Origin of the sequence: Enterococcus sp. AZ179, from assembly GCF_050498885.1 — a bacterium.
Classification (GTDB): domain Bacteria; phylum Bacillota; class Bacilli; order Lactobacillales; family Enterococcaceae; genus Enterococcus_D; species Enterococcus_D entomosocium.
Window position 1 is genome coordinate 961,888 of record NZ_JBMHEO010000001.1, and the last position, 57,671, is coordinate 1,019,558.

59 protein-coding genes, 1 tRNA gene and 1 other annotated feature (2 of these 61 only partly in view) are annotated in these 57,671 nt (G+C 43.6%); of the genes, 24 read left to right on the plus strand and 36 right to left on the minus strand.

Features of this window, described 5'->3' with window-relative positions:
• Positions 1–336, plus strand: the final stretch of a protein-coding gene (locus tag IGI88_RS04535) for a helix-turn-helix domain-containing protein (RefSeq protein WP_429960253.1). It extends 549 nt beyond the left edge of the window; only the last 336 of its 885 coding nucleotides appear in the window; the start codon falls outside the window, past its left edge; its stop codon occupies positions 334–336.
• A gap of 207 nt (positions 337–543) precedes the next feature.
• Here IGI88_RS04535 and IGI88_RS04540 read toward each other — a convergent pair whose 3' ends face one another.
• From IGI88_RS04540 to IGI88_RS04565, 6 genes are all read right to left on the minus strand, one after another.
• Positions 544–1,398 carry a MetQ/NlpA family ABC transporter substrate-binding protein gene (locus IGI88_RS04540; protein ID WP_010749087.1) on the minus strand — a complete coding sequence of 285 codons (855 nt, stop codon included), beginning with the start codon at positions 1,396–1,398 and terminating at the stop codon, positions 544–546.
• Positions 1,399–1,442: 44 nt separating this feature from the next.
• Positions 1,443–2,129, minus strand: a complete 687-nt coding sequence (locus IGI88_RS04545) for a methionine ABC transporter permease (RefSeq protein ID WP_005233617.1) — start codon at positions 2,127–2,129, stop codon at positions 1,443–1,445.
• Complete coding sequence (locus IGI88_RS04550; RefSeq protein ID WP_008379383.1) at positions 2,122–3,156, minus strand: methionine ABC transporter ATP-binding protein; 1,035 nt, start codon at positions 3,154–3,156, stop codon at positions 2,122–2,124. The genes IGI88_RS04545 and IGI88_RS04550 overlap by 8 nt, the downstream gene beginning before the upstream one ends.
• A 71-nt stretch (positions 3,157–3,227) precedes the next feature.
• Positions 3,228–3,477: a binding site (T-box leader), on the minus strand.
• 77 nt (positions 3,478–3,554) lie between these two features.
• Positions 3,555–3,893 (minus strand): glycine cleavage system protein H, encoded by a 339-nt coding sequence (locus IGI88_RS04555; RefSeq protein ID WP_010749086.1) that lies wholly within the window; start codon positions 3,891–3,893, stop codon positions 3,555–3,557.
• The gene (locus tag IGI88_RS04560; RefSeq protein ID WP_005233612.1) at positions 3,875–4,252 is read right to left on the minus strand and encodes an arsenate reductase family protein; all 378 of its coding nucleotides are present in this window, start codon (positions 4,250–4,252) and stop codon (positions 3,875–3,877) included. Before IGI88_RS04560 ends, IGI88_RS04555 begins: the two co-directional genes overlap by 19 nt.
• A 9-nt stretch (positions 4,253–4,261) precedes the next feature.
• On the minus strand, positions 4,262–5,446 hold the full coding sequence (locus tag IGI88_RS04565) for an FtsW/RodA/SpoVE family cell cycle protein (protein WP_034872154.1): 1,185 nt from the start codon (positions 5,444–5,446) through the stop codon (positions 4,262–4,264).
• A 555-nt stretch (positions 5,447–6,001) separates the two neighbouring features.
• Here IGI88_RS04565 and IGI88_RS04570 point away from each other — a divergent pair.
• Genes IGI88_RS04570 through IGI88_RS04600 form a run of 7 tightly spaced genes read left to right on the plus strand, consistent with a single transcriptional unit; the run spans position 6,002 to position 12,129 of the window.
• Positions 6,002–7,945: a BglG family transcription antiterminator gene (locus IGI88_RS04570; protein ID WP_016612940.1), complete on the plus strand. Its 1,944-nt coding sequence runs from the start codon at positions 6,002–6,004 to the stop codon at positions 7,943–7,945.
• Between the two features lie 2 nt (positions 7,946–7,947).
• Positions 7,948–8,403, plus strand: a complete 456-nt coding sequence (locus tag IGI88_RS04575; RefSeq protein ID WP_008379372.1) for a PTS sugar transporter subunit IIA — start codon at positions 7,948–7,950, stop codon at positions 8,401–8,403.
• 15 nt (positions 8,404–8,418) lie between these two features.
• Positions 8,419–9,756, plus strand: a complete 1,338-nt coding sequence (locus IGI88_RS04580) for a PTS galactitol transporter subunit IIC (protein ID WP_005233598.1) — start codon at positions 8,419–8,421, stop codon at positions 9,754–9,756.
• A gap of 15 nt (positions 9,757–9,771) precedes the next feature.
• Positions 9,772–10,056, plus strand: a complete 285-nt coding sequence (locus IGI88_RS04585) for a PTS sugar transporter subunit IIB (RefSeq protein ID WP_008379369.1) — start codon at positions 9,772–9,774, stop codon at positions 10,054–10,056.
• 12 nt (positions 10,057–10,068) lie between these two features.
• Positions 10,069–10,920: a class II fructose-bisphosphate aldolase gene (locus IGI88_RS04590; RefSeq protein WP_016621926.1), complete on the plus strand. Its 852-nt coding sequence runs from the start codon at positions 10,069–10,071 to the stop codon at positions 10,918–10,920.
• Positions 10,917–11,609 (plus strand): triose-phosphate isomerase, encoded by a 693-nt coding sequence (locus tag IGI88_RS04595; RefSeq protein ID WP_086298299.1) that lies wholly within the window; start codon positions 10,917–10,919, stop codon positions 11,607–11,609. Before IGI88_RS04590 ends, IGI88_RS04595 begins: the two co-directional genes overlap by 4 nt.
• A gap of 4 nt (positions 11,610–11,613) precedes the next feature.
• A complete protein-coding gene (locus IGI88_RS04600; protein ID WP_005227898.1) occupies positions 11,614–12,129 on the plus strand; it encodes a YjbQ family protein in 516 nt (171 codons plus the stop codon).
• Between the two features lie 102 nt (positions 12,130–12,231).
• Here IGI88_RS04600 and IGI88_RS04605 read toward each other — a convergent pair.
• A tRNA-Thr gene (locus IGI88_RS04605) sits at positions 12,232–12,304 on the minus strand.
• A 126-nt stretch (positions 12,305–12,430) separates the two neighbouring features.
• On the opposite strand from IGI88_RS04605, the gene IGI88_RS04610 reads away from it, so the two are divergent.
• Positions 12,431–12,667, plus strand: coding sequence for a hypothetical protein (locus IGI88_RS04610; RefSeq protein ID WP_005227896.1), 237 nt, complete (start codon positions 12,431–12,433; stop codon positions 12,665–12,667).
• Between the two features lie 178 nt (positions 12,668–12,845).
• Here the strand turns inward: IGI88_RS04610 and upp are convergent, their stop codons facing one another.
• The 9 genes from upp to IGI88_RS04655 form a co-directional block, all read right to left on the minus strand.
• On the minus strand, positions 12,846–13,475 hold the full coding sequence (gene upp, locus IGI88_RS04615; RefSeq protein ID WP_005227894.1) for a uracil phosphoribosyltransferase: 630 nt from the start codon (positions 13,473–13,475) through the stop codon (positions 12,846–12,848).
• A gap of 249 nt (positions 13,476–13,724) precedes the next feature.
• Positions 13,725–14,969, minus strand: a complete 1,245-nt coding sequence (glyA, locus tag IGI88_RS04620) for a serine hydroxymethyltransferase (protein ID WP_005233585.1) — start codon at positions 14,967–14,969, stop codon at positions 13,725–13,727.
• An 81-nt stretch (positions 14,970–15,050) separates the two neighbouring features.
• A complete protein-coding gene (locus IGI88_RS04625; protein WP_086298302.1) occupies positions 15,051–16,079 on the minus strand; it encodes an L-threonylcarbamoyladenylate synthase in 1,029 nt (342 codons plus the stop codon).
• Positions 16,080–16,255: 176 nt separating this feature from the next.
• A complete protein-coding gene (gene prmC / locus IGI88_RS04630) occupies positions 16,256–17,113 on the minus strand; it encodes a peptide chain release factor N(5)-glutamine methyltransferase (RefSeq protein WP_016621930.1) in 858 nt (285 codons plus the stop codon).
• Positions 17,106–18,179, minus strand: coding sequence for a peptide chain release factor 1 (prfA, locus tag IGI88_RS04635; protein ID WP_005227884.1), 1,074 nt, complete (start codon positions 18,177–18,179; stop codon positions 17,106–17,108). Before prfA ends, prmC begins: the two co-directional genes overlap by 8 nt.
• Positions 18,180–18,182: 3 nt before the next feature.
• Positions 18,183–18,767: a thymidine kinase gene (locus tag IGI88_RS04640; RefSeq protein ID WP_005227882.1), complete on the minus strand. Its 585-nt coding sequence runs from the start codon at positions 18,765–18,767 to the stop codon at positions 18,183–18,185.
• A 136-nt stretch (positions 18,768–18,903) separates the two neighbouring features.
• Positions 18,904–19,485: a GNAT family N-acetyltransferase gene (locus IGI88_RS04645; RefSeq protein ID WP_042890675.1), complete on the minus strand. Its 582-nt coding sequence runs from the start codon at positions 19,483–19,485 to the stop codon at positions 18,904–18,906.
• 54 nt (positions 19,486–19,539) lie between these two features.
• Entirely contained in the window at positions 19,540–19,965 is a 426-nt protein-coding gene (locus IGI88_RS04650; protein ID WP_005233566.1) for a GNAT family N-acetyltransferase, read from the minus strand.
• A gap of 2 nt (positions 19,966–19,967) precedes the next feature.
• A complete protein-coding gene (locus tag IGI88_RS04655) occupies positions 19,968–20,489 on the minus strand; it encodes an AAA family ATPase (protein ID WP_005233565.1) in 522 nt (173 codons plus the stop codon).
• A 92-nt stretch (positions 20,490–20,581) separates the two neighbouring features.
• On the opposite strand from IGI88_RS04655, the gene msrA reads away from it, so the two are divergent.
• The gene (msrA, locus tag IGI88_RS04660; protein WP_086298354.1) at positions 20,582–21,100 is read left to right on the plus strand and encodes a peptide-methionine (S)-S-oxide reductase MsrA; all 519 of its coding nucleotides are present in this window, start codon (positions 20,582–20,584) and stop codon (positions 21,098–21,100) included.
• 162 nt (positions 21,101–21,262) lie between these two features.
• On the plus strand, positions 21,263–22,327 hold the full coding sequence (locus IGI88_RS04665) for an iron-containing alcohol dehydrogenase family protein (protein ID WP_005233563.1): 1,065 nt from the start codon (positions 21,263–21,265) through the stop codon (positions 22,325–22,327).
• A 152-nt stretch (positions 22,328–22,479) separates the two neighbouring features.
• Here IGI88_RS04665 and IGI88_RS04670 read toward each other — a convergent pair whose 3' ends face one another.
• Entirely contained in the window at positions 22,480–23,274 is a 795-nt protein-coding gene (locus tag IGI88_RS04670; protein WP_369596900.1) for an HAD family hydrolase, read from the minus strand.
• Between the two features lie 182 nt (positions 23,275–23,456).
• Entirely contained in the window at positions 23,457–24,275 is an 819-nt protein-coding gene (locus IGI88_RS04675; RefSeq protein ID WP_429960254.1) for a Cof-type HAD-IIB family hydrolase, read from the minus strand.
• A gap of 391 nt (positions 24,276–24,666) precedes the next feature.
• Here IGI88_RS04675 and IGI88_RS04680 point away from each other — a divergent pair, with 391 nt between their 5' ends.
• The 7 genes from IGI88_RS04680 to IGI88_RS04710 all read left to right on the plus strand — a co-directional run bounded on the left by IGI88_RS04680 (position 24,667) and on the right by IGI88_RS04710 (position 32,680).
• Positions 24,667–26,073, plus strand: a complete 1,407-nt coding sequence (locus tag IGI88_RS04680) for a TrkH family potassium uptake protein (RefSeq protein WP_008379338.1) — start codon at positions 24,667–24,669, stop codon at positions 26,071–26,073.
• A gap of 198 nt (positions 26,074–26,271) precedes the next feature.
• Positions 26,272–27,621: a Mur ligase family protein gene (locus IGI88_RS04685; RefSeq protein ID WP_042890677.1), complete on the plus strand. Its 1,350-nt coding sequence runs from the start codon at positions 26,272–26,274 to the stop codon at positions 27,619–27,621.
• Entirely contained in the window at positions 27,614–28,285 is a 672-nt protein-coding gene (locus IGI88_RS04690; RefSeq protein ID WP_005233555.1) for a type 1 glutamine amidotransferase, read from the plus strand. The genes IGI88_RS04685 and IGI88_RS04690 overlap by 8 nt, the downstream gene beginning before the upstream one ends.
• A gap of 187 nt (positions 28,286–28,472) precedes the next feature.
• On the plus strand, positions 28,473–30,065 hold the full coding sequence (locus IGI88_RS04695) for an alpha-glucoside-specific PTS transporter subunit IIBC (RefSeq protein WP_016621936.1): 1,593 nt from the start codon (positions 28,473–28,475) through the stop codon (positions 30,063–30,065).
• Between the two features lie 13 nt (positions 30,066–30,078).
• Entirely contained in the window at positions 30,079–31,410 is a 1,332-nt protein-coding gene (locus tag IGI88_RS04700; RefSeq protein WP_008379332.1) for a 6-phospho-alpha-glucosidase, read from the plus strand.
• A gap of 63 nt (positions 31,411–31,473) precedes the next feature.
• Positions 31,474–32,247, plus strand: a complete 774-nt coding sequence (locus IGI88_RS04705; protein ID WP_016621937.1) for a MurR/RpiR family transcriptional regulator — start codon at positions 31,474–31,476, stop codon at positions 32,245–32,247.
• Entirely contained in the window at positions 32,240–32,680 is a 441-nt protein-coding gene (locus tag IGI88_RS04710) for a hypothetical protein (RefSeq protein WP_016621938.1), read from the plus strand. Before IGI88_RS04705 ends, IGI88_RS04710 begins: the two co-directional genes overlap by 8 nt.
• Before the next feature lie 55 nt (positions 32,681–32,735).
• On the opposite strand, the gene IGI88_RS04715 is transcribed toward IGI88_RS04710, so the two are convergent.
• Positions 32,736–33,566 (minus strand): endonuclease/exonuclease/phosphatase family protein, encoded by an 831-nt coding sequence (locus IGI88_RS04715; RefSeq protein WP_005233544.1) that lies wholly within the window; start codon positions 33,564–33,566, stop codon positions 32,736–32,738.
• 93 nt (positions 33,567–33,659) lie between these two features.
• Entirely contained in the window at positions 33,660–35,834 is a 2,175-nt protein-coding gene (locus IGI88_RS04720) for a PTS transporter subunit IIBC (protein ID WP_016621940.1), read from the minus strand.
• A 251-nt stretch (positions 35,835–36,085) separates the two neighbouring features.
• Here IGI88_RS04720 and IGI88_RS04725 point away from each other — a divergent pair, with 251 nt between their 5' ends.
• Both IGI88_RS04725 and IGI88_RS04730 read left to right on the plus strand, forming a co-directional pair.
• The gene (locus tag IGI88_RS04725) at positions 36,086–38,350 is read left to right on the plus strand and encodes a glycoside hydrolase family 65 protein (RefSeq protein WP_429969523.1); all 2,265 of its coding nucleotides are present in this window, start codon (positions 36,086–36,088) and stop codon (positions 38,348–38,350) included.
• 107 nt (positions 38,351–38,457) lie between these two features.
• Positions 38,458–39,477, plus strand: coding sequence for a LacI family DNA-binding transcriptional regulator (locus IGI88_RS04730; RefSeq protein WP_005227844.1), 1,020 nt, complete (start codon positions 38,458–38,460; stop codon positions 39,475–39,477).
• A 77-nt stretch (positions 39,478–39,554) separates the two neighbouring features.
• On the opposite strand, the gene IGI88_RS04735 is transcribed toward IGI88_RS04730, so the two are convergent.
• Positions 39,555–40,520 (minus strand): ribose-phosphate diphosphokinase, encoded by a 966-nt coding sequence (locus IGI88_RS04735; protein ID WP_005233536.1) that lies wholly within the window; start codon positions 40,518–40,520, stop codon positions 39,555–39,557.
• A gap of 71 nt (positions 40,521–40,591) precedes the next feature.
• Positions 40,592–41,131 (minus strand): C39 family peptidase, encoded by a 540-nt coding sequence (locus IGI88_RS04740; protein WP_005233534.1) that lies wholly within the window; start codon positions 41,129–41,131, stop codon positions 40,592–40,594.
• Between the two features lie 140 nt (positions 41,132–41,271).
• Between IGI88_RS04740 and IGI88_RS04745 the strand changes: the two genes are divergently transcribed.
• Positions 41,272–43,164, plus strand: a complete 1,893-nt coding sequence (locus IGI88_RS04745; RefSeq protein WP_016612961.1) for a M13 family metallopeptidase — start codon at positions 41,272–41,274, stop codon at positions 43,162–43,164.
• 50 nt (positions 43,165–43,214) lie between these two features.
• On the opposite strand, the gene IGI88_RS04750 is transcribed toward IGI88_RS04745, so the two are convergent.
• Genes IGI88_RS04750 through IGI88_RS04760 form a run of 3 tightly spaced genes read right to left on the minus strand, consistent with a single transcriptional unit; the run spans position 43,215 to position 44,817 of the window.
• A complete protein-coding gene (locus tag IGI88_RS04750) occupies positions 43,215–43,514 on the minus strand; it encodes a hypothetical protein (protein ID WP_008379310.1) in 300 nt (99 codons plus the stop codon).
• On the minus strand, positions 43,515–44,078 hold the full coding sequence (locus tag IGI88_RS04755) for a cysteine hydrolase family protein (protein ID WP_008379309.1): 564 nt from the start codon (positions 44,076–44,078) through the stop codon (positions 43,515–43,517).
• Positions 44,079–44,121: 43 nt separating this feature from the next.
• Positions 44,122–44,817, minus strand: coding sequence for a 5'-methylthioadenosine/adenosylhomocysteine nucleosidase (locus tag IGI88_RS04760; protein WP_042890679.1), 696 nt, complete (start codon positions 44,815–44,817; stop codon positions 44,122–44,124).
• A 152-nt stretch (positions 44,818–44,969) separates the two neighbouring features.
• On the opposite strand from IGI88_RS04760, the gene IGI88_RS04765 reads away from it, so the two are divergent.
• Positions 44,970–45,572, plus strand: a complete 603-nt coding sequence (locus IGI88_RS04765; protein WP_008379308.1) for a class I SAM-dependent methyltransferase — start codon at positions 44,970–44,972, stop codon at positions 45,570–45,572.
• Positions 45,573–45,629: 57 nt separating this feature from the next.
• On the opposite strand, the gene macP is transcribed toward IGI88_RS04765, so the two are convergent.
• A complete protein-coding gene (macP, locus tag IGI88_RS04770; RefSeq protein WP_005233519.1) occupies positions 45,630–45,926 on the minus strand; it encodes a cell wall synthase accessory phosphoprotein MacP in 297 nt (98 codons plus the stop codon).
• A complete protein-coding gene (locus IGI88_RS04775) occupies positions 45,919–46,497 on the minus strand; it encodes an NUDIX hydrolase (protein WP_008379307.1) in 579 nt (192 codons plus the stop codon). Before IGI88_RS04775 ends, macP begins: the two co-directional genes overlap by 8 nt.
• Positions 46,498–46,715: 218 nt before the next feature.
• Between IGI88_RS04775 and IGI88_RS04780 the strand changes: the two genes are divergently transcribed.
• Positions 46,716–47,357, plus strand: a complete 642-nt coding sequence (locus IGI88_RS04780; protein ID WP_008379306.1) for a 5-bromo-4-chloroindolyl phosphate hydrolysis family protein — start codon at positions 46,716–46,718, stop codon at positions 47,355–47,357.
• A 97-nt stretch (positions 47,358–47,454) separates the two neighbouring features.
• A complete protein-coding gene (locus tag IGI88_RS04785) occupies positions 47,455–48,648 on the plus strand; it encodes a toxic anion resistance protein (protein ID WP_005233515.1) in 1,194 nt (397 codons plus the stop codon).
• A gap of 84 nt (positions 48,649–48,732) precedes the next feature.
• On the opposite strand, the gene IGI88_RS04790 is transcribed toward IGI88_RS04785, so the two are convergent.
• The 9 genes from IGI88_RS04790 to sapS all read right to left on the minus strand — a co-directional run.
• On the minus strand, positions 48,733–50,064 hold the full coding sequence (locus tag IGI88_RS04790; RefSeq protein WP_016621945.1) for a sensor histidine kinase: 1,332 nt from the start codon (positions 50,062–50,064) through the stop codon (positions 48,733–48,735).
• Positions 50,058–50,744, minus strand: a complete 687-nt coding sequence (locus IGI88_RS04795; RefSeq protein ID WP_005233513.1) for a response regulator transcription factor — start codon at positions 50,742–50,744, stop codon at positions 50,058–50,060. The genes IGI88_RS04790 and IGI88_RS04795 overlap by 7 nt, the downstream gene beginning before the upstream one ends.
• Positions 50,745–50,817: 73 nt before the next feature.
• Entirely contained in the window at positions 50,818–50,976 is a 159-nt protein-coding gene (locus IGI88_RS04800; RefSeq protein ID WP_016621946.1) for a hypothetical protein, read from the minus strand.
• Between the two features lie 40 nt (positions 50,977–51,016).
• Entirely contained in the window at positions 51,017–52,330 is a 1,314-nt protein-coding gene (locus IGI88_RS04805; protein ID WP_086298412.1) for a PASTA domain-containing protein, read from the minus strand.
• Positions 52,323–52,997, minus strand: a complete 675-nt coding sequence (locus IGI88_RS04810; protein WP_008379303.1) for an ABC transporter ATP-binding protein — start codon at positions 52,995–52,997, stop codon at positions 52,323–52,325. Before IGI88_RS04810 ends, IGI88_RS04805 begins: the two co-directional genes overlap by 8 nt.
• 12 nt (positions 52,998–53,009) lie before the next feature.
• Entirely contained in the window at positions 53,010–54,458 is a 1,449-nt protein-coding gene (locus IGI88_RS04815; RefSeq protein ID WP_016621948.1) for an ABC transporter permease, read from the minus strand.
• Between the two features lie 273 nt (positions 54,459–54,731).
• On the minus strand, positions 54,732–56,117 hold the full coding sequence (locus IGI88_RS04820; protein ID WP_005233503.1) for an APC family permease: 1,386 nt from the start codon (positions 56,115–56,117) through the stop codon (positions 54,732–54,734).
• Between the two features lie 23 nt (positions 56,118–56,140).
• Positions 56,141–57,007: a GRP family sugar transporter gene (locus tag IGI88_RS04825; protein WP_008379298.1), complete on the minus strand. Its 867-nt coding sequence runs from the start codon at positions 57,005–57,007 to the stop codon at positions 56,141–56,143.
• Positions 57,008–57,122: 115 nt separating this feature from the next.
• A protein-coding gene (gene sapS / locus IGI88_RS04830) for a two-component system sensor histidine kinase SapS (protein ID WP_016621950.1) crosses the window boundary here: on the minus strand, positions 57,123–57,671 show its 3' portion. Its footprint extends 489 nt past the window's final position; 549 of the gene's 1,038 nt are visible here — the last part of the coding sequence; the start codon falls outside the window, past its right edge; it ends in the stop codon at positions 57,123–57,125.

Here is a 57,671-nt window from a genome sequence, read left to right on the forward strand (position 1 = left end):
ATCCATCAGTTACGGAAAACTGCTTTTTATCCCAACACATCAATCACGTTTACTCAACAAGTTTTTCCCAAACACTTTGTTCCAAGTTTCTACTTAGTCGGTGAACGCAGCTATTTGTTTTTATGGAAACAGCTTCTAACACTGGAGCCTTTCTATGTACCTGCAGAAGAATCTGTCCTCTTATGCCAAATCATCACCCCAGTTTTTTTTGAGGCAGTATCCAATCGAGCAGCCGTTAGAGGTTCTTTTGCCGAAAATTTTCCAAGCCCATCTGCTGGGGGCATTATTGGAGGGCAATTTATTTGTCTATCCGCCATTAAATCCTCGCTTATCTGAACGTTCACAATGCTTGGTCCGTGTTTTCTTGACACAGCTTCCCCACTACGAAAAACTTTTAAAGAAGCATCCCGAGTTGCCCTTGCTCTATGAATGCATTTGGCAAGACGTCTCTTTCTTCCAACCCATCATTGCCTTTCCGCAACAAAAAGAGCGCCCACTTGAATAGCGGTACGCTCTTTTTAAAATCATTTTACTATCAGTGAATTATTTTGCGTCAGCATCAACGATTTTCACTGAACCTTGCCATTGTTCTTCAACAAAGTCTTTGATTTCGTCTGAATGAAGCACTTCGATCAATTTCTTGATTTTGTCGCTATCTTCGTCACCACTGCGGACAGCAATCACGTTGACATAAGGAGAATTATCCGCTTCTAATAAAACAGAATCATCCGCTGGGTTCAAATCGATCCCAAATGCGAAGTTCGCATTGATGGCAATTAGGTCTGCTTCGTCGTTTTGATAAGCAGTCGCCAAAAGAGATGGATCGACGTCATGTTTAAATTCTAAGTTTTTCGGATTTTCAGCAATATCATCAAAGGTTGCCGTTTCTGTATCAACGCCGTCTTTTAAGGTGATCAAGTCAGCATCTTGTAAAATCGTTAGGATACGACCCCAGTCAGATTCAGAAGTGGAAGTAAGAACCGTTGCACCATCTTCTAGTTCTGAAATATCAGAGATTCGTTTTGAGTAAAGACCCATTGGCTCGATATGAATCGCACCAGCATTGACAAAGTCATAGCCATTGTCTGCGATTTGTTTGTTTAAGTAAGGAATGTGTTGGAAGTAATTGGCATCGATATCGCCATTTTCCAATGCTTTGTTTGGCAACACATAATCATCGAAGGTTTTGATTTCAAGATCAATGCCTTCTTCTGCTAGTAAAGGTTTGGCTTGTTCTAAAATTTCCGCATGAGGCGTAACCGATGCACCGATCACTAATTTTGTTGATTCTCCCTCAGCCGCAGATGAATCAGAGCTTCCTGAATTTGAGCCTGTTCCACAAGCAGCTAAAGCGGCAGTTAACAATAAGGTTGTTGCAATACCAAAAATCTTTTTCATATCCATTTCCTCCCATATTTTCCACTTTTTGTTCTTCGTTTCATTTACCGTTTATCGGTGGCCTTCGCAAGGAAATCGCCGACCCCTTGGATAATGAAAACGATAATTAAAATAATCACTGTTGCAACAAGCGTAACAGTGTAATTTCCACGTTGAAATCCTTCTTGCCAAGCCAAAGCGCCTAGCCCACCGGCACCAATCGCACCTGCCATGGCGGTATAACCAATCATTGAGATCGTTGTGACCGTCAGTCCTGAAATCAATGCCGGAACACTTTCTGGAATCACGATCTTATAAATGATCTCCCAGTAACTGGCGCCCATCGCTTCGGCGGCTTCAATCACACCAGGATTGACTTCACGAAAAGCAATTTCCACCATCCGAGCATAAAACGGCGCAGCCGATAAAACTAATGCTGGGATCGCTGCTTTTGCCCCTAGGAACGAACCGACTAATAATGTTGTAAACGGAATGATCAAGACCATCAAAATCATGAATGGCGTTGAGCGAAAGGCGTTACTGATGATGGAAACCACATTATAGAAAATGTTGGCTCCCGCCGTTTGTTTACGCCCTAGTGAATAAAGCGCCAATCCTAGAAGCAAACCGATCACAACCACTAAAACCATTGAGAAAAAAGTCATAAACAAAGTGTCCAGAGTTGCTTGCTGCATGTTGGTCCAGTCGACTTTTTCAAAATTAAAATAGGTTTCTACAAATGATTTATCCACGCTCAATCACCTCCACGCCCACTTGCTGCTCTTTGAAAAAGGCGATCGCTTTTTCGACCTCACTTGCTTCACCTGTCAATAAGACCGTCAAGCCGCCAAAGGATCCTTCATTGGTTTGTTGGATCTTTCCGTAAACGACATTGACATCGATCTGAAAGCGGCGGATCGCTTGTGAAATGACTGGTTCATTGGCGTTGTCTTGTGTAAAGGTCAAGGTCACTAAATGCCCTTGCGGATTTTCTCGTAAGAAGGCTTGCCGTAGTTCTTCAACATCTTCTTCTGGTTCCAAATCTTGCTGAACAAAACGTTTGGTCACTTCTTGCTGTGGGTTACGGAAAACCGATTGTACTGATCCTTCTTCCACGATCTGCCCATGCTCCATCACCGCGACCTTGTTGCAGATTTTGCGAATGACGTTCATTTCATGGGTAATCAGCACGATCGTCAAATGCAATTTTTTATTGATGGAAAGCAAGAGATCCAACACTTCTTCTGTTGTTTGTGGATCTAACGCACTCGTTGCTTCATCACACAGCAAAATTTCTGGTTCATTCGCTAATGCACGAGCAATCCCGACTCTTTGCTTTTGTCCGCCAGACAATTGTGCCGGATAGGCAGTTTCCCGTCCTTCCAACCCAACTAACTTGATCAGCTCTTGCGCCCGTTGCCGTCGTTTTGCTTTTTCAACGCCTGCCAACTCCAATGGCAATTCGATGTTCTCCGCCACCGTTCGAGACCATAATAGATTAAAGTGCTGAAAAATCATGCCGATTTTTTTACGGAAGTTTCTCAATTCTTTGTTTTTCAATGCCAAAATATTTTGACCGTTAATGACTACATCTCCTGCTGTCGGCAATTCTAAGCCGTTCAACAAACGAACTAATGTACTTTTCCCAGCACCAGAGTAGCCAACGATTCCATAGATATCGCCTTTTTCCACTTGCAGTGAAACATCATTGACGGCGTGGACAGCCGTTTGCTTTTTGCCGAATGACTTTTTTACATGCGACAATTCGATTAATGCCATGTTATTCCCATCTTTCCTCTTTGGTTGGTTAAACACAAAAAAAGCTTTCATCCTCTGTACATTATACTGTTACAAAGGACGAAAGCACAACTTCCGCGTTACCACCTTGATTTACTGTCGATTCACATCAACAGCCTCGCTCAGTACTTGAATTGCTTCGCATACTGCTGCACTGTAACGGGTGCCTCCCGTGATAGGCTTGTTTCCACTCACCTATCATGCTCAAAGACCATCTTCCATCCTCTCTCCGTTGCCCATTTGCACCAAACAGGGCTCTCTGTGTACGTTAAGAACATGTACTCTTCTTTTCAAAGCATTCATTTATTGAGCAAATTATAGCAACGTCTTATCCGACTGTCAATTCTTTTTGAAAAAATAGTCGTTTTTACAGATCTGACTTACAAAGCTTCAAATTGACTTGGGTCAACCTCTTTGAAGCTGACCAGCCAAGCATTCATTTCGTCTTCATCATTTAAGGTATCAATGGATTGATCGATTTTTTCATTTACGGAAGAAATCACACCCGTCAATGGACTTGGAAATTCACTGACTGCTTTTTCCGCTTCCAGCTCAACAAGGGTCTCTCCTTGTTTTAAAGCAGTTCCTGCTTTTTGAATCGAAGCAAACGTGACCGCACCAAGTTCTTCTTGCGCTTCTTTTGTTAAACCGACACAATATTCTTTCCCGTTAAACAAAACCCACAAATTATCTTTTTTTCTTAAGCATTTCTTTTCCATGATTCTAGTAAGACTCCTTCATATTCATTTTCTTTAAATCCATTAATCAAAAAGCGGTCGCCGCTAACGAGTAGTGGGCGCTTGATCAACATACCATCGGTTGCCAGCACATCGGCTGCGTCTTGGGCAGTCATGGTCGGCACTTTTTCTTTTAATTGCAATTCACGGTATTTCATGCCGCTTGTGTTAAAGAAACGGGTTAACGGTGCTTCGCTTGATTGAATCCAAGCCAGCAATTGTTCCGGTTGAGGCGGTGTGGTCACCATATCGATCGCTTCAAAGGGAATCTCGTGCTCTTCTAACCAACGCTTCGCATTTCGGCATGTACTGCATTTTGGGTACCAATAAAATGTAATCATGTGAACTCCTTAAAGTGTTTTTGGTGCGGTCTCAGCTTGATAGCGCATCGATAAAATCAAACCGATCCCAATCATATTGCTTAATAGGGCAGATCCTCCTTGGCTAATAAACGGCAGTGGAATTCCCGTCAACGGTAAGAGACCGATGTTTGCGCCAATGTTTTCAAACACATGGAAGAGAATCATCATAATGATCCCAGTTGCCAAGTAAGCATAAAATTCATTGTTGGTATCGAAACATACGCGGATCATCCGATAGATCAAAATAAAATACAATAAAATGACAAACGCGCTGCCAATAAACCCAAAATTCTCACCGATCACCGAAAAAATCATATCAGATTCTCGGACTGGTACATACACATCGCTGACATTAAATCCTTTCCCGAACATCCCGCCAGAGGCGATCGCCATCAGAGCGTACGCCAATTGGAAGGATTGCCCTTGGGTATCATGAAAAGGATCTAGCCACGAATCGATACGGGCAAACTGGTACTCTTTAAAGATCCCTGTATTGTACAGCAACTCACGACCAACATCGGTAGTCACTAAGAAAATCGTTCCGCCGCCGAGAATCACGAATGCCGCAATCACTGGCACAACGATTCGCCAAGAGATCCCCGACATCAAGAAGACCCCACCGAAAATCGCCAGAAAGACCAACATCGTACCAAAGTCGTTTTGCAAGGTGATCAGGATCAGTACTGGAATCGTGACGGCCAACATTTTCGCAATCAGCAACCCATCTGTTTTCAGATCTCGTTCCCGATGCTTGACATTGTGCTGTGTGACGACTAAGGCCAACATCATAATATAGGCGATCTTCATCAACTCTGACGGCTGGAGAGTAAAGGCCCCAAAACGGAACCAGTTTTTTGACCCTGTCGAGGCAGCCATTGTCCGGTCGTAAAATTTCAAAAGCGCCAACATGACGGCTAATCCGGCTCCATAAATATAGGGAGTCAATTTCCAAAGCCATTTTGATTTGATCTGCATGATAATAATCACCGCAATAATACCTAGCACATACCATAAAGCTTGAAACCCTAACGTTCGCAACATATTCGGGTTATTTGGATCGTGGGTCAACGCCACATACAAGGACGCCACACCAATCAGACATAATAAAAATACGGGTAGAATCACACCGTAATCAATTCGATTATCGTTCGTTTTTATTCGTGAATTTTCCATGTCCACACTCTCTTCTGTAGAATCTTTATCCATTATAGTGATATTTGAGGAGAAAAGAAAGGATTGTCCACGAGCATTCACAAAAAATTTAGAAACTTTAATGATTTTCGGGAAAAGAGGGTTAAAAACAATCCGAAATTGTTTAGAATTACAATGAAAGAAGGGCTATATTCTGATGCATATCTGATCAATCAGAGTAAAACGATCGTATATGTACTAGATAGGAAGTTCAGCGACATACTTTTCAATGAAAACTCGCTGAATTCGTCTATTCTCCTTACTTAATAAAATATCTTATTCTAAGTATTCTTCTTTATTTTAATTATTCTTTACTCAATGTAACCGAACAAAGCAACTTTAAATCAGTCAAAAATTGCCACCTTATTTTCGTTTCAAAGAAATAGCAACCTGTGACTACTTCCCTTAAGTTGCTCAGAATATAAATTGATGCACGACGAGCCTATTTACCACATTAATGTGGTAATGAAATGTTATTTACGCCACCACATAATTTCACTAGAATACAATTAAGGAAGCGCTTCCGGAGGTGAACCAATGATTTTAAATAATCGAGAACAACTACTGTTGCAACTACTATTAGAACAAACGGAGTTTCGCCCTGCCTCTTTTTTTCAAAAGCAGTTAAATGTATCCCAAAAAACGGTTTATAACAATTTAACGACTTTAGAAAAGAAACTAAAAGATTCGGGACTAGCTATCAAAAAAGTACCAAGAAAAGGAATCTTTTTATCTGGTTCTGAATCAGCAAAACAGAATGGTTATCGATTGTTAGCAAAAAAAGAGACTAAACTCGAACTATTTTCACCTAATTATCGTAAAATCTTTATTTTCGCTAACTATCTGTTTTCAGTAAAACCAATGCATTATCAGGAATTCTCTGAATATTTTTATATTAGCAACCAGTCAATAAAGAAAGATGTTGATGAAATCGTTGCTTTCTGTCGATTCCATCAAGTATCAACAAAAATGACTACTAGCGGACTCAAGCTAACCTCAGTTGAATCTGCTGCTCAAAACGTATTCAAATCTTTTTTAGAGAAGTATACCGACGCCAAAGCCAGTGAAAATCTTTTGGTCAACAATCTCTTTGACTCTAAGGTTCTCGATTTAACGAAGAAATTTGTCTCAGACATGACTCAAACAATCGGCCATCCAGTCAATAATTATTCTATTGAATCCTTGAAGCTTTCATTGCGAATTTTTCTTTCAAGACTTCTTATAGATAAACACATTGAAAAACAAGAGCATCTAGTATTTGACGAACTTAGACGAATGAAATTCTATATGATCGCGGTTGATTTTTCTGAAATGATCCAACAGCAACTACCTGTTCAATTTAGTGATACAGATATTCAATATGTATGTTCCTTGTTATTAGCACACGGCATCGAACCTTTTGGTCAAATGGATGAGCCTCACGAATCTACTATCACAAATTGTACGAAACAAATTATTCAAAAAATGTCACATATGTTAAACGCAGATCTGACACAAGATAAATTATTGCTGCAAACATTATTGGCTCATATCGTTCCCATGATCCATCGATCAAAGACAGGAATTTTATTGAAAAACCCACTGATAAAAAGTATCAAAAAACAATACTCAACAATGTATACATTGACCAAATATGCAATTGGAGATTTAGAGGAGCGATTTCAAATCTTATTAACAGAAGACGAAGTTTCTTTTCTGACGATCCATTTTCAGCTAGCCTTTGAAAAGATAAAAATTACTAACCATATACTAATTGTTTGCCAATCTGGTTTTGCTACATCGGAGTTGATTTTTAACCGTATCAAACAGACGATCGCTGCTGATACCGTACTGGAGATCATTCCTTTGAGTAAACTGGTCAGTACATCTCTTGAGACTGTTGATTTGATTATATCAACTATTCCATTGGACATTACAGCACTACCAGTTATTTATATTTCGCCGCTTCCTACTACCGAAGAAATAGGAAGAATCTCAGCAAAGATATCTAATCTTAATGAGAATGAGAAAAATTTTTACTCAAAAAAATACCAGAAAACGACTTTATTACAAAAATATTTAGATCCTACTTTCCTTTTTGTCAAAAAAAAGTTTCGAACAAAAAAAGATGTACTGGATTTTTTAGCAGATGATTATCTGAAAAAAAAGCTTGTTACAACGAAATTTAAGCATTCTCTATTTGAACGAGAGGAACTAGGAAGCACGGGCTTAAAGACAGGAGTAGCCATTCCACATGCTGATCCATATACAGTGAAAGAAACAAAACTTGCTTTTCTCACCCTCGATGCGCCAATTACTTGGGGAGACACAAAAATCCAACTGATTGTTTTGCTTGCGATTGCTGAAGAAAACATGATCGAGGCAAAAGAGTTGATCGCTTCGATTTACGGATTGTTTAACTCAGCCGAAGAAATTCAATGGATCGTTAATAGTCAAACGCAAGAAGAACTGTATCAAAGATTGTTAAGAGGAGGAAATTGATCATGTTTTTTGATCACCAAATCGTGTTACTTGAAAAAGATTTTAAAACAAAAGAGGAAGCTTTTCGACTATTAGCAGACGAACTCATCAAAACTCATTGTGTAAATGATCAGTTCTATCAAAATATCGTACAGCGAGAAGAAACCTTTCCTACAGGTTTAAAAATTAACGGCATTGGGGTAGCGATCCCACATACGGACAGCAAATTTGTTTTACGATCCCAAGTCGCTTTTATGTCACTTGCCTCTCCCCTTTCATTTATTGAAATGGGTTCGCAAGAAAAGAAAATCGATGTATCTCTGTTGTTCATGCTTGCATTGAAGGAACCACATGAGCAATTGGGTATGCTACAAAATCTTATCTCTATGTTTCAAACACCAGGTGTTTTGGAAGCCCTATCCGCAGTAACGACTAAAGAAGCGTATCTTTCGATTATTGAAAAAAATGGACTGCAATAAAAAGGAGGAACAATTATGTTAAATGCATTACAGTGGTTCGTTGATCTAGGTTCAATCGTTGTTTTGCCTATTTTAATTTTTATTTTTGGAATAATTTTGGGGACCAAGCCTGGCAAAGCCTTTACTTCAGCCTTAACTGTTGGTGTCGGGTTTGTTGGATTGAATTTGGTGATTGACCTTCTAAGCAGCAGCTTGGGTCCTGCCGCCCAGCATATGGTTGAACGTCTAGGATTAAATTTGACAACGATTGATGTCGGATGGCCTGCCGCAGCGGCAATTTCTTATGGGACGATTTTAGGAAGTCTTGCGATTCCGATTGGTGTGGTCCTAAATGTTCTACTCATCATTTTAGGGCTGACTAAAGTATTGAATGTAGATATTTGGAATATTTGGCACGCAGCCTTCATCTCTTCTCTGATTTATGCCCTCACTGGAGACTTTGCAATGGGGATCGCGGCCACCGTCATCTATTTGATGATGATTCTTTTAATGGGAGATATTTTAGGTCCGATCATTAATAAGTTCTACGGATTTCCTAATATCACTTTTCCTCATGGTACCGCCGCACCCGGATTCATCTTTGCACTACCGATGAATTGGCTCTTTGATCGTATTCCGGGACTAAAAGATTGGAAAGCAGATCCAGAAACCATTCAGAAAAAATTTGGTGTCTTTGGTGACTCTACTGTTATGGGCTTTTTGATTGGTCTCATCATGGGAATACTTGCCGGATATGACACAGCAGGTGTCGGCCAATTAGCCGTCCAAACAGGCGCTGTGATGGTTTTGATGCCTAAAATGGTTGCTTTACTGATGGAAGGACTAACACCTATTTCTGAATCTGCAAATGAATTCGTCAAAAAACGGTTTCCTGGAAGAGAGCTTTACATCGGTATGGATGCAGCATTATCGGTTGGTCATCCAGCTGTCCTTTCTTCCTCATTGCTGCTAGTTCCGATCACTATTTTGTTAGCCGTAGTTCTACCTGGCAATACGACCTTGCCTTTTGGTGATTTAGCAACCATTCCCTTTCTGATTTGCTTGATGGCTGCTGTTTTTGGAGGAAACATCATTCGAACGGTAATTGCTGGAACGATTTATATGGTAAGCATTCTCTATATTACTTCGTGGGCAGCACCGCTTGTCACTACTGCTGCTCGATCCGCAAACTTTGATCTACAAGGAAACTCTATGATCACTGCTATGGCTGAAGGTGGTTTATGGACCACATTCCTTTATGTCGGCTTAACCAAAATATTAAGCTGGGGCGGTTTAGCCATAATTGGTGTCTCTGTTTTGTTTGGATTGATTTATGTAAATAAAATTCGTCCCAAGAAACAACTATCAAAATAATAGGAGGAAATGATAATGAAAAAACTATTGATTATGTGCGGCACAGGTGTTGCAACTTCAACAATTGTAACAAATAAGGTAAAAGAATGGCTGAAAGAAAAAGGGATGACTGATCAAGTGAAACTGTATCAATCCAAAGTGGCAGATGAGATGAATAAAATTGATGACTATGACATCGTGGTGAGTACAACGGTTGTTCCAGACTCAATCAAAGATCGCGTAATTATGGGGCTGCCACTCTTAACAGGAATTGGTACAGAAGAAATGTACGCGGAAATCGAAAAGAAAATCAAAGAATAAGGAGAATGCCCTATGTTGGTCACAACAAAAGAACTATTCGCACATGCAGAAAAACACAACTATGCATTACCTGCAGCAAATTTTTTCGACTTAACTAGTGCAAGAACATACGCGGAGACTGCTGAACGTTTAAACAAGCCTTTGATATTGGCCTTCGCTCAGTCCCATATGAACATGTTGACTTTAGAAGAGGCTGCCATGATTGGAAAATTTTTGGCAAAGAAAAGCACTGCACCTATCGCTCTGCACCTAGATCATGGTACCGATGAAGAGGTCATCAAAAAAGCCATTCATTTAGGTTTTACTTCCGTAATGATCGATGCTTCTGAGGAGCCATTTGAAGAAAATGTCCGCCGATCAAAGGAGATCGCCGATTACGCTCATAAAAATGGTGTCGTTGTTGAAGCCGAAATCGGGCACGTCGGGTCGGAAAACAGTCTGGAATCAGCCGGAAATAGTCAATCTATTTACACAGAACCTTCTGAGGCTGTTGCATTTGCCAAATTAACCGGGGTTGATTCGTTGGCAGTTTCTATTGGCACCTCTCACGGACATTATCAAGGGATTCCCAAAATAAATTTTGACGTTTTAAAGGAAATACACCTTGCCGTCAGTATTCCTCTTGTTCTGCATGGTGGGTCCTCTTCTGGCGATGAAAACCTTGAAAAATGTGCCTTAGAAGGTATCCGTAAAATAAACATTTTTACTGACTTTGTCACTGCTGCTATGAATGAAATTAACAAAAATCAACCAAATGACTATTTCGATTTACTTCACTCAGCAAGCAATGGAATGGCCAAAACACTCGAGCACTATTTTACAGTCTTTCATACCAAACCTTATCGTGAAGGAGAAAACAAATGAAAAAAAGAACCTTAAGAACGCCATTCTTTGTCGTCAATCCCAAAGCCTATCTTTATGGAAACCAAGCATTGGCATTGGCAAAAGTTGCTGATGAGTTGTCATCTTTGTATGACATCGACATTCTATTTACTGTTCAGCATGCAGACGTTTCTTTAATTAAACAGGCAACAACACATTTATTCGTCACTGTCCAACATTTAGACGGAATCGAAATTGGTCGTGGAATGGGCTATGTTTTACCCGAAGCAGTGGCAGAAGCCGGAGCTGAAGCTACCTTTTTAAACCATGCTGAACACCCCATGACATTGCAAGAACTGACTAAAGCGATTCAGCGCTCAAATGAATTGGGTCTCTTAACAATTGTGTGTGCGAATTCATTGACTGAAGCGAGAGCCGCGGCTTCCCTGAAACCGGATGTGATGGTTTGCGAGCCAACCGAACTAATTGGGACAGGACAAACCAGTGATCTTCAATACATGACGGAAACAAATCGTGTTGTTCGGGAAATTGATCCAGAAATCCTGATTTTGCAGGCTGCTGGTATATCTAGTGCGGCCGATGTTGAAAAAGCTTTGTCGTCAGGTGCTGATGGTACCGGAGGGACAAGCGGCATTGTGCAAGCAGATGATCCCGTTCAAACCCTTACAGAAATGATCAAACAAGCGGTGAAGCATAAAAAGGAGGATTAACACTGTGAAATTTTTAAAAGAGCAACTGACGTTAACTTCTAACGGGAATCGAGTGTCTTACCACAACATCACAGAAGAAGTGAAAACGATGGTTGAAAAAAGCGGAATTTCAAATGGAATCTGTCTCGTACAGTCTCCCCATACGACCTGTTCTGTTATCTTTGAAGAATACATGCATGATACAGACTTTAACGGAGATGAATTTCTTCAAGTTGATTTAAACCGAATTCTCGATAAAATTATTCCTCGTGAACTATCAGAAAATACCGATTATCGTTATCCTGGACCAAAGCATTTAGAATTTTTGATGAGTCTGGACGATCCAAACTACCCAACAGATCCAGCAACGATTTTAAACGGCGATGCCCATATTCGCTCGAGTTTTTTCGGTGCAAGCGAAAGTTTTATTTTAAGTAACGGCAAGCTAGAGATCGGCTCTGTAGGCTATATCTATTTTGTTGATTTCGATCAAAATCGTGTGCGAAATAGGACATGCCATGTAATGCTAATGGGCGAATAAGAACAGTTATCGGGTAAATCAGGAAAAATTGAGATTACTTATCACCTGCAAAAGAAAAACCATGAATCCTCTAAAAGAGGATTCATGGTTTTTCATTTCTTATGCCAGCTGCAGGATTCGAACCTGTGACCTACGCGTTACGAGTGCGTTGCTCTACCAACTGAGCTAAGCTGGCGTTGTATGGCACAAAGAAAATTATATGCAAAAACGGTTGTTTTGTAAAGAGGTCTGCTGAAAAAAATCTACTTACTGAAATTTTCCGAAAATTGTGATATAATAGAAGTATCAAGGAGGTTTTTACATGGCAACATTTGGTAAATTCGAAACAACAATTGTCCCGTCACAAGAAGGTTCAACGTTTGAGGTCGCTACTCCTGTCATGTTCACGTTCCATGGGAAGAAACAAACTGGTACCATCACAAAGCAGTTGAAAAACTCTGCGGTGGTCGAGCTGAACGAAACCCCAGAAAACCAGAAATTAGTTTCGCAAAGTAATGGTGTATTGATCATCAATTACAAACAATTAACCAAACTATAACCCGTTTAATGCAAGGAGAAAATCAGTTGATTTTCTCCTTTTTTCATTGTCTGATTTTATGAAAAGCTAAAAAAAGCCATGGATAACCGATCGAACCGTTTTGGCAGTCGATCTTCTTCCATGGCATCATTGACGAGGCAAAACTTGAAGCAGTTGCCTTTGTCTTATTTGTATTGATTTATTTTGTACCGAATAGACGGTCACCGGCATCGCCCAAACCAGGAACGATATAGCCGTGTTCATTTAGGCGTTCATCAAGATTTGCAGTGTAGATATCAACATCTGGATGGGCATCTTGCAATGCTTTCACGCCTTCTGGTGCAGCAACTAAGCAGACGAATTTCATGTTTGAAGCGCCGCGTTTTTTCAGTGCGTCGATCGCCATGATCGCTGAACCGCCCGTAGCTAACATTGGGTCAACGATAAATAATTGACGTTCATCGATATCTTCAGGTAATTTTACGAAGTATTCGTGTGGTTCTAGCGTTTCTTCATCACGGTACATCCCGATATGACCAACTTTTGCGGCTGGGATCAATTCAAGGATACCATCAACCATGCCTAGACCTGCGCGCAGGATCGGAATGATCGCTACCTTTTTACCAGATAGTGTTTTTTGTGTTGATTCTTCAATTGGTGTTTCAATCACTAGATCTTCAAGCGGCATGTCGCGAGACACTTCATACGCCATCAACATTGCGATTTCATTAACAACTTCACGGAAAACCTTTGTTCCACAGTTCTTGTCGCGGATCATTGTTAATTTGTGTTGGATCAGCGGGTGATCGATTACTTGAAATTTACCCATTTAAAAAAATCTCCTTTGGTTTTTCTCTTATTTTAAAGCAAATCGGCTCTTGTTACAACCATCTGCCACAGGCAATACTGCTTTTCCTCAAAAAAAGGATTGTGTTAGAAGGAAGGAGACAAGACGGCATGTAACACGCCTCTACGTTCATTCTAGCCCCTTTTTCACTTTTGGTGATCAAAGGAGCTGGAGCGTAGGAAAAACGCGTGAGACGTCTTGTCTGACCTTAACTTCTGTCACAGTCCCAATTTATTTGTTTTTGTAAAGTGGATAGTTGTCCGTCAATTCTTTGACTTGCGTCGCTACTTCTGCCAAGACGGCTTCATCATTTGGTTTTTCTAAAACTTTGACGATCAATTTCGCCACTTCGACACAATCTTCTTCTTTAAAGCCACGACTAGTGATCGCTGGTGTCCCCACGCGAATCCCACTCGTTTTGAAAGGACTTAATGATTCGAAAGGAATAGAGTTTTTATTGACGGTGATATTGACTTGATCCAGCAATGCTTCTGCTTCTTTTCCGTTCAAATCAAAGCCACGCACATCGATCAATAATAGGTGATTGTCTGTTGCACCAGAGACCAACCGGGCTTGTGGTGCTTGGTTGAAGACTTTCGCCATTGCTTGCGCATTGCGAATGACTTGTTCAGAGTACTCTTTGAACGACGCATCTTGTGCTTCTTTAAATGCAACAGCTTTCGCTGCAATCACGTGCTCTAATGGGCCGCCTTGAATACCAGGGAAAACGGCACTATTGATTTTTTTCGCTAAATCTTCATCATTTGTTAAAATCAAGCCGCCTCGAGGGCCGCGTAATGTTTTATGGGTCGTAGAAGTCGTGATGTCCGCATAAGGAACTGGGTTTGGATGAAGACCAGCCGCTACTAAACCAGCGATATGCGCCATATCCACCATCAATTTTGCGCCAACTTCATCAGCGATTTCACGGAACTTCGCAAAATCGATCGTACGTGAGTAAGCACTGGCACCGGCAACGATCAGTTTCGGTTGATGCTTGCGCGCCAAAATACGAACGACATTGTAGTCAATGACTTCTGTTGCAGGATCAACACCATAACTAACAAAATTATAGGTCTTGCCGCTGAAATTCACTGGTGAGCCATGGGTCAAATGACCGCCTGCGGAAAGATCCATCCCTAATACTGTATCGCCTGTTTCGATCAACGCTAAATAAGCTGCTGTGTTGGCTTGAGAACCAGAATGCGGTTGAACATTGGCATATGCCGCACCGAAAATACTTTTCGCCCGTTCAATTGCTAAGTTTTCTACCACATCAACAAATTCACAGCCGCCATAGTAACGACGACCTGGATAACCTTCAGCGTATTTATTTGTCAAAATACTACCTTGCGCAGCCATTACACCTTCTGAAACGATATTTTCAGACGCAATCAATTCCAAATTGTTTTGTTGACGATTCGTTTCTTTTTCGATCGCTTGCCACAATTCGGGATCAAACGTTTGATAATCCATGCTTACAACACCCCTTTACCTTAATGGTAGCATTGTATCACATTTCTTCATAAGCTACCTATAATGAATTCTGGTTTTTTGCTAATTTTCTTGAAAGAAACTTTGATTTGCAGCTTTTTTCAACCGATTCATATAAGCAGCCCCTAAGCCGCTTTCTGGAAACGTGGGTGCGAATAAGACATCTAGCTCAGCAATCGATTCATCTAACGCCCGTAACCCCGCAAACAGCCCTTTTGTCGCAGCTTCCACACTGTCATCAAAAAATAAATAGATGGCTGCAGCTTCGAAGCGGACCTGCTCGGCGATCGTCGGTCCAGCTAAAACACCTACCTTAAGCTGCTGTTCTCTCGCCCAAGCCATGGCTGCCGACCAATCTTGGTCATTGACCATCATGACATTGGTATTCGGTGCATAGTGCTTGTATTTCATGCCTGGCGCTTTGGGTGCTTCACTTTCTGTTACTAAATGCTGATCGACGAGGACTTTTGTTTGTAAGACTGCTTCAAGCTGTTCTTTAGAGATTGCACCAGGGCGTAAGATGATCGGCGGTGCCGTTGGGTCACTCAAATCTAAGACCGTTGATTCGACACCGATCTGTGTCACCCCATCGTCCAAGATGCCAGCGATTTTGCCTGCCAGATCATGCTGAACATGCGCAGCTGATGTTGGGCTTGGTTTACCAGATGTATTTGCGCTAGGACCAACCAATGGCTGTTGGGCTTGTTTGATCAACGCTAACGTCTTGGTGTTGTTGGGCATCCGAAACGCCGCTGTGGATAAGCCGCCAGTAACGATGCTAGGTAAGCTGTCTTTTTTGATCGAAAAGATCAAGGTTAGGGGCCCAGGCCAGAAAGTTTCCATCAATTTATCAGCAAAAGGATGCTTGTTATCCACAAACGGTTCCAACTGCTCTGGCTCGGCAATATGAACGATCAAAGGGTTGTCACTAGGTCGTCCTTTGACTTGATACACTTGCGCAACAGCTTTTGGCAAAAGCGCGCTAGCCCCTAGTCCATAGACAGTTTCCGTCGGGAACGCCACTAATCCCCCCTCAGCTAAGATAGCTGCTGCTTCGTTTAACTGTGATTGATCAAAAATTTTTGTTTCCACAATTTATCCACATCCTTTTTTGAGAAGTTTCCACACTTATCAACATTTTCTCGTTTCTTATCCACATTTTGTGGATAAGTCGTTTGTCAAGTGTGGATAACCTTGTTTATAACTCCATTTATTCCCAAATTGTTCATTTCATAAGGTTTTTGCACTTTTTCTGTAGCAAAAAAAAATTATTTATCCACATCTTGTGGATGACTGACGAACACCATCCGATCTTGACCCGCAAGATCTTTTACTACGGTAACTTCTTTGTTGGAAAAAGCGGCTGCAAAAAGCTGTTGAACAGCTTGTCCTTGCTGGAAGCCGATTTCCAGCGCCATTTGCCCACTTGGTGCCAAACACTTCGGTGCTTGCTGTGCTAATTGCTTATAGATCGCCAATCCTTGTTCTTGAGCAAAAAGCGCCATTTTAGGCTCTTTTTCCCGTACACTGATATCCATCAGCGGCCACTCTTCAGCGCTGATATACGGCGGGTTGGAAACGATCAGATCCCATTGCTGATCTGCCACAGGCTCCAAGGTATCTCCTTGGAAAAAGCGGATCTCTGCACCTAAGGCTGTCGCATTTTCTTTAGCAACGGCTAACGCCTCTGCTGAAAGATCCACGGCACTTACCGACCACTGGGGACGTGCCAATTTTAAGGCAATGGCGATCGCTCCTGTACCCGTGCCAATGTCAACGACTCGTAGCGGCTGATCTGCTGGTAGTTTTGCCAGACAGTTTTCCACCAGCTCTTCGGTTTCTGGACGCGGGATCAAGGTTGCAGGGGTCACTTTTAAGCGATGACCATAAAATTCTTCATACCCCAATAAATATTGCGGGGGTTCATGCTGTAGCAACTGTTCAAGATCTGCTGCGATCTGTGCCTCATCTTCCCTTAGGATGGGTTGGTCCATCTGCAGCAGCCAATCGAGTTGCTGCCAGTTTTTTCGCTGTAAAAACAGGTATTGGATCGCATACCCGTCCAGTCCTTTCGTTTCTAAAAAAGAAGAAGCCCGTGAAAGGACTTCTCGATAGGTTTTAGCCATTTTGCATCTCATCTAATTTTGATGTTTGATCGTAAACGATCAGTGCATCAACAATTTCATCGAGTTTTCCAGCTAAAATTTGATCCAATTTTTGAATAGTCAACCCGATACGGTGATCTGTTACGCGGTTTTGCGGGAAGTTATAGGTCCGGATCCGTTCAGAACGATCGCCGGTACCCACTGCTGATTTACGGTTTGCATCGTATTCGCTTTGTGCTTCTTGCTGCATTTGGTCATAGACCCGTGCCCGCAAGACTTTCATCGCTTTCTCACGGTTTTTCAGCTGTGAACGCTCATCTTGCATCGCAACAGCGATCCCTGTTGGCAAGTGAGTCAAACGAACAGCAGAAGCTGTTTTGTTAACGTGCTGACCACCGGCACCAGAGGCATGGTAAATATCGGTACGAATATCTTTGTCTGCGATATCGATTTCGACTTCTTCTGCTTCAGGCATAACCACGACCGTTGCCGTAGACGTATGGATTCGGCCTTGTGATTCGGTAGACGGTACCCTTTGCACTCGGTGGGCGCCGCTCTCATATTTCAATTTTGAAAAGACGTTGTCGCCAGTGATCATCATGATGACTTCTTTGTAGCCGCCGATCCCAGTGACGTTGGCATCCATGACTTCGACTTTCCAGCCTTGGTTTTCCGCATATTTTTGATACATATTGAAAAGATCGCCAGCAAATAAGGCTGCTTCGTCGCCGCCTGCTGCACCACGGATCTCCATGATGATGTTTTTGTCATCATTCGGGTCTTTTGGCAACAACAAAATCTTGATGCGTTCTTCTAAAACGTCTTTTTCTTTTTTCAAGTCAGAGAGTTCTTCTTTGGCCATCTCAGCCATTTCTGCATCTAGGTTTTCCCCAAGCATTTCTTCAGTGTCCTTGATTCCTTCAACGACTTCTTTGTAACGGCGGTAGACTTCCACCGTTTCCCGTGTATTGGCTTCTTCTTTTGAAAGCTGCATGAAGCGTTTGGTGTCAGAGATCACGGCTGGATCACTTAGTAATTCGCCTAATTCTTCGTAACGGTCTTCGATTGCTTGTAACTGATCGTACATTGATTATTCTCCTTCTTTTTTCATTCCCGGGTGAAAGTAATGCTTGCGGCAAACTGGATAATACGCTTCATTGCCGCCGATTTGTACTTGATCGCCCTCGTAAACGGGTTTTCCGTCGATATAGTGCAAGTTCATGGTTGCTTTTTTATGACAGAACCAGCAGATGGTTTTCATCTCTTCGATTTTATCTGCGTAAAGCAGCAAGTATTTTGAGCCTTCAAATAATTCATTGCGGAAATCATTTTTCAAGCCAAAGGCCATTACAGGAATACCTAACTCATCCACGATTTTGGTGAAAGCCAGCACGTGATGCTTCTTTAGGAACTGTGCTTCGTCGATCAAAATACAATAAGGTTTATAACCGAGGTCTTTGATCAAATGAAATAGATCCGTTTCATCAAAAATCGGGATCGCGTCTCGCTCTAAGCCGATGCGACTCGAAACATTTCCCACGCCGCTTCTCGTGTCCAATCCACTTGTCATGATCACGACTGGTTTGTCTTGTTCTTCATAGTTGTGAGCAACTTTCAGTATCTCGATCGTTTTCCCACTATTCATTGCGCCATATTTAAAAAAAAGCTGTGCCATCTCGCCCATCCTTCCTCATACTCCTTTGGTATTATACTTGAAAAAGGAGAATTTTTACAGACTTAAATTCGACACACGCCGCCTTTTACGCAAGAGTTTTACGAAAAGTTAACGGATTTTTTGCTGCCGGTACTTCTTAATCATTTCTGGCTTTTCTGGCCACTTCTGCCAATACTTGACAAGCCAGTGGATATTCTGGATTTTCATTCCCATTGATATCCGTTGCAATGATCACAAAACCGAGCTGCTGGTAGAGCTTGATTGCTGCGTGGCTCCACGTTTGCGTATGAAGATACATCGGCTCGTTGGCTGCCTCTAAGACAGAAACGACTTGCGTGACCAAGCCGCGAGCGATCCCTTGACGTTGAGCTTGCGGCATTACTGCTACCCAATGGACTAGCGGAACCGGTGTACCGTCTTGCTTGGCTTTTTTCCAAGCGGTAGCCGTGCCGACCGGTGTACCTGTTTGATCAATGGCAAAAAACATTCGCTGTCCTAGCTGTGCTTGCTCGGGCATAAATTCTTTTTCAAAATACGCCAATGCCTCTTCCTCATTGTCAAACTCTCCGACGGATGTTTCGATCCGTGCCCAGTGCCTTTCGTCTCCTGCTTGGTAGCTGCGTAGCGAATAGTTATCGGATTGAATGGGCTGGATCGGTGTGCTTTTGTGTGCTCGCTTCATCCAGATTTCTGCATATGGAATTGATTTATCTAACATTGGTTGTGCCTCTCTTTCATTGGTTTCGTCCTTGTTCAACGGTTTCTTTGGGATTCAATCACGTAATTTCTTTACTAGAAAAATTTCTGTTAGCTGATTTTGCGTATGGGCGATTCTCCCGATTTCTTCATAGCCCACTCGCTGATAAAAATCTGGTGCTTGGAAATCAAAAGTCGCCGTCTGGCAATTTTCACAGCCAAATGCTTTCAACTGCTGTTCAAGATCCGTAAGAATCTGCTTGCCATACCCTTTTCCCCGCTCGGATGCTTTGACCCACAGGGTGTCAAGATAGCCGATATGATACATCGAGGCGTAGGCAATGCCACCAGCAATCACCACACCCTCTTTTTTGATTACACTGCTAAAGTTCTGATAGGTCTCTGTTTGTGTAAATGGTTTTTGATGCTTTGTGTATGCTGTTAATGCTGTTTCTAACGCAGCCAATTCTTGGTCTGTTCCTTGTTCAATGATTCGCGCCATATTCAATCACTCCTTCTTGTTTCTTGATAATCTGCGATGATCTGATCGACCGTTTCTGCTATCGTTAGGCCTTCTTTGATCAGTCTTTCCTCTGAAGATCCTTTTGGGAAAAGCAAGTCTCGCTCAAGCCACCATTTACGCATCGCTTCCTCGGATAAATAGTCTCGCTGCATTCGGGTCTGATGTCTTTTGACCGTTTCCTCGAAAGAAAGATCAAAATAATAAACTAGCTTTTTTTGGGGAAAGAGTTTCATTAGAAAGTCGAGAAAGTCTTGGTATTTTTCACGAGAATAAATCCCCTCAACAAGTATCATCGGCACTTTCCCCTTCGCATATAGGACAGCTTCTTTCATCAAACCGCTGGCTAAATTATTAGGGGTATCTTTGACACAAAAAATTTCTCGCCGAAAAACATCTTGTGAAATCAGCACTGCCTCTTCCCCAAAAACGTGCTGAACAGCTTTGGCAATAGTGGTTTTTCCGCTGCCAGAATTCCCCCGTAGTAAAATTAACATGCTTTCCATGGGCGGTTCCTTTCTTCGTTAGTAAGTTATCTAAGCATATCTCTTGTTTTTCTCTACTAGAAGCATACCATAGAAGCAAAGGAGGAATACCTATGAAAGATACGGCAATTTTTGCTGGTGGTTGTTTTTGGTGCATGGTGAATCCTTTTGATTCACAGCCAGGCATCCTCAAAGTGGTTTCGGGCTTTACTGGCGGCCATGTCCCTAACCCAACCTACCAACAAGTAACGACAGGTACCACCGGTCACACCGAAGCAGTTGAAATCACCTTTGATCCTGAAGTCATCTCTTATGAAGAATTAGTTGCCATCTATTGGCAGCAGACAGACCCCACGGATGCGTTTGGTCAGTTTGCCGACCGTGGTGATTCCTATCGTCCAGTGATTTTTTACAATAGTGAAGAACAAAAAGCGATTGCGGAAAAATCAAAGGCGCAGTTGCAAGCTAGCGGCCGCTTTGACCGTCCGATCGTAACGAAGATCGAACCAGCAGAACCTTTTTATCCTGCAGAAGATTATCATCAAGATTTTTACAAAAAAAATGCAGCCCATTACAATGCTTATAGCGAAGGCTCCGGTCGAGCCGGCTTTATTCGCCAAAACTGGGCTTAACATTTTGGAGAACGTTCCTTACAATTCATCACTAACAGCCGATCTGCCTCGTCAGCAGATCGGCTGTTTTCTGTTTTTTCCCAAAAAGGAAATTGACAGTCAGGGCATTTTCGCGCTACACTGATTAGAAAATTCTGACGATTATAAAGGAGTGTTTGTTTGATGTTAGCTAATGAAGTCCGTCCAGGTCCAAACCGTTATATTACGGGCGATGGGGTCTTAACTGATTTGCCGGAGTATTTACGAGAGTTCCAAGAGGTAGCAGTAATTACTGGGGAGCAGTCATTCGATGTGTTTTCGAACTATTACCCTCATTCATTTGACTACCCGATCTACCGCTACGATGGATCATCGAGTTATGAAAATGCGCAAACCTTAGCTGAAGCGATCCAGCAAGCAGATGCCGTGGTGGCAATCGGCGGCGGCAAGGTCGCTGATACAGCAAAAATCACCGCCCAAACCCTTGGCGCAGAGCTGATCGTGATCCCTACATTGGTTTCCAACTGTGCGCCCTTTACCCCGGTGATCGTCGCCTATTACCCCGATCATACGATTTGTAAAATCGACTATGCCAAAAAAGGTGCCTACATGACGATCGTCGACACCCGTTTTTTACTAGCCACACCTGTTGATTACTTTATCGCAGGGATCGCTGATACCTTAGCCAAATATTATGAAATGGAAGCCATCGTCCGCAACATGGCAGAAGACGACAAGACTGCCTTAGTACGGCTAGGTTTCCAAAGCGCTCTTTTGATCAAAAACTTGCTGATTGCCGATGCGATCCAAGCTGTCAAAGACCTAGAAGCTGGGCAGCTGACACCCGCCTTTGCCCGCATCACCGACGCGATCATTGCTTTGGCAGGCGAAGTTGGCGGTTTTGCAGTAGAGTTTGGCCGCACGTCCGGTGCGCATGCGCTGCATGACGGCTTGTCTTATTTGAATGAGACCCATAGTGTCTTGCACGGCAATAAAGTCGCCTACTGCATTTGGGTCCAGCTTGCCTATACCAATGATTTTGATGTGATTGAAGAATTACGGCCGTTTTACGAAGCTTTGCACTTGCCGATGAAGCTGAAGGATCTCCACGTGACACGCCTTGATCGGGATTACTTCGCCTCGGTTCTGACCTATGCTGTCAAGGAAGAAGAAACCTTTATTTTGATTGATCCTGCGATCACACCCGAAAAAGTCTATCAGGCGATCGAAGCAGTAGAGGCGCTGTAAACCGTACAAATTGCTAAACAACTTTATATCAATAAAAAACTGTTTCCCTAATGCATTTCGGAAACAGTTTTTTTATTTGATCAAACTGACACGCAGTAGCAATCCTGGCTGCGCATGTTCTTAGCGGGCAACAGCAACTGACGCATTGCCCATCACTGCACGGCTTCACCCAGCAACCCGTTTTCTAAGCAGTATTGATAAATACCTTCCTCGGCTACGTGACCAATCACTTCGTCAGCGATCGCTTTTAACTCATCCGAAGCATTGGCCATTGCTAGACCCCGACCAACTGCCTCCAGCATCTCAATGTCATTGTTGCCATCCCCAAAGGCAATGGCTTCGGATTTATCCAAGCCATAGTAAGCCAGCATTTTGGCAATGCCGCTTCCTTTCCCGCTGCTGGCTGGAATAATATCGACTGCCCGATCCCACCAGGCGGTGATTTTCGCCTCTGTAGTATTTGCCATCACTTTGGCGTAGTCTTCTTTCCCTGAACCTAACATCACTTGGAAAATGTCTTGCTGTTGGATCAACTCTTCAAAATCTTCTGCCACGATCACTTCTTGATGAGCAAAGGAAAAATACTCAACTAAATCAGCATCTTTGCCATTGGCAACGGTACGATCCTTCGTTGCGATTGCTACTGGACGCTTGAGCGCCGTCGCATTTTCTATGATTTGCTGAACATCTTTTTTAGGAATAGGGTTTTGGTGGATCCCCTCGGCTTGATTAAAACAATACGATCCGTTAAAGGTCAAAAACGCATCGAAGGTCACGCCTTCAAATTGCGGCAACGCGATGGGACTTCTGCCAGTCGCAATGCACAACAGGATCCCTTGCTTCTTCAAGGTTTTTAATGTGGCTAACATTCTTTCAGAGATTTGCTTTTTGTTCATGTCGATCAGTGTGCCATCAACATCAAAAAAAATAATTTTCACGTTCTTCATGATCTTCCCCATTTCCGTCTCGATTTTCAAAAAATTGATGCGCTTTTCTCTCTATTGTTCCGTGCGGATCGTCGCTGTTATCTTTTATTTCTTTTATCTTCTCATAAATTGCCAGCGTTTTCTTCTGAAATCGTGAAAATTGATCGGAATACTTACCTATTTTTAAGAATCTTAAAGAACGCCTAGACTATCGGGAACAGCTGATCCAATGTGACTAATACTCCATCCTCATCATTTGAGGGACAGACAGCGGTGGCAACGGCTTTGACGTTTTCTGGCGCATTGTCCATCGCATAGCCTCTCTGGCAATAGGCTAACATTTCCAAATCATTGCCGCCATCGCCAAAAGCGACACATTGCTCAGGAGTGATCCCCCATCGCTCTACCAAGCGTGCCAATCCTGATGCTTTGTGGCAGTTAGGCACGATCAGATCCACGGAACCATGCCCACTGCCTGTTGGCACTAGCAAACCAGCTAGTTCTTTTTGAAATAGTTCCGAATAATAGGCCGTTTTTTCGACAGGAACGGTTGGGGCAAATTTCAGGATCGTGTCCTCTACTTGGGCAAAGTCATCGACCCATTGCAATTTGTGGCAATACTTATTTGTTAATTCAAAAAAAGCATCACTGACCGTTCCCCGTTCACAATAAGCACTATTGAGCCCACACATTACATTTTTAACTTCGGAGTATTTTTTACATAAATCTAAGGTTGCGAAAACCGTTTCTCGGGGAATGTCCGCTGCAAAAAGCACTGTTTCTTTGTCTTTGACAAGTGCTCCGTTTTCTGCAACAAAACTCAGCTCGTGATCATAGCCGGGAAATTGAGCCCGCAACTGGTAATACTGATTGCCGCTGGCAACGACAAACTGACAGCCGACTGCTTTCATGCGGGCCAACACGACCTTGAAGCGGGGAACATCATACGTATAATCCGTGCGCATAAAGGTTCCATCCATATCGACAGCTACTAACTTGATATCATAAGGGTTGGCATTCATCTACTTCTCTCCATTCTGGCTTTCTTTATTAAAGAAAGCGTTTTCCTCACATTATTATTTTAACATGTATATACAACTTCCGCATCCTTTTTCTTGCTAAAAAATCGATTGAAGGGATAGTGCCTCTCAAAAAAGAGACTACTGCTTTACACCATTCAATCGTGCCTACCTTTTCAAAAATCCTTACAATGATTGAAGATCATTCAAAGGCAGACCATCGCTGCCAAACACAAGGATTGATTGGCGGCTCCTTTGCCCGAATGAAAAGAATCACTCCAGAAACGTTTCCTTGCGCAATTTCTGCCCCACATAAATTCTATCCTGCTTTCTTTCAAATCTACTTGGTTCTTTGGTATACTGGGGATAGTTTAATTAGTGAGGGGTTTTTGTTATGAACTTTACCCGCTTTGCTCGCTTGACGCAGCGCAGGAGCAAGACGTTTATTTCCCAGAATGTATCTTCAATCCAAGTGATTGTTTTTTATTATATCGTGATGACGGTGGTCTCTTTGGGGCTTTTTTCACTTCCCTTCTTTCGGGAACCGGGCTCTCATGTCGCGTTTATCGATCTGTTCTTTATGGCGGTCAGCACGGTCAGTGTCACAGGGTTGACTACCTTCCCGATCAATGACGTATTTAACGACCGCGGGGTCATTTTATTGGAAGTCCTCTTTCAAGTTGGTGGTTTAGGGATCATGATGATCTCGACCTTTTTTGCGATCGTTTCACGGCGCAAAATCAGTTTAAAGCAACGCCAATTGATCATGACAGATATGAACCAGCCAAAGCTTAGCGGGATCGTTCGGATGATTCGAACGACGTTTACCATCATTTTAGTTTGTCAGTTGGTAGCAGGTACGATCTTCGCTGTTTATTTTCATCTTTACGGGTATTATGACAATTGGCGTGACGCGATCTTTTATGGGTTTTATCAAGCGATCTCTGCTGTGACCAACTCAGGGTTTGATGTGACGGGCAATTCCATCTTGCCGTTTTCCCATGATTATTTCTTCCTGACGTGTATCATGATTTTGATTTTTATCGGGGGGATCGGATTTCCAGTGATCATGGACTTTCGGGAATGGGTCCTTTTTAAAATGAAAAAACAACGCCGCCGCTTGCCGTTTCGCTTTTCTTTATTCACAAAAATTGCTGTTTTGGCTTTCGTGATCCTCTTTGTCGGCGGTACATTAGCGATCTTTTTCCTTGAGAAAGATTATTTATTCAAAGATTACAGCTTTAGTGGTATGTGGATGAACAGCATGTTTTATTCCATGACAACGCGGAATGCTGGCCTGCAGATCCATGACTTAGGCAACTTCCAAACCACGACGTTGATCGTTTTCTCCTTGCTGATGTTTATTGGTTGTAGTCCCAGCTCTGTTGGTGGGGGGATTCGGACGACGACCATTGCCATCATTGGGCTGTACCTCTATGCCTTCTTGAAAAGTGAGGACAATATCAATATCTTCGGTCGCCGGATCGATCAAGATGACGTCCGTAAATCAGTGGTGGTCTTCATGCTTTCGATGGGCATGTGCTTCTTTTGTGTCTTATTCTTGACCGCCATCGAGGATATCCCTTTGATCGCCATCATTGTTGAAGTTTCCTCGGCCTTTGGAACCACAGGGCTTTCTTTAGGAATCACGGGCGATTTATCAACCATCGGCAAACTCGTGATTGCTCTTTTGATGTTTATCGGCCGTGTCGGTATGCTGTACACCTTGATGTTATTCGTACCAAAAGAAACACGTGACTTAGGCTACGAGTACCCAACGGAAAAAATCATTATCGGTTAAAGCAGCAGCAAACCTGGCAGAAGGTTTGCTGTTTTGCTTTTCAAGCCTTTGATCATCGCAAGTAAAAGAGCCATTTATCAGAATGGTCTTTGTAGAAATTTAAAGAATCGCAAAAGCAATTTAACCTTTTTCTTGGTATATGGTATGATAAATTGAATTTGCACAACGAAAGCATTCGCTCTAATGGAGGGTTACATTATGGGAATACGAAGTCATCTGGCTGTTTCAGTCGGTAAGACCTCTCAATGGGTATTAAAGAACTTTTTCAAAGGTGGCTCAAGCCTGCCTGGTAAATTAGCATTAAAAGTTGATCCACATATATTAGATCATTTGGCGAAAGATTACCAAGTCGTCGTGATCACAGGCACCAACGGCAAAACATTGACGACTGCCTTGACTGTCAATATTTTGCGCCAAGAATTTGATGAAGTATTAACGAACCCCACCGGCGCCAATATGGTCCAAGGGATCGTTTCAACCTTTCTATCGGCACGCCCTAAAAAAGGCAAAAAATTTGCGGTTTTAGAAATCGATGAAGCCAGTCTCAGCAAAGTAACGAAGTACATCAAACCGGAATTGTTCGTTTTCACCAATATTTTCCGCGATCAAATGGACCGTTATGGCGAGATCTATACGACCTATAAAATGATCGTTGAAGGTGCCGCAAACTCACCGGAAGCAACGATCCTCTGCAATGGGGATTCGCCACTGTTCAATTCGGTGGCAACTGTCAATCCGCGGAAATACTATGGATTTGATCATTTGCCAGATGAAGAGCAGATGGCCCATTACAATACGGATGGCGTGTTGTGTCCTGAGTGTCATCACATTTTGCATTATAAAATGATCACCTATGCCAATCTTGGGAAATACTACTGCCCAAATTGCGGCTTCCATCGACCAGAATTGGATTATAAACTGACGGAAATGACTGCAATGGACAACACCTCTGCTGCTTTTGTGATCGATGGCAATGACTATCGCATCGAAGTTGGTGGGATGTACAATGTCTACAATGCGCTGGCGGCAACTGCGGTTGCGGAATATTATGGCGTAGCACCTGCAAAAATCAAATCTGGTTTGGCCTATGACGAAAAAGTCTTTGGCCGCCAAGAAGTGATCCGCATCGGGGACAAAGAATGTACGTTAGTTTTAGTTAAAAACCCTGTTGGTTTGAACCAAGTCATCGATATGATCAGCCTGTCGCCCTATCCTTTCTCACTAGTCAGCTTGTTGAATGCCAACTACGCAGATGGGATCGACGTCAGCTGGATTTGGGATGGCGACCATGAAGCGTTTGCCGATATGGGGATTCCTCAAGTGGTCGCTGGTGGTGATCGTCACAAAGATATGGCGTTGCGGTTAAAAGTTGCGGGGATCCCTGAAGAGAAAATCATTGAAACCCCTGAACTTGATGACGTCATCAAGCAAATTGCAGACTTACCAACAGAAAAAGTCTATATTTTAGCGACTTACACTGCAGTCCTGCAGCTACGCAAAAAGCTTGCGGAAAAAGGCTATATCAAAGGAGGAATGAGTCGTGACTAAGTATCAACTGAATGTTGCCCACTTGTATGGAAATCTTTTGAATACTTACGGCGATAACGGCAATCTCTTGATGTTGCGCTACGTGGCCGAAAAACTAGGCGTGACCTTCAACGCAGAAGTCGTCAGCATTCACGAGCCCTTCGATCCTGAAAAATATGATCTCGTCTTCTTCGGTGGCGGACAAGATTTTGAACAAGTGATCGTTTCACAAGATATCCAATCAAAAAAAGAAGCCCTGACCAGCTATATCGAAAATGATGGCGTGATGCTGGCAATTTGCGGCGGCTATCAATTGCTGGGTCATTACTACATCGGTGCCAACGGCGAGAAAATCAAGGGGATCGGTGCCTTGGATCATTACACCTTAAGCCAAGAAAACAACCGTTTCATCGGTGACATCGTGATCCACAATGAAGAATTCGATGAGACCTATTATGGCTTTGAAAACCATAATGGCCGTACTTTCTTAGGTAAAGGGGAAAAACCATTGGGGAAAGTCATCCAAGGACAAGGAAACAATGGCGAAGACCAAACCGAAGGCGTGGTTTACCGCAATGTGTTCGGCTCTTACTTCCACGGACCGCTTCTCGCAAGAAATGAGCATTTGGCAGAGCGCTTGATCCGCACCGCCCTTGCCAATCGTTATGGCAACGTCGAAATTTAAATACACGTACTTAGCAAACAAACCTGTTTTTCGCAGGTTTGTTTTTTTATGGGAAATTTCCCCGCAGTTGCTACCTTTTCTCTTTGTTTGCTTCTACGTTCCTATGCCACCTCGCTTTATTGTAACCGCTATCTTTCTTTTCTATACTGAGGTTGTAGTAAAAATTGAAAGGAGATGTTAAGAAATTATGATGGAAAAAGTTCAGCGGTTTGGCGGTGCGATGTTTACCCCGGTCCTCTTGTTTTCATTTTCGGGGATCATGGTCGCGCTGTGTATTATCTTTAAAAATCCGATGCTTGTGGGGAGCATCGCCACTGAAGGCTCTACTTGGTTCAACATTTGGACGATTATTGAAAACGGTGCATGGACGGTCTTCAACCAAATGGAATTACTATTTGTTATTGGATTACCGATCGGTCTCGCAAAAAAAGCCAATGCGCGAGCGGCAATGGAAGCCTTTGTCGTCTATATTACTTGTAATTATTTTATTTCTGGCATGATCGAATACTTTGGTCACTTCTTCGGTGTCAACTTTGCAGCTGATCCCGGCGGTGAGAGTGGCTTGAAAATGATCGCCGGCATCAAAACATTAGATACTGGTATTATCGGAGCAATTTTTATTTCGGCGATCGTCGTCTATCTTCACAACAAGTTTTTCGATACGAAGCTGCCTGATTTTCTCGGAATCTTCCAAGGCTCTTCCTTTGTCGTGATCCTTGGATTCTTTTTGATGTTGCCAGTCGCTTTCTTGATTGCATTGATTTGGCCGAAAGTCCAAGCTGGCATTGGGTCCATGCAAGGGTTTCTAGCAAGTGCTGGGGTCTTTGGGGTCTGGCTCTATACTTTCTTAGAGCGAATATTGATCCCCACAGGTCTCCATCATTTCGTGTATACCCCCTTTGTTTTTGGTCCTGCTGTCGTCGAAGAAGGAATCTCCAAATACTGGATGGCACATTTACAAGAATTTGCCCAATCCACCAGACCATTGAAAGAGCTTTTCCCTGAAGGGGGCTTTGCTTTACATGGCAATTCTAAGATCTTTGCTGCACCGGGGATCGCTGCTGCTTTTTATTTCACAGCCAAGCCTGAGAATAAAAAGAAAGTCTTAGCGATTTTGATCCCTGCCACTTTAACTGCCGTTTTAGCTGGTATCACTGAGCCATTGGAATTTACCTTCCTCTTTATCTCACCACCCCTCTTTGCGGTGCACGCTGTTTTAGCAGCGACCATGGCGGCAACGATGTTTGCCTTCGGGGTCGTTGGAGATATGGGGGGCGGCTTGATCGATCTGTTAGCGAAGGTCTGGATTCCGCTATTTCAAAATCATCGCAGTATGATCTTCACGCAGTTGGTGATTGGGTTAGCCTTTACTGCGCTTTATTTCCTTGTTTTCCGCTTCTTGATCCTCAAATTTAAGTTAGCCACACCAGGACGGGAAGAAAACAATAGCGAAGTCAAACTATACACCAAAAAAGATTACAAAGAAAAACAAGCCAACACTGGAACTCCAGTGATTGCTGGTGCCAATCGCTACACCGAACAAGCCGCAGTCTACTTAGAAGGGTTTGGCGGTCGCGACAACATTGATAAAGTCACTAATTGTGCTACTCGCCTAAGAATCACCGTTAAAGATCAAGACCAAGTGCTGCCAGATGACATCTTTAAAAGTGCTGGTGCCCATGGTGTTGTTCGCAACGGCAACGCCTTCCAAGTGATCGTTGGTCTGGATGTGCCACAAGTGAGAGAACAATTCGAAAAATTATTAGCTGTATCAGACTAAGGAGGAAACAAAAATGAAAAAATTTTCAATCGTGATCGCTGGAGGCGGCAGTACCTTTACCCCTGGAATCGTCTTGATGCTTTTAGAACACTTGGATCGTTTCCCGATTCGCCAAATCAAGTTTTACGACAATTTGGAAGAACGACAAGAAAAAGTGGCACAAGCTTGCGAGATTTTATTGAAAGAACGCGCACCCGAAATCAGCTTTTTAGCAACCACTGATCCCGAAACCGCGTTTCAGGATGTCGATTTTGTGATGGCGCATATCCGAGTTGGCTTGTATGCGATGCGCGAAAAGGATGAAAAAATCCCTTTGAAATATGGTGTGGTCGGCCAAGAAACTTGTGGTCCTGGCGGGATCGCTTATGGGATGCGTTCTATCGGCGGTGTATTGGAGTTAGTCGATTATATGGAAAAATATTCCCCTGATGCGTGGATGTTGAATTATTCCAATCCTGCAGCGATCGTCGCAGAAGCGACTCGTAAATTGCGCCCTGATGCTAAGATCATTAATATTTGTGATATGCCAGTGGGAATCGAAGAACGGATGGCGCAAGCGATCGGTTTAGCTTCTCGCAAAGAATTGGTCGTTCGCTATTATGGCTTGAATCATTTTGGCTGGTGGACAGATATACGAGACAAAGCTGGCAATGACTTGCTGCCGCAGATCCAAGCGCATGTAGCAAAATACGGCTATTCATTGCCAGAAGAAATCGAAGCGAGCCAACATGCTGATGCCAGCTGGATGCACACCTTTGCCAAAGCAAAAGAAGTGTACGAGGTTGATCCATCCACTTTGCCAAATACCTACTTGAAGTATTACTTTTTCCCTCAAGATGAAGTGGCGCACACCAACCCATCTTTTACACGGGCAAATGAAGTCATGGCTGGCCGCGAAAAACACGTCTTTGGTGAATGCCAACGCATCGTAGAGAACCAGACAGCGACTGACACCACGCTTGAAGTGGATGAACACGCCAGCTACATTGTTGACCTTGCACGAGCGATTGCTTATAACACGCAAGAACGAATGCTGTTGATCGTGCCTAACGAAGGAGCGATCGTCAACTTTGATGAACAGGCAATGGTGGAAGTGCCTTGTATCGTCGGCAGTAACGGGGCAGAACCAATCACACAAGGCAAGATCCCTCGCTTCCAAAAAGGATTGATGGAACAACAAGTCGCCGTAGAAAAATTAGTCGTGGAAGCTTGGGCAGAGGGTTCTTACCAGAAGCTGTGGCAAGCACTGATTCTTTCAAAAGTGGTCCCAAATGCCCGTGTAGCCAAAGAATTACTCGATGAATTGATCGAAGCAAATCAAGCCTTTTGGCCAGAATTACACTAGCCAGCGTTCTTCGCCTCCCCTCCTGGCTTTTCAGCTATACTTAATCAATAAGGAGGGGTTTTTGTGAAATTACAGTATTTGATTCAACAGCACCAAGCAGAGTTAAGTGAACTTGATCGTGGCATTCTGAACTATATTCTTTCCCACGGCGATACCGTTCTATCTATGGGGATCGTCGAGCTATCCGAGCAGGTTCACGTCTCAAAGTCATCTATTTTACGGTTGACGAAAAAACTTGGTTTTTCTGGCTATTCCGAGTTCAAATATTTTCTACGGCATCAGCAAGAACAGGCAACAACGATTTCGCAGCAAAAAACGATTTTTGAAAAGCAACAAGAGGATATTTTCGCCACCCTAAACTATGTAAAAACAGTAGACTTAGCTGCCCTCAACCGCTTGTTTGACCGCAGCAAAACCATCTACTGCTACCCAACTGGGTTCTCCCAAAAGAAAGCACTGGAGGAGTTTTCCAAAATGATGCTTTCTATGGAAAAACGAGTGATCGTATTGCCGAACAAAACGGAATTTGATATGGTCATGCCGATGATCACTGCCGAAGATTGTGTGATCATCGCCTCACTCAGCGGCGAAACAGAAAACGTCAAAGAGAATCTGACGACTTTTGCGATTCGTCAGATTCCCGTTTTGACATTGAGTGCGCCAGGAGATAATTATTTTGCTCGCCATTCAACGTTTCACCTGACCTATTATTGCGATTTTTTTCAAATCGGTCGCAAGAAAATCCCTAGCCAGTCTTTGATCGGACTGAGCTGCTTGATTGATTATTTGATCCGTTCCTACGGACTATTCACTTTACAGGAGGGCAACCATGACTAAACGAAAATGGGCGTTTCCATTGATTTTACTGAGTTATTGGCTTTTGATCGCCGGTGCTTACTATCTTTATCTTTCCTTGACTGCCTTCAACCATGGGATGACCTTTGCCCAGTACCTCAACTCGCAACCGTTAGCCGCTTTAGGGGTCTTGTTAAGTAGTCTCCTTTTGCTGCAAGGGGCTTGCCTGTACTTTATTCAACGGTTTTCCATGAGTAAAAAAGGCCTTTTGGGACAGTATTTATTCCTGATCTTCTTCCAACAGTTGCTGACAGCGAATGTCATCGGCGCAGGACTCGTCTTTTTTACAAGAAGAAGTCTTTCGAGTCAGGAGGAAACCGCAACTTGGGGCGAAAAGAGTTTTACCTATGGGGCATTAGCATTCATTCTTTTATTGAGTTTATTCTTTTTCCTCCTTGTTCGATCAGCGATTTAACTTCCCCAAAAAGAAAAGCAGTGCCGGTTGGCACTGCTTTTTGCTGTCGCTCATGTTAGTTTGGATCTGTTTTTGAAGCAAAAACCACTTTGATTCCAAAGTGATCGCTGACGATTGGAGTACGCGTTCCGTCAAAAACGACTTCATATTCCGTTGCTTGCAGGTCTTTTGATGCAAAAACATAATCGATCCGCAACGCTTCTCGATTGTCTTGCCAGCCATCAATGGCTTTAACGACAGAGGCTTCCCCGGTCGTTTCAGCAGCCGTTAAAAAGCTGTCTTGCAGCTGTAAGGAGCTGTCAAGGACCAGTTGATGCCCAGAACTGGCCGCATCGTTGTTGAAATCTCCTAGAATCAATAAGGTATCTGCCCGTTCTGCTAAAAATGCTTCTGTCTGTTGCCACTCGTAGGCAAATTTACCGTCTTGCCACCAAGAAAAGTGACAGCTAACGACTTGTACGATCTGCCCATCGGCTTCAGTCACGCCGCTCAGGTTTTTGCGCGTGGTATGATCCCAGACATCCGTGGCTTGTGAAGCAAGATATTCTTTGGCAATGATGGGCTGTTTGGACAATAAGGCATTGCCTTCGTGGTAAATGTCATAGCCTACGTGACTGTAGGTCCATGACCAATAGTAGTCACAGTCTAACAGTTGCAGTTCTTCCACTAGGCGTAAAGCAAAATTGTCCTCCTTGATTTCCACCAGCGTATCTGTCGGGCAATAAAGCCCATCAGGAACGATGGTTTGAGCAGCGATCGTTTGGTTGACTTCTTGCAAGGCGATGATGTCATAGTCGCCTGTTGCAATCTCTTGTGCGATCATTTTGCATTTTTCTAGCTGATTTTCTTCTAACCAGCTATGGGTGTTCAATGTTAATACCTTCATGAATAAGGCTCCTTCTCTCGGTTTGCTTGTACGATTCCTTTTAAAAATAAAAGAGAGCGGGTCAACAAAAGAGTCGACCCGCTTGTCATTTTATTATAGTTTTACGATTCCAACAACTGCGGCTGCTTGTTGCTTGCCGATTTGGGTCAATTCAAAGGAATCGATTTGATCGCTGTTGGTCAACACTACAACGATGGTGGTGTCTTTGCCAGCAGCACTTACTGCAGCGAGATCCATCTCCGCTAACTTGTCACCGACCGCCACTTGTTGTCCTTCAGTGACAGCTACCGTAAAGGGTGCACCGTTTAAGTCAACGGTATCTAAGCCCATGTGAACCAATACTTCGATGCCTTCATCAGAAAGCAAGCCGATCGCATGTTTCGTTGGGAAGATGTTGGTGACTTTCCCGCTGATTGGTGCGACAACTGTCGTCTGCTCTGGACGTATACCATAACCGTCACCCATCATTTTTTCCGCAAACACTTGGTCTTTGACAGAGGTGATCGGCATCACTTCTCCAGTGGCAACGGCAGCTAGTTCAGCTGTCACGCCTTGGCTTTGATGGGTAGTGGTTTCAGCTGGTGCTTGACTAGCAGTCGGTTCGGGAATCGTGACACCAGAATCTAAGATATCTTGAATGTCTGATTTTAAGACATCTGCTTTCGGTCCATAGACTGCTTGCACACCGTTGTCTTTTACGATCAAGCCTAAAGCCCCTGCGGCTTTCCACGCTTTTTCATCGCCGACCGCTTCTCGATTTTTCACAGAGACCCGTAAACGAGTCATACATGCATCAACGTCGGCGATATTTTCACGTCCACCTAATAAATGAATGATTTTCACGACTTGTGAATCTGGGTTCAAGTTGCCATCCGCCGAAGCAGTTGCTGGCGCATCGCTGGCCCCTTCTGTTTCATAGTTGCCGTTTCTACCTGGTGTTGCAAAGTTGAATTTTTTGATCAAGAAGTTTGCCAAGAAATACATCCCGACACCAAAGACGATGGTCACTAACACAAAGTTGATCAAATCTTGTCCTAAGCCGGCATTGATCGCCATTGGGGTACGGGTCAACAACTCGATATTCCCAAAAGAATGGACCCGTAAGTTGACGATATCCGCCATCGCAAATGCCGCCCCTTGTACGACTGCATAAACGATGTAAAGCGGTACGGCAGCAAACATAAACATGAACTCCAACGGTTCTGTTACCCCTGTCAAGAAGACAGCGATGGCAGCTGATAAATACATAGAGGTATATTTGTGCCGTTTGTCCGCATCGACATTGCGGTACATGGCATAAGACAAGCCCATCAAGATCCCAGATGAACCAATCATTTGTCCAACTTTAAAGCGGGCAGGAACAAAGTTTTCCAATAAAAATTGATATTGTGACGTATCTCCAGCATTGCGCATATTCACTAGATCTGTTGCCCAAGCAAGCCATAATGGGTCTTGTCCAAAGACTTGGGTGCCGGCTTGTGCCCCAGAAAGAATTGTGTAGGTTCCACCTAATTCGGTGTAATTGATCGGGATCGTCAACATATGATGCAGCCCGAATGGTAAGAGCAGCCGCTCCAAGGTTCCAAACAAGAAAGGTGCTAAAACGGGCGCACTTTCTTGTGATTGCGCGATCCATAAACCGAAGTTGTTGATACCGGCTTGAATGTAAGGCCAAACGATTGATAACACTAATGCGACGACTACTGAACGGGCAATCACCACGAAAGGGACGAAGCGTTTGCCGTTAAAGAAGGAAAGCGCATCCGGTAATTTGCGGAAATTATAGTATTTGTTGTAAGCTGTTGCCCCCACAAAACCGGCGATGATCCCGACAAAGACGCCCATGTTCAAAGCAGGTGCTTCTAATACACTAGTAAAGAAACCGTCGATCATGATCTTTGTCCCAAACAACGTATGGGTAAAGGCGCCTTCTTCGGTTAACATCGCGCTCGTCACGCCAAAGATCGAACCAGTGATCCGATTGATCAAAATAAAGGCGATCCCGGCAGCAAATGCCCCACCAGCTCGCTCTTTAGCCCAACTACCACCAATAGCTAATGCAAATAATAAATGCAAGTTACCAATAATTGCCCAACCAATGTTTTCAATGACGCCTCCTGTGGTGATCAAGAATGCCCAGTCGGCATTGATCATTGGGATCGTTTTCCCAATACTGATCATCAAACCAGCGGCTGGCATAACAGCGACAACCACCATTAGCGCTTTTCCGAATTTTTGCCAAAATTCGAAGCTCAATAATTTTTTCATCTTCCTTCTTCCTTCCCTGAATCGATTTACGCAATCGGTTTCTTAATGATTTCATTCTAACGGAGAAAAAAGATTTTGTAAACCCAGAAATATCAAAAGGTATTCTATTCGCTTTTTCGCCTTTATCTAACTGAATCTTTCCTTCTCGATGTTTCCTAATAGGAAATTCTTTAAACGCAACAACTTTCACTTGACGATGCAATCGTTTGCGCTTATGATAGAGATATCAAAAAGATTCTGGAGGGACTTTCATGAAAAAAATCCAACGATTGTTCGAGATCGATCCATGGAAAATCGCGACATCTACCTTAGATAAAGAAAATCGTCGACTGCAAGAGTCGCTAACAAGCATCGGGAATGGCTACATGGGAATGCGCGGCAACTTTGAAGAACAATACAGCGGCGATCATCACTTAGGTACCTATATCGCAGGTGTCTGGTACCCAGACAAAACCCGTGTTGGCTGGTGGAAAAACGGCTATCCTGACTATTTTGGCAAAGTGATCAATGCGGTCAACTTTATTGCAATGGATCTATTTATCAATGACCAATTAGTCGACTTAGCAAAAATCAGCCCAAGTGATTTCCATTTAGAACTAGACATGGAAACTGGGATTTTACGCCGCAACTATACTGTGACTTTAGCAGGTGCAACGGTTAAATTCTCTTTTGAACGCTTCTTGAGCATCGTAAAACGTGAACTTGCCCTCATTAAGATGGATGCTGAGATCATTGAAGGCGACGCTGAGATCAAAGTCATTTCTAAACTAGATAACAACGTCCATAACGAAGACAGCAACTACGACGAACGTTTCTGGGAAGAATTGGCTCATGGCCAAACCGAAACCTTCCATTACTTGACGACTCGGACCGTAGAAAATAATTTTGACATTGAACGCTTTACTGTCACTTCTGCTATGCGTCATAGCCAAACACCGATTGATTCCGTGAAAAGCGAACTTTGCGTCGCTGATACCTTTGCCTTTTCTGGGGCAGCCGGTGACACCTTCTCATTGATCAAAGAAGTCTTGATCGTTACGAGTCGTGATGTTCCCGCTCATGATCATCCAGCAAAAGTCACCGAATTAGGCACTTTATACAAAGCAGATTATGATGCGTTGCGTGCAGAACAAGTCGCTGCTTGGAAAGCCCGCTGGGATTTAGCCGATGTGATCATTGAAGGCGATGCTGCGGCGCAACAAGGGATTCGTTTCAACCTGTTCCAATTGTTTTCAACCTATTATGGCGAAGACGAGCGCTTGAACATTGGACCGAAAGGCTTTACTGGTGAAAAATATGGCGGTGCGACTTACTGGGATACCGAAGCCTATGCAGTCCCATTGTATTTGGCATTAGCAAAACCAGAAGTGACCCGCAACTTGTTGAAATACCGTCACAACCAATTGCCGCAAGCCCATATCAATGCGCAAAAACAAGGCTTAGCAGGTGCCCTTTACCCAATGGTGACCTTCACTGGGATCGAATGCCACAATGAGTGGGAGATCACTTTCGAAGAAATTCACCGAAACGGTGCCATCGCTTATGCCATCTACAACTATACGAATTATACTGGCGATACAAGTTACCTGAAAAAAGAAGGATTAGAAGTGTTAAGCGCGATTTCACGTTTCTGGGCAGATCGTGTCCACTATTCAAAACGTCAGCAAAAATACATGATCCATGGCGTCACTGGACCAAACGAATACGAAAACAATATCAATAACAACTGGTACACCAATAAAATGGCTACTTGGGTCTTAGCTTATACCTTAGCCAGCTATGAAGCCTTCAAAGACGAAGCGACTGTCACGATCTCTGACGAAGAGCAAGCCAAATGGCAAGACATCATCGACAATATGTACTTCCCAGAAGACCAAGAGCTTGGAGTCTTCGTCCAGCATGATACCTTCTTAGACAAAGACTTGATGCCCGTTTCCGATCTTGATCCAAAACATTTGCCGTTGAACCAAAATTGGTCGTGGGATCATATCTTGCGCTCTTACTTTATCAAGCAAGCCGATGTTTTGCAAGGGATCTACTTCTTCGGCGATCAATTCAGCAAAGAAGAAAAACAACGGAACTTTGATTTCTATGAGCCGATGACAGTGCATGAATCTTCCCTTTCTCCAAGTATCCATGCGATTTTAGCAGCGGAATTAGGCATGGAAGAAAAAGCGTTGGAAATGTATGAGCGGACTGCTCGTCTTGATTTGGACAATTACAACAATGATACCGATGATGGCTTGCACATCACTTCTATGACCGGCAGCTGGTTAGCGATCGTTCAAGGCTTTGCTCAAATGAAAACCGATCACGACCACTTAGGGTTTGCGCCATTCTTACCTAAAACGTGGAGCCGCTATGCCTTCCACATCAACTATCGTGGACGTCTGCTCTTTGTTTCCGTCAATGAGTCGACGGTGACTTTGAAAAAAATCAGCGGTGAGGCATTGCCAATCAAGGTGTATGGCAAAGACTATGTTTTAGAAGACGAAATCAGTACAGCGATTAGCTAAACAAGCCTTCTGAAAGAAGAAATGTCTGCATTTCTTCTTTCTTTTGATTGGCTCTACCCTTGTGCCGACACTTTGTGATACTATAAGCTAAAAAAGGAGGGAAATCAGTGAGCATTACGGTCAAAGATGTCGCCAAAAAGGCTGGCGTCGCTACATCCACGGTTTCTCGTGTCGTAAACGATCATCCCAGTATCTCTGAAGATACTAAGAAGAAAGTGCGCAAAGTAATGGCAGAAATGGGCTACGTCCCCAATCTTGCGGCTCGAAATCTCGGCAAACAGATATCTAGTGCCATCGGCGTGATCTTGCCGCCCCTTGATTCGAAAGAACGACTAGGAAACCCCTTTTATTTAGAAACGATCGAAGCCATCAATGAAGAGGCCCGCCATCATCAAATGACGGTTGCCGTTGCCTCCGCCCGTGACTTTGCTACATTACTAAAAAACGTGGAACGAATGCACCTGCAAAAACAAGTAGATGGCTTTATCTTGGTCTATTCCGATGAAAAAGACCCCATCATCGATTATCTGGTCGAAAAAGAAGTCCCCTTTACCTTGATTGGTCAACCATACAGCAATGAAGACAAAATCGTTTTTGTCGATAATGACAACCAGTTGTTAGGCAAGCAAGCAACCGAGCATCTGATCGCCCAAGGGCATACGAAGATTTTATTTGCTACTAATACGACCCATGAAAATCTGTATTTCGAACGTTTTTTCGGCTACCAAAAAGCCATGATGCTGGCAAATCTCCCCTTTTATCCAGCATTGACCTTTGAAAAAGCGGAAGATTACGTCACGTTTGAAGAAACGATCAAAGAATCCCAAGCAACTGCCATCGTCGTGATCGATGATCTGTTCGCTGTGCGGATCATTCAATTAGCGACGATGTATGGCTACAAAGTCCCGGATGACTTATCCATCATCAGTTTCAATAATTCGATCTTTGCTACTTTGACACACCCGTATTTGACTAGTATCGATATCAACGTGTTGTCCTTAGGAAAAATCGCTACCGAACGGCTGATGGCGCAATTGAATCATGAAGATTCAAACGGCGTACAGCTGGTCGTACCACATAAGCTGATCAAACGAGAAACGGTCTTGAACCGCAATCAGTTGAACTGATCCGCTGTGTCTGGTCCACTTCCCCCACACGCAAAAGCACCCGCTGTCCCTAGGGATAGCGGGTGCTTTTCATATTTTTATTTATACTCTTTGCTTTCCAGGCGGAACAATGGACTCATTGGTGTATTTTCGTGAATGCGGCGAACGGCTTCCCCCATCAATTCAGCACAAGAAATGTAGTGCAGTTTTTCTGGATGGCGTTCTTCGCTGGTCCAACAAGAATCGGTGACACAAATCCTTTCAATCGCTGATTGATCCAAAATTTCTTTAGCTGGCGGCGAAAGTAAGGCGTGAGACACACAAGCATACACTTCGCTGGCACCAGCTTCCTTCAACAAGTCTGCCGCTTTTGCCAATGTATGGCCGGTATTTAAAATGTCATCAACTAAAATACATTTTTTCCCAACGACATCACCAATCACATAGCCGCCATCGGCTTCATCTTGATCGACGATCGCGATCGCTGTATCTAAGTATTCTGCCAAACTACGGGTCCGTTGGACACCGCTGTTTTTTGGTGAAACAACGACATAGTCGTCACCAGTCATTTTTTGTTCGCGATAATAATGGGCAAACAATGGGATCGTAAAGAGATTATCCACTGGGATGTCGAAAAATCCTTGAACTTGGACGGCATGCAGATCAAGCGTCAAGATCCGAGAAGCCCCTGCTTCCACCAGCATATTGGCAATCAATTTTGCAGTAATCGGCTCATGCGGGTTGGCGGTTCGGTCTTGCCGCGCATATGCGTAATAAGGCAAAACGACATTGATGGTCTTCGCACTAGCCCGTTTCATCGCATCGATCATGATCAGCAACTCTAAATAATGATCATTGACGGGTTCATTCGTCGATTGAATGATATAAATATGGTCGCCCCGCACACTTTCTTCAATATTGATGGCAATCTCTCCATCACTAAACTGTGTCACTTTTGACTTCCCTAGTTCTGTACCGAAAACTTTCGCAATGTTTTCTGCTAATGGTAAATTTCCATTTAAACTAAAAATTTTCAACGAACTATCTTTATAACTTTCGCCCATGATTGCCTCCAATGAATGTGGTTGTTTTCTTCTATTCTAGCACAAAGTGACTGTTTTTTTAACCGTCTCGTTCAAGGAAGTGTGACGGTACCGTTTACCCAACTGGCGGGAATTACTTTTTTGTAGTTGCCCCAGTTGTCATGAACTTTAAAATAGCGTTCTCCGCTGGCGGTTTCGGCGTAGGCGTAAGCCACGACCCAATGATTGCCATATGTGCTGCCTAAAGGCTTCAAAATACCGATGATCACCGGTTTGCCTTCGTCGATTCGTTTGCACGCTCGATGCCAACCGCCAACAACGGTCGCACGTCCGCGGTAAGGCAATTGGAATTGATCGAAAAACCGAGTCAAACCATGACTGACTTGCCAAGCGATCGTCGGCAACCCATGAGGCTGAATCAGCACACGCAGCATTTCCGTCACTACTGTCAGATCCCGCTGTTTTTTTCGACGAAACGCTTTCGGGATGATCGTTTCATCGATGTAATCTTGATAGTAGGCCAAAAAGACGGCTGCCGCATAGGTGCCGCATAAATACCCTGAAGGAGTGACCCACTGCTTATACGGACGAAACCGCTCTTCGGCGATCCCTTTCCACTCTACTTGTTCCATCTCGTTCACCTGCCTTTTTTCTTATTATACCTTAGATTCTCCTCCTACTTGGATCAAAACCCTTTTTCGTCTAGAAAACTTTTCTTTGCGTCCTTACAGATTTTGTTTCATAATAGTAGAAAGCGAGAGGAGCGAAAGACATGACAACCTTGTTAAAAGATGATTTTTATGACTATGTAAATGGCGAGTGGCTGGAGACCGCTGTTATTCCAGCAGATAAACCCGCTACGGGTGGATTCCAAGATCTCGTTGACGGAATCGATTCCTTAATGATCGCAGAATTTGAAAATATGGCACACGATCCCCATGCTACGCCAAAAGGCCGCATGAAGGATGCTGTGGCTTTTTACCGCTTAGCCAGCGATTTTGCCCAACGAGAGGCAGCTGGCGCTACTGAAGCAAATGCACTATTAGCAAAAATCGAAGCGTTGCGTTCTTATGAGGAATTGAATCAGCAACTGGCAAGTTTCGTTTTAGATGGCATTGCCTTGCCTTTCCAACTGGATGTCGATGCAGACATGAAAAATGCGCAAATGAATACTTTGTCGGTCTATCCGCCTGCTACTATTTTGCCGGATAAAACCTATTACACAGAAAATCCCCAAGCAGGCGAAATGCTGCAAGTCTACTTTGAGATGGCCGTCAACGTTTTAGTTGCTTACGGAAAAGACCAAGCAGAAGCGGAATCGTTGGTAGAGCAAGCGATCGCATTTGATAAATTGATCGCCCCTCACGTCCGCAGTGCGGAAGAAAGTGCGGATTATAGTAAAAACTACAATCCTCGCTCCTTGGAGGAATTTGCAAAGCAAGCTAGCAAGATCGATTTTACACAACTCTTGACAGCCCTTTTACCAGGTACACCAGAAGAGCTGATCGTAACGGAACCCGCTTACTTTGAAGCCTTTGACATTATTGTTTCTGATAGCCATTTTGAACTCTTGAAAGGCTGGATGATCGTCAACCAAAGCTTGCGCTATACTAGCTATCTGAGTGAAGAATTGCGTCAGTTAGGCGGAACCTACAGTCGCTACTTATCAGGGATCGATGAAGCGGCTCCCCAACAAAAAGCGGCTTATTACTTAACGATGGGTCATTTTAGTCAAGTGATCGGTGATTATTATGGACGCAAGTACTTTGGGGAAATGGCGAAAAAAGACGTCAAACACATGGTGGAAACAATGATTGCTGTCTACCAAGATCGTTTGCGCAACAACACGTGGTTAAGTGAAGAAACCCGCCAAAAAGCGATCATCAAATTGAATCGTTTAGGCATCCATGTCGGGTACCCTGATCAAGTTCCTGCTATTTATGATCAATTGCATACCGATGAAGAGAAAAGTCTGCTGGCAAATGCCCTGCATTTCAATCGTTTGTTCCGAGAAGATGGCTTCAAAAAATGGCAGCAGCCCGTGGATCGCGAGGAATGGGAAATGTCCGCCGCTACCGTGAATGCCTACTATCACCCATTTAAGAACGTGATCGTTTTCCCAGCCGCAATCTTACAAGCGCCCTTTTATAGTTTGGAACAATCCACCAGCGCAAATTATGGGGGGATCGGCGCGGTCATTGCTCATGAGATCTCCCACGCCTTTGACAACAACGGGGCAAAATTTGATGAATATGGTAATTTAAACAATTGGTGGACAGAAGAAGATCTGGCCCACTTTGAACGCTTAGCTCAAGCGATGATCGACGAGTTTGATGGCCTGCCCTTTGCCGGCGGTACCGTCAACGGAACATTGACTGTTTCTGAAAACATCGCCGATGCAGGCGGACTAAGCTGTGCGCTAGAAGCAGCGCAAAAAGAAAGCGATGTTTCTTTAACAGACTTCTTCACCAATTGGGCGAAGATTTGGCGTACAAAAGCCAAAGAACAATACCAACAGCTCTTACTGGCGATCGATGTCCACGGACCAGCTAAACTACGGGCCAATATCCAAGTCCAAAATATCGATGAATTTTATACAACCTTTGATATCAAACCTGGTGACCCTATGTATCGTGCACCAGAAGATCGTGTGCAGATCTGGTAAACAAAAGCGCAAGCAGATTTTTCTGCTTGCGCTTTTTCTTCGCCAATTGTTTATTTCTGTAAAGCTTTTTTCATCATACTAATCACAGAATCGAATTGAGAATGCTCATTGACGACTTGATCGGCTTTTTGTCGATTGGGGCGGTCTTTTAGAAAGTCGAAGATTTGGTTTTCATTCTGGATTCCTAGTTTAGCCATAAACTCATCCAAGTTCTGAAAATCTGTATACTTTTGTAAGAAGTCATTGTTCAACAACGCCTTCACATCAAGATTCCCTTTTTGATACGCTTGATAAAGGCTAGTCAGTTCACTGAAACTGAAATTTGCTTTTAATTGATCCATCCATCCCATTTATGCTTCCTCCTTCGCAGAAATGATTTTCGCACCAAGGGTATTTTCAAAATGGCGTAGTGCCCATTCATGTCCGACCGCGTCAAAGCTGGCAACGGTATCTGCATCGATCACCAGTTGGTAGCCTAAATTATAGGCATCCACTGCTGTATGCAAGACACAGATGTCGGTACAAACGCCGGTCAGGTACAATTCCGTGATCCCTCTTTCCCGGAGTCGGATGTCCAAGTCGGTACCACTAAACGCTGAGTAATGGCGCTTGTCGATCCAATAGACATTTGGCGCTTCCTGATAGGTTTCATAAAGCGGGGCTAAACGACCATAAAGATGTCGCCCCGCACTGCCCGCAAGATTGTGGGGTGGGAACAAGCGGTTTTCAGGATGATAGTTGTCTGTTTCCTCATGACGATCAATGGCAAAAACGACATACTCACCGGCTTCGATAAAGGCTTGCGTCCGAGCCACTAAGGCAGCTTCAATCGCTTGCCCAGCAGCACCCGTCGTCAATCGTCCCTCATCTGCAACAAAATCAAACGTATAATCAATGGATAGTAATGCTCTCATGCTTCCTTCCTCCTCTTACGGATCGGCTCTCCTGTTTTTTAAGTTACTTTAATGTTTCAACGAATGCCAAGACCATTTCAGCGGAACGCTTGCCAGCTTCTAAGATAAACTCATCAAAAGAGACGGTTGCTGCGTGGTCGGCGGTGTCGCTGATCGCGCGCACGATTAAGAAAGGAATATTGAATTGCTGCGCAGTCTGTGCGATCGCGGCTCCTTCCATCTCACAAGCCAAGGCATCTGGAAAATGTCCTAAAATCTCCTGTACTTTTTGCGGGTCATGAATAAAGCTGTCACCAGTAACGATCAGTCCCTTTTTCACGGTATGATGGGTCGCTTCTGCGGCTTTCGTCATCTCACTGATCAAATAGCGGCTGGCTTCATAATACAAAGGCATCCCACCAGGCAACTGGCCATATTCATAACCAAAGCCAGTCACATCGACATCAAAATAGGCCACTTTATCTGAGATCACTAAATCCCCTACTTGTAAACCGGCACCGATCCCACCAGCTGATCCAGTATTGATCACCATATTGACCCCGTATTGTTGGATCAGTAAACTAGTGGTGATCGATGCCAGAACTTTACCAATACCTGAACGAACGACGATCACTTCATGATTGCCGATACTTCCTGAAATAAATAGTGCGCCGCCGCGTTCCCAAGAAAGCGGTGAAATCAACTGTTCCCGCAACGTCTTGATTTCTTCCTCCATTGCACCAATAATACCAATTTTCATGTGTTTGCCTCCTGCTTCTCGTTTATTTTTCATCCTTTAAAATGAAAAACAACAGAAATTCCCACGTATCTACTGACGTGTTTTTTCTCCTTTCATGATAAACTAGTTTTGACGAAACGAACAGTTTTTTGTCATTATCAAAGGAGGCACTTATGTCTGAAATTTTCAACGCCATGGCAGCAAAATACGATACCCCTGAACGGATCGCGTTAGCACAATTAGTCACCCAAACCCTTGAACCTTATTTTAAAGACAACCAGCACCAAACTCTGATCGATATCGGCGGCGGTACCGGCCTAGTAAGTCTGCCCTTAGCAGCTTATGTCCAGCACTTAGCCATCTGGGATACTGCCCCTGGCATGATCGAGGTTTCTGAAAAAAAAATCAACCAACTGCAGCTGGCCAATGCTTCTGCAACTGTCCACGATCTGCTGCAAGAATCCTTACAAGCAAAAGCAGACGCTGTGCTGCTATCCCTCGTCTTGCTGCATATTCCTGACACAGCCGCTATGATGGAAAAACTATACGCCTTGCTGCAGCCAGGAGGAACCCTTTACCTAGTGGATTTCCTCAAAAATCCCGCCGTGTCTCACCCGCTGGTTCATAATGGGTTTGACCCTGCTGCATTGACTCAACTGACAGAGGCGATTGGGTTTACCGACACTTCCTTTACCGTTTTTCATGAAGCGGATCATTTGTTCATGAATCAGCCAGCGGCCATGTTTTTAGCTATTTTGAAAAAGCCGACCGAATAACAAAAAAGCCGCACTTGCAGAAGATGCAGGGGCGGCTTTTTCTTAGTACTAGATGAATCACAACAAAAAGATCGCCAAACCGACGACGACTAACAATAAAGTGACGATCACAATGGCTTTCATTAAAAAACGGTTCAGATCCCGAGATTTCTGGTTCTCACCGGCACGGGTCTTCGTGATTTCTTTGTTTTTCTTGCGCACTTTTCGGTAGTGGTTATCAATTTGTTTTTCTTTTTGTTTCCATTCTTTCTTGCTTTGCTTTTCTACGATTTGCTGATTACGTTCAGACGCCGCTTGTTCTTCTTCGCGTCGGCGTCGAAGTTCACTGCGGGTGATCAATGGTTCTTTAGGCAAGTCCGTTCCTCCGTTTCAATTCCAGCAACTCCCAAAATTGGATCGCAAACACGGTCTTCGCATCACAGATCGTTCCATCAGCGATAGCGGCTTGTGCTTGCTCTAAGCTCAATTCATAGACTTCCAGCACTTCGTCTTCGTCTTGCGGTAAGGGATTTGCCACTTTTTCCAGCTCTTTCGCATAATAGACGTGCAAGATTTCATTCGCAAATCCTGGTGAAAGGTACATAGAAGAAACATGCTCTAGCGTTTTTGCGCGATAGCCAGTCTCTTCTTCCAATTCCCGGGCGCCAGTCAAATCTGGACGTGCGCCTTCTCCTGGATCGATTTTGCCTGCTGGTATCTCTAAAATCACTCGCTCTAATGGCTTTCTGAATTGGCGAACGAACAGCATTTTGTTCTCACTCGTCAAGGCGATCACGGCCACCCCACCTGGGTGGAAGACTAGTTCGCGTTTACTGGTTCCACCATTGGGCAAGGAGACATCATCAACCACCACATCAATGATTTTGCCATGGAAAATTTCATTCCGTTGGATCGTTTTTTCTTCAAAATCTTTAAATTCTAACATCTATCGACACCTAACTTTCCTCATACGTCTTATCTATCAAACACTTTAGCATAATTTAGAAAAAATATCTTCTTAAGAAATAGCAAGAAAGCTTATGAATTTACTAAAAATCGGAAAATCCACCCCAAGTCTGATATTTTTCTTTTAGTGAACATGCTAAAATAAAGATGTCGAATAACCCAATCTACTTGTCCAAGAGATTTTTAGGAGGAGGAAAAATGAAAAAAAACATCTGGCTGATCGTTGGTGCGATCGTCCTCATCAGTATTATTTTTAACGTAGTAGGCGATTCATTTGCGAGCCTATTATTAATCGTCGGTGCGATTTTAGTCTACGTCGGTATCAGAGGACGTAAAGTTCCGGCAGCGGATCCACAAGTTTTGCCTTCTTTAACGAGAGAACGAGAAGCCCATTACTTGAAAAGCGGAATGACTGCTCGTGAGATCGAATTGTTCCGTGAAACGATGAATCAGACGAAACACCAAATCGATAAATACCAAAAAAATATCACTAGCAATAACAAGTTAAAAGCCATTGACTTGCGTCACGATGCCTTGCGTGCCTCAAAAGCTCTTTTCAAAGAACTCGTAAAAGAACCAACTAAACTGCCTTTGGCAAGTCATTTCCTTTATACCCACTTGCCCAATATGGTCGATTTGACCGATAAGTTCATTGAAATCAATAGCCATGAGATCAAAAGTCGTGAGACCTATGATAAAATCGAAGAAAGCACACAAATTATCGAGCAAATGGCTTCCTTGATCGCCAAAGACTACTCCCAATTTGTAGCAGACGATCTTGATGACATGGATATTGAGTTATCCATTGCCAAACAAAGCATAAAACGAGATAATGAATAGGGATAGATTCTGATTGGCAACAAAAAAAGAATCTAAAAAAAAATCTAGCCCAGGCTAGATTTTTTTCGAAAGCAGACAATTATTAGGAGGAGTTATTATGAGTGACACACCAAATCAAGTAAAACCCGTAACGGATACGCTTGACGATTTATTGAACAACCCATTTTCAACCCCTGTCGACACTTTGACCACTACTCAACAAGCGGAGATCAGTCAGCTGAAAGAACAGCAAACAGCACCGCGTTTGATTGACAAATTACCGCCAGAGCGTCAAGCACAGGCCCAAGAATTAGCCAGCAAGATCGATGCAACTGACCAGCAAGCAGTCATCACCTATGGTGCAGCTGCCCAAACCAAACTTGGGGAGTTTTCCCAATCTATGTTGAACCATGTCCAAGCAGCTGATATCGGCCCTGTGGGCGACTCATTGACTGAGTTGATGTATCGCTTGCAAGAAGCCAATCCAGATGAACTGCGTGCAGGTGAAGGCAACTTATTCAAGCGGATGTTTGGTAAAGTAAAACAATCCATTTTTGAAATCACCGCTAAATACCAAAAAATCGGTGCCCAAATCGACAAGATCGCCGTCAAATTGGATAAAGAAAAAGACGGTTTGCTAAAAGACAACCTGATGTTGGAACAGTTGTATCAAAAGAACAAAGATTACTTCGATGCATTGAACATCTACATTGCCGCTGGCGAGTTGAAGATGCAAGAATTGCAAACCAAAATCATTCCTGAAGCCATGAAAAAAGCAGAAGAAACGAATGATCAAATGGACGTACAGATCGCCAACGATTACACGCAATTCCTAGATCGTTTAGACAAACGGACCCATGACTTGCGCTTGGCACGTCAAATCACGATCCAACAGGCACCGCAAATTCGCCTGATCCAAAACACGAACCAAGCGTTAGCAGAAAAAATCCAAGCTTCTGTCAATACAGCGATCCCGCTATGGAAAAACCAAGTGGTCATTGCCTTGACTTTATTGCGTCAAAAAGATGCAGTTACGGCACAGCGCCAAGTTTCTGAGACCACCAATGATCTATTGAAGAAAAACTCAGAAATGTTGAAAGTTTCTGCTATTGAAACAGCGAAAGAAAACGAGCGCGGCATCGTCGACATCGAAACATTGCAAAAAACACAAAACGACCTTGTGGAAACGATCCAAGAAACATTACGGATCCAAAAAGAAGGAAAAGAAAAACGTCGTGCTGCCGAAGTGGAATTGGGTCATCTAGAAGAAGACTTGAAAGACCGCTTATTGGATTTAACTAGCAACAAGTAAATTTCACCTATCAAAAGAGGACTTCCATTCATGGAGTCCTCTTTTTTTGAAAAATTTTATTTAAGTGAAGGCAGCGATCCAATCTCAATGAAATGAAACTTCAAAATGATTGACGCCGTCTTGATCCACCGTCAAACTGATTTGCGCCTGCAGCATTTCTGTGATGGCTTTGGCGATGGCTAAACCTAACCCATAGCCGCCTTCTTGATGATTGCGAGAAGGATCCCCGCGGTAGAAGCGGTCAAAGACATAGGGAATTTTTTCTTCGGGGATCGGACAACCACCGTTGGAGACTTGCAGCACTGTCTTTCGTTGCCGTTCGATTAGGGCCACTGTGACTGTTTCTCCAGCGGGCGTGTATTTCAAGGCATTGTCTACCAATATCATGGTCAATTGCCGCAAGGCTTGCTCATTGCTTTCAAGGCGCACCTGTTTAGCGATCTGTTCCTGATAGTGGATCCCTTTTTCCAGCGCAATCGCCTCCATGCTTTGATAAACACTTTGCACGACTTGACTGGCATCGATCACCGAACGCACCATTTCTTGCTCGGCACTTTCAAATTTGGTCAACAGCAATAAGCTATTTACTAGCTCATCCATCCGTTCGGAACCTAACTGAATGTTTTCCAGCCATTTCATTTGGCTTTCCAAGGTTTCTTCTGGACTGCCAGCTAATACCTCAGCATTGACTTGAATGATCGCCAGTGGTGTTTTCAACTCATGGGAAGCGTTAGAAACAAACTCTTTTTGTTTGCGCCAAGCCAGTTCCACCGGTCGCAAGGCTCGATTGGCCACATAAAAACTAGCGATATAAATACTGGCTAAAGCTAAAACGCCGATGAGCAAAAGCGTGTTTCTTAAGTTGCTTAGACTGGTTTTGTAGTCGGTGACGTCAAAGAACAGCACTTGATAAAATGGCTCGTAATTATTGATACTGGTGGAATATTCCCCTATTGCATCGTAATCGATTGAGTATTGATTGAAAGAAGTCACTAAAAAGAGCGCATACCGCCAATTTCGACCATTCACCTTCACTTCGTTAGGAATCTCCCCTTGTTTCGCCGCTGCATCGACCAAGGCTTCATAAAGCTCGTTTTGATCGACGCTCTCATCAATACTTTGAATCACGACATCCATTTGGCTAATGTCAAGTAGAGCGATCTCTCTGAGCTCACTGGTACTATTCGTGATGGTCAACATCATTGGATACTCAGGCTCTGTCAGTGATTGCCGCACTTCCTCCTCATCCAAAGGTACCGCAGCTAGGGTGTTTGCTTCTTGCGAGATCAATGATTGGATCTCGTTTTCAATTTGGGTGGCATTCAAAATATAGATAAAGGTAAAGGCACCTAAGACAATGATTGAGATCAACGCCATATTGAACCACAGCATTTTATTTCGCAATTTTTTTAACATGGCGGCTCCTTGCTCTGCAAAATATACCCCGCATTGCGGATCGTGCGAATGCCGATATCCGCTTCAAGCAGCGTCAGTTTTTTCCGCAGCAAAGACACATAGATTTCAACGCGGTTTTCTTCCACATCGGGATCAAAGCCCCAAATTTTATTGATGATGGTTTCTTTTGATAAAATCACTTTAGGTCTGGCTAAAAATAGCTCCATCAGTTTCATTTCTTTGGGTGACAGCACCACTTGATTGCTAGGCGTGGCTAACTGCAGCTCATTACGATCTAAGCCCACGTTGCCAAAGGCTAACTGGTCTTCTTGATAATCCAAATCTTTTCTTCTGCCTAGCGAACGAATCCGTGCCAGCAACTCTTTCATTTGAAAGGGTTTCGTCAAGTAATCATCTGCCCCTGCATCCAAGCCGAGTACTTTGTCATCGACTTCGCTTTTGGCCGTCAACATAATGATCGGCGTGCGAATATTTTGCTTGCGTAACGTCTTTAGCAATGTGATCCCATCGATTTTTGGCAGCATGATATCCAAAACGAGAATGTCATATACACCACTCGCTGCATAATCTAATCCGGTTTCGCCATCATACGCCAAATCAACGGAATAATGTTGTTTCTTCAATAAGCTGGCAACCGCTTCTGCGATCGATGGCTCATCTTCTACGAATAAGATCCGCATCGGTCAGTCCCCCTTTTACACTCATCATTTCTTTTTCAATCACTTTTCAGTAAGCACAATCATTCCTATAGACTCATTCCAATTGTTCTCCAATAAAAGGTTCTGTTGAAACGATCCGCATGTGTACACTTGTTTGATGAATCCACATGTGTAGCAACAATGCTACCATACCGCTTAGTAAAAACACAAACAGCTTTTTCCTAAGGTCTTGAAAATTCTCTTGATGACGCATGGGTTTCCTCCTTTTGCAGGTTGACTAAAAAAGAAAGCGACTATTCAGAATCAGATGCCGCTGGGGCTGTCTGATTGCCTAAGCTGATATCGAAGGTAATCGTATCTTCTAACGGTAAAAACTGATTGAACTTGCTCATCCCCACGATTGTCCCGTAGGGTTCTGCTGAATTGACATAACGGACTTGATAGCTGATGTTCGCCCCTTTTGAACGGAATTCATCAAAGAAGAGTTTTTGCAGATCCCCTTCAAGGATCTCGCTTCGACGGTAATCTTTGATATAAGGTTGACCTGCCGAATAGACGACTTCAATGCCTTGGTCATCTTTGCTGGTTAAGACGGTCCCGGCGGTCTCACTTTGCGAGATCAATTGTCCATAGGGCAGACTCTGAGTAAACTGCATCCGCATCCGCACAGTGACACCCTCAACAGCGGCCTGGGCATCATCTGGTAAAATCGTTGAAAAGTCTGGTACGGTGACCCCTTTCCCTAGGGAAATCGTTACTTGAAACGCATCCCGTTTCGCGATTTTTTCTTTTGGTGCCACGCTTTGTTCAATGACCTTGCCTTCTTCCACAGTATCCGAAGCCTGTTCTTTGACTTCAAGCTCCAGCTCATGGGCTTTCCCCCATGTTTCTACCTCTGCACGGGTTTTATCACTAAAGTCTGGTACTTCAATATCTTTTTCAAAGGTTTCTTCGCCTTTGGAATAAAAGACTCGTCCGACATCTCGACGATGATAGTTCTCTCGTGAGACTTCTTTATTGGTAAATTCTACTCGAATCGGTGCTTTTTCCTCGATCTCATCGTGGTATTCATCGACGATCGTCAAATTGCTTGCTTGATTTTTTTCGATCCACTCTGCTGCCTCGTCCCTCGTCATTTCCATAAAGTCTGGCAATGCCAATTTCTCTTCTGGATCAGGTCCTTGGCTCACGGTTAGATGCAGGGTGCTTCTTTTTCTGACTCGACTTCTGGCGGCTTCTGCTTGGGCGATCACTTGATTGGCTGGGGCTTCATCATAGGCTGGTGTGACATCAACCGCAAGATCATGTTCCGCTGCCCATTCTCTGACCTCTGAGATCTCTTTGTCCACAAAGTTATCCAACCGGACATACGCCAATTGGAAAAATAAAAAGCCGCTGAGTATAAAGAGTCCAAGCAAGGCAGCTAACCCTAGCAGTCGTTTTTTTCGCCGCTTCTTTTTGAAGGAGGGATCATGTTCGATCCCCTCTTCTAAAGAAGCTGAACCTTTTTCTTTGCGGGAAGCACGGGAAGAAGGTACTTCGGCTGCTGCTGATCCCTTGTCTGGCTGTTTCGGTTCTTCTTCAAACTTCGATAAAAAATCACTCATAGGCCGTCAACGCACCTTTTTTTAAGTAAAAAGTCTGATCTGACTGCTTGGCGATCTCGGTCGAATGGGTCACTACGATGATGCACTTGTTGTGGATCGCCGCTAGTTCTTTAAAAATATCCACGATTTCTTGTTCCATGCCTTCATCCAAATTCCCGGTAGGTTCATCGGCTAAAATGATATCAACGTTGGTCGCTAAAGCACGAGCGATGGCGACCCGCTGCTGTTCCCCACCGGAAAGCTGATTGACGAAACGATCGGCTTTCGTGGAATTGATGCCGATATAGTCCAGCAAACGATACGCAATTTGATCATGCTGATCCGGGAGTTTGTTGTCTGAAATCGCCATCGAAACAAGGACGTTTTCTAAAGCCGTCAAATAAGGGATCAAGTTGTAACTTTGAAAAATCAAACTGATTTTGTTGCGGCGATATTCTTCATAACCGATCGTTTTGATATTTTTTTCTTCAAAAAACACTTCCCCATCGGTTGGCTGATCCAATGCACTGATCAAGGAAAGAAAAGTGGTCTTTCCTGAGCCTGATTTTCCTAAGATCGTGTAAAATTTGCCTTTTTCAAAGGAGATATTGGTTTTATCTAAAATTTTCCGGCGATTCTCGCCATCTTGGTAGTAATACGTCATGTCTTTTGTTTCTAAAATTGCCATGTTCATCGCTCCTTACAGCATGATTTTTTTCGGATTCAACCGTAAAATATACAACAGCGGCACCACTGCCGAAAGCAAGATCGTCACGATCCCAGTCGCTAAAAAGGCGATCACATAAGATAAGGTATATTGAACGCGAAACGCCTCGTTGATCGTCGCTTGGTCGATTTTCGGTGCACCCACAAAGAATTGTTCCATCCCTGTCTGGTTTGCCTCTAGCATACTGCTGGTTAACAAAGATTCAGAAACCATCTTGCCCAGCATATTCCCTGTAACCAAGGAGATCAGCATTGCACTGACACCAATCAACAGGAGTTCGATCACAATCTGTGCAAACACGTATTTCCGGCGTTCCCCTAACGAAAGGTAGATACCTAACTCATATTTACGATCTCGGGTAAACAAGACAATGATCAAGGAGATAATAATCAAGGAAGCAATCACCGCAATCACTACGACATACGAGGAAATTTGTGATAAGCGATTCATACTGGTCCCCACACGGTCATACTCATCCGTAGAAGCATTGACCTTATAGCCATTTGGCAAGAGTGGTGTCACCTCTTGTTTGAATTGTTCTGCATCTTCTGGTTGATTCAAAATAAATTGCGGGGTAAAGAAATCCTTATCAGAACCAGGATCTGTCGCTGGAAATGCCGCTTGTTGCCCCGCACGTTCCTCTTCAACAATCGTTTTCACAGCATCATTTGGCATATAGATACGATTGAAGGGACTATCATCAAAAAAGGACGAACTCGAATTATCATTTTTTTCATTCGCTTTTTCTAAATTTGTGTTTTTAAAGATCCCGACGATTTCAATTGGGTAATCATTGCCTTTTTGTTTCTCTGTCTCTTCACCAGACGAATAGTCGATAAACTGTCCATCTAAGACCATGGTGTCACCGACGGCTAAGCCGTTTTCCTGAGCCAACTCTTCAGAAATCAACCCCACACGTTTTCCGGTACGCTGTTCCTCTTCAGTGAAGAAGCGTCCCTGTGTTAAATTCACCGTACCTTCTTCAAAGTCTAGCGGCTTTAAGAGATTGGTTCCTGCCAAATGGATCAAGGAAAGCATGCCCCCAACGATCATGACATTGTCATCATCTTCTTGACGACTAAAACGATAAGGTTTGAAGTTTTCAACAGCAATCGATGCTTCTCGCAAATAGTCATACTGTTTGACTTCCGAGCGCTCGCCAATTTGTTTGATCAGCTCCTCCGGCAGCGGCTGAATCTCCTCCATACTTGCGCCGCCCTCACTATTTGCCATCAAGGATTCATAGTCGATATCGATCGTTGCGAGGGAACCTAATTGGTTTTTGATCTGCTTTTCGACATTTTGAGTCGACTGATTGACCGCAATTGCGCCAGCGATCACATTTCCTAAAATTAGAATAACAGCAAACAATATTGCAGATTTTCCTCGCTTTCTCGTCACACTCAGCCATGCCCGTTTCATATAATTCAATTGCCAACATCCTCTCTTTTTTTCTCTAACAAAAGCATACTGGATGAACCTTTAGCGAATCTGTCATTTGGAAAATTTCTCAAAAAAAGCAGATTCATAGAGGACTTTTGATCAAGAAAGACTGTCATTGCAATGATCAGCACCAGAAATGACCACTATTTGAATAACAAAAAAAGCCTCCTAAAACGCTGCTTATAGGAAGCTCGGCTATATTTACATAAAAAAAGACAAAAACCGCATCCGGGTCTTTGCCTTTTCACAATCCTATTCGTCAATTTTCTCATTTAATTCGCTGTTACGATAGCCATATACAAAATAGATCGCGATTCCGATCACTAAGGAGATCCCAAAAACGATCCAGGTCGCCGTTTGTAGACGGGTCATCAAGAAGAGACAGCTGGCAACGGACAACAAAGGCAATAACGGTACCAGTGGTACTTTGAATTCGCCTTTAGCAGGTGGGCCCATCATCTTCCGCAGCTTGATGATTCCTAAGGACATTAAGATCATATACGACAATGCCGCAATGTTGGTCAATTCTGCCAAGATATTCAATGGGAAAGCTGCCGCAAAGAAGAAAGCAAAAACACCCGCGATGTAGGTCGCTTTCTTTGGTGTTTGATGCTTTGGATCAATGGCTTGCATCGCTTTTGGCAATAACCCATCTTTACTGATGGCATATAACAGACGCGCCAAGGAGTACATCATAGCGATCGTCACTGTTAATAAGGTCAAGATCGCACCCACAGAAATGATTGATCCGACAACCCCATGACCGACATAACGCATCGCAAAAGCTACCGGATCATTGACTCCTAATTCAGCAAACGGAACGATTCCCGTCATGATCAGTGTGACAATGATATAAAGGACAGTTGCGATCGCAATGGAACCAATGATTCCTCGAGGGACATTTTTCTTGGCATCTTCGACTTCTTCCGCCGCCATTGCGACGGCATCAAAGCCAAGAAAAGCAAAGAAAACTAACGCTGCACCATTAAAAACGCCTGAAAAACCAAAGGGCATAAAGGGCTGCCAGTTGTCTGGTTCCACGAAAAAGGCACCAAAGACGATAAACAAGAGGATCACGCCGAATTTGACCCATACCATGGCATTGTTCAAACGTAACGCTTTTTTCGCTTCTTGGCTGACCCACAAGGTTACAAAAATAATGACTAAACCAGCGATCAAATCAATGTAGGTCCCCTTGCTTGGGTCATAACCGCCCGTCAACGCAGTTGGTAAATGGATATCCGCACTGGCCAAAAAGCCTTGCACATAGCCTGACCAGCCAGATGCCACCGAAGAAACGGCCAATAAGAACTCGCAAATCAAAAACCAGCCTGCCAGCCACGCGGTAAATTCACCAAAAACGACATACAGATACGAATAGGCGCCCCCTAAAACGGGGATCCGAGAAGCAAATTCCGCAAAAGAAAGCCCTGATAACACAACAACGATACCAGCTACAACAAAGGAAAGAATCAATGCCGGTCCGGCATACTCAGCAGAAGCAGTCCCTGTAACAACAAAGATACCTGTGCCGATAATGGCGCCGATCCCCAACATAATCAAATCTTTTAACTTCAACTCTTTTTTTAAATTCGTCACACTTTCCCGTTGTATGACTTTTTTTCGAAATAAATCCATAACTCCTCCTCAAAAATATACGTTTATGTTGCTTTCATATACCCCAGCAAAACACCGCCGATAATCACCAGCAGACAACCAATCACCACATACCGCAGTTCTTTTTTGGTTTTCTTTTCGCCGAGAATAAAAATCCCGCCTAGCGTTGAAATGATGATTCCCATCTGCGACAATGAGAAGCCCACCGCTAGTCCGACTTGCTGAACCGTGATCAGCATGCAGACATTGCCGATGCCCCATAACAATCCTGACAAGGTATTTTTCCCTACAAAACGGTCGACCTTCGTCTTTCTTAAAGCAAATAGGCTGGCACCGATCAGCATCCCGACACTTTGTGGCAAAATGATCGCCAATGGGTCCAATCCTGCCCAAGTAATCAAAATCGTATAGGCGCCGTACCCAATAGTGGATGAGATCAATGCCCGAAATCCTTTAGGAAAATCAAGCATCTTGCTGCCGGCTTCTACCGGACTTTCACCATCTTGGCGAGCGGTCAGATAAGCCCCGATCACCAATAAGATCAACGCGCTAACACCTAATGCATAATCGCGGGTCTGGGTCCATTCCGCAAAAAACAATGCACCGGCGACCGTATTTAAAATCAGCTGCATGCCGGTTGAAAGCGGCAGTCCAACAGACACACCTAAATATTTCATGCCATGGAATTGACCGTTTTGACCGACGGACCAAAAGAGACCAGACAAAAGACCGATCAAAATCACCTTTCCATCAATCACTGGCATCGTCACAAAATATACGACCAGAGAAAAGAAAAAGGCACCAATCGTCATTCCTAGCGTTTGCTGGTTCGCATCCCCGCCAAGTTTGGCACTTACTAAACCAATGCTGCCCCACGCAAACATTGGTACTAATGCAACGAGTATCTCCATTTCATTCATCCTTACCATTCAATTTTAAACACAGGCTTTAGTGTATCAGTGAAAACGTTCTAGGGACAAGTGATTTTTGTCAAAAAACACAAAAAGATACTCGAAAAAAAGCAGATTAGCGTTTTTCCTCATAATAACTCAACAAGGGAAAGAACAGCGTCATGGTGGTTCCTTTTCCAACTGTCGACGAAGCCGTTAGCTCGATGCCTAATTCCTTCGCTAAACTTTTCGCTAAAAAGAGCCCTAATCCCGTCGAGTGGGTGTCCGTTTGGCGCCCATTTTCGCCCGTAAAGCCTTTATCAAAGATGCGACGCATGTCTTCTTTAGGAATGCCGATCCCACTATCTTGCAAGTGGAGATAGGTTCCTTGGGCATCTTTTTCGATCCGAATTGTCAGCTGCCCATTTTGTGGTGTGTACTTAACGGCATTGCTGACCAATTGTCGAAAGATAAAGCCGAGCCATTTTTCATCGGTCAACACTTGCTGATCCTCACCTTCAACGGCATAGTGCAGGTTCTTTTGGATAAAATAATTTGCCTGACTGCGTAAAACCGGCTGGATGACGGCTTTCAATGAAATTTCTTGGACCAGATAATCTTTTGAAAAGCTGTCCAAACGGGCGACGTACAAGACTTGCTCGACGTATTCGTTCATGCGGTTCAA

Excerpts from the sequence above, each read along its gene's own strand:
- IGI88_RS04540 (WP_010749087.1), bottom strand. The coding sequence starts at position 1,398 with ATGAAAAAGATTTTTGGTATTGCAACAACCTTATTGTTAACTGCCGCT.
- IGI88_RS04550 (WP_008379383.1), bottom strand. The coding sequence starts at position 3,156 with ATGGCATTAATCGAATTGTCGCATGTAAAAAAGTCATTCGGCAAAAAG.
- IGI88_RS04555 (WP_010749086.1), bottom strand. The coding sequence starts at position 3,893 with ATGGAAAAGAAATGCTTAAGAAAAAAAGATAATTTGTGGGTTTTGTTT.
- IGI88_RS04560 (WP_005233612.1), bottom strand. The coding sequence starts at position 4,252 with ATGATTACATTTTATTGGTACCCAAAATGCAGTACATGCCGAAATGCG.
- IGI88_RS04565 (WP_034872154.1), bottom strand. The coding sequence starts at position 5,446 with ATGGAAAATTCACGAATAAAAACGAACGATAATCGAATTGATTACGGT.
- IGI88_RS04570 (WP_016612940.1), top strand. The coding sequence starts at position 6,002 with ATGATTTTAAATAATCGAGAACAACTACTGTTGCAACTACTATTAGAA.
- IGI88_RS04575 (WP_008379372.1), top strand. The coding sequence starts at position 7,948 with ATGTTTTTTGATCACCAAATCGTGTTACTTGAAAAAGATTTTAAAACA.
- IGI88_RS04580 (WP_005233598.1), top strand. The coding sequence starts at position 8,419 with ATGTTAAATGCATTACAGTGGTTCGTTGATCTAGGTTCAATCGTTGTT.
- IGI88_RS04585 (WP_008379369.1), top strand. The coding sequence starts at position 9,772 with ATGAAAAAACTATTGATTATGTGCGGCACAGGTGTTGCAACTTCAACA.
- IGI88_RS04590 (WP_016621926.1), top strand. The coding sequence starts at position 10,069 with ATGTTGGTCACAACAAAAGAACTATTCGCACATGCAGAAAAACACAAC.
- IGI88_RS04595 (WP_086298299.1), top strand. The coding sequence starts at position 10,917 with ATGAAAAAAAGAACCTTAAGAACGCCATTCTTTGTCGTCAATCCCAAA.
- IGI88_RS04610 (WP_005227896.1), top strand. The coding sequence starts at position 12,431 with ATGGCAACATTTGGTAAATTCGAAACAACAATTGTCCCGTCACAAGAA.
- upp (WP_005227894.1), bottom strand. The coding sequence starts at position 13,475 with ATGGGTAAATTTCAAGTAATCGATCACCCGCTGATCCAACACAAATTA.
- glyA (WP_005233585.1), bottom strand. The coding sequence starts at position 14,969 with ATGGATTATCAAACGTTTGATCCCGAATTGTGGCAAGCGATCGAAAAA.
- prmC (WP_016621930.1), bottom strand. The coding sequence starts at position 17,113 with ATGGCTAAAACCTATCGAGAAGTCCTTTCACGGGCTTCTTCTTTTTTA.
- prfA (WP_005227884.1), bottom strand. The coding sequence starts at position 18,179 with ATGTACGATCAGTTACAAGCAATCGAAGACCGTTACGAAGAATTAGGC.
- IGI88_RS04640 (WP_005227882.1), bottom strand. The coding sequence starts at position 18,767 with ATGGCACAGCTTTTTTTTAAATATGGCGCAATGAATAGTGGGAAAACG.
- IGI88_RS04645 (WP_042890675.1), bottom strand. The coding sequence starts at position 19,485 with ATGTTAGATAAATCAATTCCATATGCAGAAATCTGGATGAAGCGAGCA.
- IGI88_RS04650 (WP_005233566.1), bottom strand. The coding sequence starts at position 19,965 with ATGGCGCGAATCATTGAACAAGGAACAGACCAAGAATTGGCTGCGTTA.
- IGI88_RS04655 (WP_005233565.1), bottom strand. The coding sequence starts at position 20,489 with ATGGAAAGCATGTTAATTTTACTACGGGGGAATTCTGGCAGCGGAAAA.
- msrA (WP_086298354.1), top strand. The coding sequence starts at position 20,582 with ATGAAAGATACGGCAATTTTTGCTGGTGGTTGTTTTTGGTGCATGGTG.
- IGI88_RS04665 (WP_005233563.1), top strand. The coding sequence starts at position 21,263 with ATGTTAGCTAATGAAGTCCGTCCAGGTCCAAACCGTTATATTACGGGC.
- IGI88_RS04670 (WP_369596900.1), bottom strand. The coding sequence starts at position 23,274 with ATGAAGAACGTGAAAATTATTTTTTTTGATGTTGATGGCACACTGATC.
- IGI88_RS04675 (WP_429960254.1), bottom strand. The coding sequence starts at position 24,275 with ATGAATGCCAACCCTTATGATATCAAGTTAGTAGCTGTCGATATGGAT.
- IGI88_RS04680 (WP_008379338.1), top strand. The coding sequence starts at position 24,667 with ATGAACTTTACCCGCTTTGCTCGCTTGACGCAGCGCAGGAGCAAGACG.
- IGI88_RS04685 (WP_042890677.1), top strand. The coding sequence starts at position 26,272 with ATGGGAATACGAAGTCATCTGGCTGTTTCAGTCGGTAAGACCTCTCAA.
- IGI88_RS04695 (WP_016621936.1), top strand. The coding sequence starts at position 28,473 with ATGATGGAAAAAGTTCAGCGGTTTGGCGGTGCGATGTTTACCCCGGTC.
- IGI88_RS04700 (WP_008379332.1), top strand. The coding sequence starts at position 30,079 with ATGAAAAAATTTTCAATCGTGATCGCTGGAGGCGGCAGTACCTTTACC.
- IGI88_RS04710 (WP_016621938.1), top strand. The coding sequence starts at position 32,240 with ATGACTAAACGAAAATGGGCGTTTCCATTGATTTTACTGAGTTATTGG.
- IGI88_RS04715 (WP_005233544.1), bottom strand. The coding sequence starts at position 33,566 with ATGAAGGTATTAACATTGAACACCCATAGCTGGTTAGAAGAAAATCAG.
- IGI88_RS04720 (WP_016621940.1), bottom strand. The coding sequence starts at position 35,834 with ATGAAAAAATTATTGAGCTTCGAATTTTGGCAAAAATTCGGAAAAGCG.
- IGI88_RS04725 (WP_429969523.1), top strand. The coding sequence starts at position 36,086 with ATGAAAAAAATCCAACGATTGTTCGAGATCGATCCATGGAAAATCGCG.
- IGI88_RS04735 (WP_005233536.1), bottom strand. The coding sequence starts at position 40,520 with ATGGGCGAAAGTTATAAAGATAGTTCGTTGAAAATTTTTAGTTTAAAT.
- IGI88_RS04740 (WP_005233534.1), bottom strand. The coding sequence starts at position 41,131 with ATGGAACAAGTAGAGTGGAAAGGGATCGCCGAAGAGCGGTTTCGTCCG.
- IGI88_RS04745 (WP_016612961.1), top strand. The coding sequence starts at position 41,272 with ATGACAACCTTGTTAAAAGATGATTTTTATGACTATGTAAATGGCGAG.
- IGI88_RS04750 (WP_008379310.1), bottom strand. The coding sequence starts at position 43,514 with ATGGGATGGATGGATCAATTAAAAGCAAATTTCAGTTTCAGTGAACTG.
- IGI88_RS04755 (WP_008379309.1), bottom strand. The coding sequence starts at position 44,078 with ATGAGAGCATTACTATCCATTGATTATACGTTTGATTTTGTTGCAGAT.
- IGI88_RS04760 (WP_042890679.1), bottom strand. The coding sequence starts at position 44,817 with ATGAAAATTGGTATTATTGGTGCAATGGAGGAAGAAATCAAGACGTTG.
- IGI88_RS04765 (WP_008379308.1), top strand. The coding sequence starts at position 44,970 with ATGTCTGAAATTTTCAACGCCATGGCAGCAAAATACGATACCCCTGAA.
- IGI88_RS04775 (WP_008379307.1), bottom strand. The coding sequence starts at position 46,497 with ATGTTAGAATTTAAAGATTTTGAAGAAAAAACGATCCAACGGAATGAA.
- IGI88_RS04780 (WP_008379306.1), top strand. The coding sequence starts at position 46,716 with ATGAAAAAAAACATCTGGCTGATCGTTGGTGCGATCGTCCTCATCAGT.
- IGI88_RS04785 (WP_005233515.1), top strand. The coding sequence starts at position 47,455 with ATGAGTGACACACCAAATCAAGTAAAACCCGTAACGGATACGCTTGAC.
- IGI88_RS04790 (WP_016621945.1), bottom strand. The coding sequence starts at position 50,064 with ATGTTAAAAAAATTGCGAAATAAAATGCTGTGGTTCAATATGGCGTTG.
- IGI88_RS04795 (WP_005233513.1), bottom strand. The coding sequence starts at position 50,744 with ATGCGGATCTTATTCGTAGAAGATGAGCCATCGATCGCAGAAGCGGTT.
- IGI88_RS04800 (WP_016621946.1), bottom strand. The coding sequence starts at position 50,976 with ATGCGTCATCAAGAGAATTTTCAAGACCTTAGGAAAAAGCTGTTTGTG.
- IGI88_RS04805 (WP_086298412.1), bottom strand. The coding sequence starts at position 52,330 with ATGAGTGATTTTTTATCGAAGTTTGAAGAAGAACCGAAACAGCCAGAC.
- IGI88_RS04810 (WP_008379303.1), bottom strand. The coding sequence starts at position 52,997 with ATGGCAATTTTAGAAACAAAAGACATGACGTATTACTACCAAGATGGC.
- IGI88_RS04815 (WP_016621948.1), bottom strand. The coding sequence starts at position 54,458 with ATGAAACGGGCATGGCTGAGTGTGACGAGAAAGCGAGGAAAATCTGCA.
- IGI88_RS04820 (WP_005233503.1), bottom strand. The coding sequence starts at position 56,117 with ATGGATTTATTTCGAAAAAAAGTCATACAACGGGAAAGTGTGACGAAT.
- IGI88_RS04825 (WP_008379298.1), bottom strand. The coding sequence starts at position 57,007 with ATGGAGATACTCGTTGCATTAGTACCAATGTTTGCGTGGGGCAGCATT.